At 74.3% G+C, this 56733-nt stretch carries 54 protein-coding genes; 20 read left to right on the top strand and 34 right to left on the bottom strand.

Annotated elements, in window-relative coordinates; all coding sequences use genetic code 11:
- Window positions 1-134 precede the first annotated feature (134 nt).
- Complete coding sequence (locus ACYVKY_RS09095) at window positions 135-1115, top strand: hypothetical protein (protein ID WP_460434651.1); 981 nt, start codon at window positions 135-137, stop codon at window positions 1113-1115.
- Window positions 1116-1162: 47 nt separating this feature from the next.
- Here the strand turns inward: ACYVKY_RS09095 and ACYVKY_RS09090 are convergent, their stop codons facing one another.
- The 3 genes from ACYVKY_RS09090 to ACYVKY_RS09080 are packed head-to-tail and all read right to left on the bottom strand — an operon-like array spanning window position 1163 to window position 2878.
- Window positions 1163-1765: an LOG family protein gene (locus ACYVKY_RS09090; RefSeq protein WP_460434650.1), complete on the bottom strand. Its 603-nt coding sequence runs from the start codon at window positions 1763-1765 to the stop codon at window positions 1163-1165.
- Between the two features lie 21 nt (window positions 1766-1786).
- Window positions 1787-2086, bottom strand: coding sequence for a hypothetical protein (locus tag ACYVKY_RS09085; RefSeq protein ID WP_460434649.1), 300 nt, complete (start codon window positions 2084-2086; stop codon window positions 1787-1789).
- Between the two features lie 33 nt (window positions 2087-2119).
- Window positions 2120-2878 (bottom strand): LOG family protein, encoded by a 759-nt coding sequence (locus ACYVKY_RS09080; protein ID WP_460434648.1) that lies wholly within the window; start codon window positions 2876-2878, stop codon window positions 2120-2122.
- An 87-nt stretch (window positions 2879-2965) separates the two neighbouring features.
- On the opposite strand from ACYVKY_RS09080, the gene ACYVKY_RS09075 reads away from it, so the two are divergent.
- The gene (locus tag ACYVKY_RS09075) at window positions 2966-4615 is read left to right on the top strand and encodes a diguanylate cyclase domain-containing protein (RefSeq protein WP_460434647.1); all 1650 of its coding nucleotides are present in this window, start codon (window positions 2966-2968) and stop codon (window positions 4613-4615) included.
- Here ACYVKY_RS09075 and dapE read toward each other — a convergent pair.
- On the bottom strand, window positions 4563-5681 hold the full coding sequence (gene dapE / locus ACYVKY_RS09070) for a succinyl-diaminopimelate desuccinylase (protein ID WP_460434646.1): 1119 nt from the start codon (window positions 5679-5681) through the stop codon (window positions 4563-4565). The two genes, ACYVKY_RS09075 and dapE, sit on opposite strands and share 53 nt — an antisense overlap.
- Window positions 5682-5718: 37 nt before the next feature.
- Here dapE and dapD point away from each other — a divergent pair, with 37 nt between their 5' ends.
- Window positions 5719-6687, top strand: coding sequence for a 2,3,4,5-tetrahydropyridine-2,6-dicarboxylate N-succinyltransferase (dapD, locus tag ACYVKY_RS09065; RefSeq protein ID WP_460434645.1), 969 nt, complete (start codon window positions 5719-5721; stop codon window positions 6685-6687).
- Between the two features lie 10 nt (window positions 6688-6697).
- Complete coding sequence (locus ACYVKY_RS09060; RefSeq protein WP_460434644.1) at window positions 6698-7627, top strand: hypothetical protein; 930 nt, start codon at window positions 6698-6700, stop codon at window positions 7625-7627.
- Window positions 7628-7631: 4 nt separating this feature from the next.
- On the opposite strand, the gene ACYVKY_RS09055 is transcribed toward ACYVKY_RS09060, so the two are convergent.
- The 4 genes from ACYVKY_RS09055 to fdxA all read right to left on the bottom strand — a co-directional run bounded on the left by ACYVKY_RS09055 (window position 7632) and on the right by fdxA (window position 13918).
- Complete coding sequence (locus ACYVKY_RS09055) at window positions 7632-8906, bottom strand: citrate synthase (protein ID WP_460434667.1); 1275 nt, start codon at window positions 8904-8906, stop codon at window positions 7632-7634.
- A gap of 191 nt (window positions 8907-9097) precedes the next feature.
- Window positions 9098-12352: a choice-of-anchor L domain-containing protein gene (locus ACYVKY_RS09050; protein WP_460434643.1), complete on the bottom strand. Its 3255-nt coding sequence runs from the start codon at window positions 12350-12352 to the stop codon at window positions 9098-9100.
- A 131-nt stretch (window positions 12353-12483) separates the two neighbouring features.
- Window positions 12484-13584, bottom strand: coding sequence for a pyridoxal phosphate-dependent aminotransferase (gene dapC / locus ACYVKY_RS09045; RefSeq protein ID WP_460434642.1), 1101 nt, complete (start codon window positions 13582-13584; stop codon window positions 12484-12486).
- A gap of 7 nt (window positions 13585-13591) precedes the next feature.
- The gene (gene fdxA, locus ACYVKY_RS09040) at window positions 13592-13918 is read right to left on the bottom strand and encodes a 4Fe-4S dicluster domain-containing protein (RefSeq protein ID WP_460434641.1); all 327 of its coding nucleotides are present in this window, start codon (window positions 13916-13918) and stop codon (window positions 13592-13594) included.
- A 126-nt stretch (window positions 13919-14044) separates the two neighbouring features.
- Here fdxA and ACYVKY_RS09035 point away from each other — a divergent pair, with 126 nt between their 5' ends.
- A complete protein-coding gene (locus tag ACYVKY_RS09035) occupies window positions 14045-15049 on the top strand; it encodes a GNAT family N-acetyltransferase (RefSeq protein WP_460434640.1) in 1005 nt (334 codons plus the stop codon).
- Here the strand turns inward: ACYVKY_RS09035 and ACYVKY_RS09030 are convergent.
- The 11 genes from ACYVKY_RS09030 to ACYVKY_RS08980 form a co-directional block, all read right to left on the bottom strand.
- Complete coding sequence (locus tag ACYVKY_RS09030; protein WP_460434639.1) at window positions 15013-16665, bottom strand: VanW family protein; 1653 nt, start codon at window positions 16663-16665, stop codon at window positions 15013-15015. The two genes, ACYVKY_RS09035 and ACYVKY_RS09030, sit on opposite strands and share 37 nt — an antisense overlap.
- A gap of 118 nt (window positions 16666-16783) precedes the next feature.
- A complete protein-coding gene (locus tag ACYVKY_RS09025; protein ID WP_460434638.1) occupies window positions 16784-17299 on the bottom strand; it encodes a flavin reductase family protein in 516 nt (171 codons plus the stop codon).
- Window positions 17296-18174, bottom strand: a complete 879-nt coding sequence (gene mshB, locus ACYVKY_RS09020) for a PIG-L family deacetylase (RefSeq protein ID WP_460434637.1) — start codon at window positions 18172-18174, stop codon at window positions 17296-17298. The genes ACYVKY_RS09025 and mshB overlap by 4 nt, the downstream gene beginning before the upstream one ends.
- 1 nt (window position 18175) lies before the next feature.
- The gene (gene typA / locus ACYVKY_RS09015; protein WP_460434636.1) at window positions 18176-20056 is read right to left on the bottom strand and encodes a GTP-binding protein TypA/BipA; all 1881 of its coding nucleotides are present in this window, start codon (window positions 20054-20056) and stop codon (window positions 18176-18178) included.
- A gap of 63 nt (window positions 20057-20119) precedes the next feature.
- On the bottom strand, window positions 20120-22159 hold the full coding sequence (locus tag ACYVKY_RS09010) for an FtsH/Yme1/Tma family ATP-dependent metallopeptidase (protein ID WP_460434635.1): 2040 nt from the start codon (window positions 22157-22159) through the stop codon (window positions 20120-20122).
- 141 nt (window positions 22160-22300) lie between these two features.
- Window positions 22301-22948 (bottom strand): NUDIX hydrolase, encoded by a 648-nt coding sequence (locus ACYVKY_RS09005; protein WP_460434634.1) that lies wholly within the window; start codon window positions 22946-22948, stop codon window positions 22301-22303.
- 7 nt (window positions 22949-22955) lie between these two features.
- Window positions 22956-24029 carry an ABC transporter ATP-binding protein gene (locus tag ACYVKY_RS09000; protein WP_460434633.1) on the bottom strand — a complete coding sequence of 358 codons (1074 nt, stop codon included), beginning with the start codon at window positions 24027-24029 and terminating at the stop codon, window positions 22956-22958.
- Entirely contained in the window at window positions 24026-25171 is a 1146-nt protein-coding gene (locus tag ACYVKY_RS08995; RefSeq protein WP_460434632.1) for an ABC transporter ATP-binding protein, read from the bottom strand. The genes ACYVKY_RS09000 and ACYVKY_RS08995 overlap by 4 nt, the downstream gene beginning before the upstream one ends.
- Entirely contained in the window at window positions 25171-26217 is a 1047-nt protein-coding gene (locus ACYVKY_RS08990; protein WP_460434631.1) for an ABC transporter permease, read from the bottom strand. Before ACYVKY_RS08990 ends, ACYVKY_RS08995 begins: the two co-directional genes overlap by 1 nt.
- 73 nt (window positions 26218-26290) lie before the next feature.
- The gene (locus ACYVKY_RS08985) at window positions 26291-27820 is read right to left on the bottom strand and encodes an ABC transporter permease (RefSeq protein WP_460434630.1); all 1530 of its coding nucleotides are present in this window, start codon (window positions 27818-27820) and stop codon (window positions 26291-26293) included.
- Window positions 27821-28154: 334 nt separating this feature from the next.
- Window positions 28155-29867 carry an ABC transporter family substrate-binding protein gene (locus ACYVKY_RS08980; protein ID WP_460434666.1) on the bottom strand — a complete coding sequence of 571 codons (1713 nt, stop codon included), beginning with the start codon at window positions 29865-29867 and terminating at the stop codon, window positions 28155-28157.
- 282 nt (window positions 29868-30149) lie between these two features.
- On the opposite strand from ACYVKY_RS08980, the gene ACYVKY_RS08975 reads away from it, so the two are divergent.
- The gene (locus ACYVKY_RS08975; RefSeq protein WP_460434629.1) at window positions 30150-30551 is read left to right on the top strand and encodes a hypothetical protein; all 402 of its coding nucleotides are present in this window, start codon (window positions 30150-30152) and stop codon (window positions 30549-30551) included.
- On the opposite strand, the gene ACYVKY_RS08970 is transcribed toward ACYVKY_RS08975, so the two are convergent.
- On the bottom strand, window positions 30527-31186 hold the full coding sequence (locus ACYVKY_RS08970) for an alpha/beta fold hydrolase (RefSeq protein WP_460434628.1): 660 nt from the start codon (window positions 31184-31186) through the stop codon (window positions 30527-30529). The genes ACYVKY_RS08975 and ACYVKY_RS08970 overlap by 25 nt on opposite strands.
- Before the next feature lie 115 nt (window positions 31187-31301).
- Here ACYVKY_RS08970 and ACYVKY_RS08965 point away from each other — a divergent pair, with 115 nt between their 5' ends.
- Window positions 31302-31697, top strand: coding sequence for a VOC family protein (locus tag ACYVKY_RS08965; RefSeq protein ID WP_460434627.1), 396 nt, complete (start codon window positions 31302-31304; stop codon window positions 31695-31697).
- Between the two features lie 225 nt (window positions 31698-31922).
- On the opposite strand, the gene ychF is transcribed toward ACYVKY_RS08965, so the two are convergent.
- The 4 genes from ychF to ACYVKY_RS08945 all read right to left on the bottom strand — a co-directional run bounded on the left by ychF (window position 31923) and on the right by ACYVKY_RS08945 (window position 35316).
- Entirely contained in the window at window positions 31923-33008 is a 1086-nt protein-coding gene (gene ychF / locus ACYVKY_RS08960) for a redox-regulated ATPase YchF (protein WP_460434626.1), read from the bottom strand.
- Between the two features lie 12 nt (window positions 33009-33020).
- Complete coding sequence (locus tag ACYVKY_RS08955) at window positions 33021-34214, bottom strand: RNA polymerase sigma factor (protein ID WP_460434625.1); 1194 nt, start codon at window positions 34212-34214, stop codon at window positions 33021-33023.
- Complete coding sequence (locus tag ACYVKY_RS08950; protein WP_460434624.1) at window positions 34211-34630, bottom strand: YciI family protein; 420 nt, start codon at window positions 34628-34630, stop codon at window positions 34211-34213. Before ACYVKY_RS08950 ends, ACYVKY_RS08955 begins: the two co-directional genes overlap by 4 nt.
- 80 nt (window positions 34631-34710) lie before the next feature.
- Window positions 34711-35316, bottom strand: a complete 606-nt coding sequence (locus ACYVKY_RS08945; RefSeq protein ID WP_460434623.1) for a class I SAM-dependent methyltransferase — start codon at window positions 35314-35316, stop codon at window positions 34711-34713.
- Window positions 35317-35372: 56 nt separating this feature from the next.
- Between ACYVKY_RS08945 and ACYVKY_RS08940 the strand changes: the two genes are divergently transcribed.
- The 4 genes from ACYVKY_RS08940 (at window position 35373) to ACYVKY_RS08925 (ending at window position 39523) form a co-directional block, all read left to right on the top strand.
- Window positions 35373-35903: a GrpB family protein gene (locus ACYVKY_RS08940; RefSeq protein WP_460434622.1), complete on the top strand. Its 531-nt coding sequence runs from the start codon at window positions 35373-35375 to the stop codon at window positions 35901-35903.
- A gap of 62 nt (window positions 35904-35965) precedes the next feature.
- Window positions 35966-37501 (top strand): HNH endonuclease signature motif containing protein, encoded by a 1536-nt coding sequence (locus ACYVKY_RS08935; protein WP_460434621.1) that lies wholly within the window; start codon window positions 35966-35968, stop codon window positions 37499-37501.
- A gap of 69 nt (window positions 37502-37570) precedes the next feature.
- Entirely contained in the window at window positions 37571-38284 is a 714-nt protein-coding gene (locus ACYVKY_RS08930; protein WP_460434665.1) for a phosphotransferase, read from the top strand.
- A gap of 90 nt (window positions 38285-38374) precedes the next feature.
- Window positions 38375-39523, top strand: coding sequence for a DNA recombination protein RmuC (locus ACYVKY_RS08925; protein ID WP_460434620.1), 1149 nt, complete (start codon window positions 38375-38377; stop codon window positions 39521-39523).
- On the opposite strand, the gene ACYVKY_RS08920 is transcribed toward ACYVKY_RS08925, so the two are convergent.
- On the bottom strand, window positions 39524-40489 hold the full coding sequence (locus ACYVKY_RS08920; protein ID WP_460434619.1) for a 4-hydroxy-3-methylbut-2-enyl diphosphate reductase: 966 nt from the start codon (window positions 40487-40489) through the stop codon (window positions 39524-39526).
- Between the two features lie 41 nt (window positions 40490-40530).
- Here ACYVKY_RS08920 and xseA point away from each other — a divergent pair, with 41 nt between their 5' ends.
- From xseA to ACYVKY_RS08900, 4 genes are read left to right on the top strand one after another with little or no spacing between them, the layout of a single operon-like run.
- Window positions 40531-41775, top strand: a complete 1245-nt coding sequence (xseA, locus tag ACYVKY_RS08915) for an exodeoxyribonuclease VII large subunit (protein ID WP_460434618.1) — start codon at window positions 40531-40533, stop codon at window positions 41773-41775.
- Between the two features lie 38 nt (window positions 41776-41813).
- Entirely contained in the window at window positions 41814-42518 is a 705-nt protein-coding gene (locus tag ACYVKY_RS08910) for a class I SAM-dependent methyltransferase (protein WP_460434617.1), read from the top strand.
- A gap of 4 nt (window positions 42519-42522) precedes the next feature.
- The gene (locus tag ACYVKY_RS08905) at window positions 42523-42807 is read left to right on the top strand and encodes an exodeoxyribonuclease VII small subunit (RefSeq protein ID WP_460434616.1); all 285 of its coding nucleotides are present in this window, start codon (window positions 42523-42525) and stop codon (window positions 42805-42807) included.
- A 53-nt stretch (window positions 42808-42860) separates the two neighbouring features.
- A complete protein-coding gene (locus tag ACYVKY_RS08900; protein WP_460434615.1) occupies window positions 42861-43886 on the top strand; it encodes a LacI family DNA-binding transcriptional regulator in 1026 nt (341 codons plus the stop codon).
- Here the strand turns inward: ACYVKY_RS08900 and ACYVKY_RS08895 are convergent.
- From ACYVKY_RS08895 to ACYVKY_RS08870, 6 genes are all read right to left on the bottom strand, one after another.
- The gene (locus tag ACYVKY_RS08895) at window positions 43858-45126 is read right to left on the bottom strand and encodes a glycoside hydrolase family 32 protein (RefSeq protein ID WP_460434614.1); all 1269 of its coding nucleotides are present in this window, start codon (window positions 45124-45126) and stop codon (window positions 43858-43860) included. The genes ACYVKY_RS08900 and ACYVKY_RS08895 overlap by 29 nt on opposite strands.
- Complete coding sequence (locus ACYVKY_RS08890) at window positions 45123-45998, bottom strand: carbohydrate ABC transporter permease (RefSeq protein ID WP_460434613.1); 876 nt, start codon at window positions 45996-45998, stop codon at window positions 45123-45125. The genes ACYVKY_RS08895 and ACYVKY_RS08890 overlap by 4 nt, the downstream gene beginning before the upstream one ends.
- Window positions 45999-46008: 10 nt before the next feature.
- Complete coding sequence (locus ACYVKY_RS08885) at window positions 46009-46926, bottom strand: carbohydrate ABC transporter permease (protein WP_460434612.1); 918 nt, start codon at window positions 46924-46926, stop codon at window positions 46009-46011.
- The gene (locus ACYVKY_RS08880; RefSeq protein ID WP_460434611.1) at window positions 46923-48338 is read right to left on the bottom strand and encodes an extracellular solute-binding protein; all 1416 of its coding nucleotides are present in this window, start codon (window positions 48336-48338) and stop codon (window positions 46923-46925) included. Before ACYVKY_RS08880 ends, ACYVKY_RS08885 begins: the two co-directional genes overlap by 4 nt.
- Window positions 48339-48425: 87 nt before the next feature.
- Window positions 48426-49391 carry a threonine ammonia-lyase gene (locus tag ACYVKY_RS08875; RefSeq protein WP_460434610.1) on the bottom strand — a complete coding sequence of 322 codons (966 nt, stop codon included), beginning with the start codon at window positions 49389-49391 and terminating at the stop codon, window positions 48426-48428.
- The gene (locus ACYVKY_RS08870; RefSeq protein ID WP_460434609.1) at window positions 49388-49981 is read right to left on the bottom strand and encodes a DUF4245 domain-containing protein; all 594 of its coding nucleotides are present in this window, start codon (window positions 49979-49981) and stop codon (window positions 49388-49390) included. The genes ACYVKY_RS08875 and ACYVKY_RS08870 overlap by 4 nt, the downstream gene beginning before the upstream one ends.
- Before the next feature lie 98 nt (window positions 49982-50079).
- On the opposite strand from ACYVKY_RS08870, the gene glpX reads away from it, so the two are divergent.
- Both glpX and ACYVKY_RS08860 read left to right on the top strand, forming a co-directional pair.
- Entirely contained in the window at window positions 50080-51105 is a 1026-nt protein-coding gene (gene glpX / locus ACYVKY_RS08865) for a fructose-bisphosphatase class II family protein (protein WP_460434608.1), read from the top strand.
- A gap of 10 nt (window positions 51106-51115) precedes the next feature.
- Window positions 51116-52030 carry a carbohydrate kinase family protein gene (locus ACYVKY_RS08860; protein WP_460434607.1) on the top strand — a complete coding sequence of 305 codons (915 nt, stop codon included), beginning with the start codon at window positions 51116-51118 and terminating at the stop codon, window positions 52028-52030.
- A 227-nt stretch (window positions 52031-52257) separates the two neighbouring features.
- Here ACYVKY_RS08860 and ACYVKY_RS08855 read toward each other — a convergent pair whose 3' ends face one another.
- Window positions 52258-52746: a winged helix-turn-helix transcriptional regulator gene (locus ACYVKY_RS08855; protein ID WP_460434606.1), complete on the bottom strand. Its 489-nt coding sequence runs from the start codon at window positions 52744-52746 to the stop codon at window positions 52258-52260.
- Between the two features lie 55 nt (window positions 52747-52801).
- Here ACYVKY_RS08855 and ACYVKY_RS08850 point away from each other — a divergent pair, with 55 nt between their 5' ends.
- Window positions 52802-53329, top strand: a complete 528-nt coding sequence (locus tag ACYVKY_RS08850; protein WP_460434605.1) for a PaaI family thioesterase — start codon at window positions 52802-52804, stop codon at window positions 53327-53329.
- A gap of 35 nt (window positions 53330-53364) precedes the next feature.
- On the top strand, window positions 53365-55059 hold the full coding sequence (locus ACYVKY_RS08845; protein WP_460434604.1) for a fumarate hydratase: 1695 nt from the start codon (window positions 53365-53367) through the stop codon (window positions 55057-55059).
- Between the two features lie 12 nt (window positions 55060-55071).
- Here ACYVKY_RS08845 and ACYVKY_RS08840 read toward each other — a convergent pair whose 3' ends face one another.
- Entirely contained in the window at window positions 55072-55713 is a 642-nt protein-coding gene (locus ACYVKY_RS08840; protein WP_460434603.1) for an EcsC family protein, read from the bottom strand.
- Window positions 55714-55813: 100 nt separating this feature from the next.
- Between ACYVKY_RS08840 and ACYVKY_RS08835 the strand changes: the two genes are divergently transcribed.
- A complete protein-coding gene (locus ACYVKY_RS08835) occupies window positions 55814-56404 on the top strand; it encodes a carbonic anhydrase (protein WP_460434664.1) in 591 nt (196 codons plus the stop codon).
- On the opposite strand, the gene ACYVKY_RS08830 is transcribed toward ACYVKY_RS08835, so the two are convergent.
- Window positions 56373-56733 (bottom strand): methyltransferase family protein (locus tag ACYVKY_RS08830; protein WP_460434602.1); only part of this gene is annotated, 361 nt, incomplete at its 5' end. The genes ACYVKY_RS08835 and ACYVKY_RS08830 overlap by 32 nt on opposite strands.

Raw genomic sequence — 56733 nt, 5'->3', positions numbered from 1 at the left:
CACCCCGCGCACGCCGTAGCGCGTGCGGGGTGACGAGCAGGTGCGCGTCGTCCACAGGCCGCCGGGAGCGGGCGCCGTCCACAGCCGGGCGACCGGAGCCGACGTGGCGGCTCCGGTCGGACGACGCTCCCGGGATGACCGGCTCCCCGCCTCCTCCCCCACCGCACCACCTGCGTCGCGCCGACCTGCTGGCCGAGGGGTGGGGCGACGGCGAGCTGCGCGCGCTCCTGCGCCGGGGGCGCCTGGTCCGCATCGGTCCGGGCGCCTACCTCCGCGGCGACCTGGCCGACGGGCTCGACGCCGCCGGTCGGCACCTCGCCGCCGCCCGCGCCGCGCTCGGACGCCTGTCCGACGACGCCGTCCTCAGCCACGCCACCGCGGCGCTCGTCCACGGCCTGCCCACCTGGGGGCTGCGGCTCGGGCCGGTCCAGGTGACGCGGCCGCTCGACGGCGGTGGGCGCGCCCGCGGACCGGTGCGGGTGCGGACCGCCCGCCTCGCACCGTCCGAGGTCGGCGAGGTGCACGGGCTGCGCGTCACCTCGCCCGCCCGCACGGTCGTCGACGTCCTGCGGGAGGCGGCCTACGAGGCGGGCGTCGTCGTGGCGGACGCCGCGCTCCACCGGGGGCTCGTGACGCCGGCGGTGCTCGCGGAGGCGGTCGCTGCCGCCACGAGGCGCCCCGGCGCCGGCCGGGCGCGGCGGGTGGTGGCCTTCGCGGACGGTCGTAGCGAGAGCGTCGGCGAGTCACGCAGCCGGGTGGTCCTCGCCCACGTCGGGCTGCCGGCCCCCGACCTGCAGACCGTCGTGCTCGACCGCGGACGGTTCGTGGCGCGCACCGACTTCCTGTGGCCCGAGCGGGGGACGGTCGGCGAGTTCGACGGGCTGGTGAAGTACGCGGGCGGCGACAGCGCCCGACCTCCGTCCGAGGTGGTGACGGCGGAGAAGCTGCGGGAGGACGCCCTGCGCGACCTCGGCCTCGAGGTGGCCCGGTGGACCTGGGCCGACCTGCGCGACCCGGCGGGCGTGCGGCGACGCGTCGAGCGGGCCTTCGGACGCGCTGCGGCCCGGCGTACGCCCCACTCCGCACAACTGGTCGTCACCCCGCGCACGACGTGACCGGTGCGACGTGGCGAACAGGTGCGCGGAGTGGCTCGCAGGGCCGCTCAGTCGTCGGCGTCGACGGCCTCGAGCACCTCGGTGCCGGGGACGAGGCGCGGCTCGCGGCCCAGGTGCTGCTCGACCAGGTCGACCGCCTCCTCGGCCGAGGTCGCCCACAGCAGCGCCTCGCGGGCGTCGTGCCGGACGAAGCCGGCCTCCTCGAGGTGGTCGACCAGGACGTGCAGCGGGGCGAGCAGGCCGGTGGGGTCGCAGACCACGATCGGCTTGGTGTGCATGCCGAGCGAGCGGGCCACCCAGACCTCGAACAGCTCCTCGAGCGTGCCGAGCCCGCCGGGCAGCACCACGAAGGCGTCGGCGCGGGCGTCCATGAGCGCCTTGCGCTCGCGCATGCCGTCGGTGACGACCAGCTCGTCGGCGTCGTCGTCGGCGACCTCGAGCGGCACCAGCGCCTGCGGGATCACGCCGAGGGTGTGGGCGCCCGCCGCCCGCGCGGCGCGCGCCACGGCGCCCATCATCGAGACCCGGCCGCCGCCGGAGACGAGGGTGTGGCCGCGCTCGCCGAGCACCGTGCCCACCCGGCTCGCCAGGTCGGGGAAGACGGGGTCGATCGCCTCGGACGAGGAGCAGAAGACGCAGACGGCAGCCACGCGCGCCAGTGTGGCGCAGCCTCAGGCGGGCGGTGCGAACTGGCCCGTGGGCACCGAGGTGAGGTGCGTGCCGGGGCCGGCCTCGCCCTCGTCGTGCTCGAGCCCGTCGCCCGCGGCGGCGACCGCGGCGCCGGTCAGCGCGCGCACCATGTCGGGCACGTCGCCGGGCGTGACCCGCAGGGTGCCGATGCAGCGGGCGCCGTCCCACAGGCTCAGCACCACGCGTCCGAGCTCGGGGTGGGCCGACACGCGCAGCGCGCGGCCCGGCCGGTCGCGGCCGACGACGACCCCGCCGTTCTCGGGAGCCGGACGCACGGACATCTGCCGATTGTGCGCCGCAGCCGTGCGTCCCGTCTACGGCTCCGAGTGCTCGACCATGACGCGGACGGCCTCGTCCGGGTCGTCGGTGAGCCGCAGCATGTCGACGTCGGCCGCGCCGATGGCCCCGCGCGCGAGCACCGTGCCGCGCAGCCAGTCGAGCAGGCCCGCCCAGTAGGCGGTGCCCATCAGGACGATCGGGAACGAGGTGACCTTGCGGGTCTGCACCAGCGTCAGCGCCTCGAAGAGCTCGTCGAAGGTGCCGAACCCGCCGGGCAGGACGATGAACCCCTGTGCGTACTTCACGAACATCGTCTTGCGGGCGAAGAAGTAGCGGAAGTCGACGCCGATGTCGACGAACTCGTTCAGCCCCTGCTCGAACGGCAGCTCGATGCCGAGCCCGACCGAGCACCCGCCGGCCTCGCGGGCGCCGCGGTTGGCGGCCTCCATCGCACCCGGCCCGCCGCCGGTGATCGTGGCGAGCCCCGCCTGCGCCAGCCGGCGCCCGACCTCGACGCCGACCGCGTAGTCGGGGTGGTCGCGCGGCGTGCGCGCCGACCCGAACACGCTGACCGCCGGGCCGAGCTCGGCGAGCGCGCCGAACCCCTCGACGAACTCGCTCTGGATGCGCAGCACCCGCCACGGGTCGGTGTGCACCCAGTCGGCGGGGCCGTGGCTGTCGAGCAGGTGCTGGTCGGTGGTCTCCCCGGGCACCTCGGGACCCCGCAGGGTCACCGGCCCGCGGCGGCGCTCGGGACCCGGGTAGGCCGTCCCGGGGTGCGAGGAGGAGGTCATACCGGTCACACTACGCAGGAGCGCCTCGGGGCGCGGCCGGCCGCGGCGTGCCCGCGGCGAGGACGGGGACGGAACGGGAACGGCCGGATGCAGCTGCCGCGCGGGCTCGAGGACGACGCTGCCTGGCGTGCCCTCGCGCTGCTCGCGCGGGTGCAGGACGGCGACACCGACGTCCCGGCCGCGCTGGCCGACCTCGGCGACGACCACGCCTCCCCCGCGGCGACCTGCGCCCGCGCGCTGGCCGAGGCCGTCGCCCACCTGGTCGCCGGTGGCCCTCTCGACGCCGCCGCGACGGCGCTGGAGCGGGCCGAGGTCGCCGTCCGGGGCACCGACCTGCCGCCCGCCGGCCACGCCGCGCTGGTGGCGATGCGGGCCATCGTGCTGAGCGGCGACGACCTCGCCCCCGCGGTGGCCGCCCACGTGCGGGCGCGGGCGCTGCTGCCCGACGACGACGGCGACGACCCGCTCACCCGCCGGTTCACCCACGTCGCGCTCAACGCCCTCACGGTGTTCTGCAGCCGGGTCGGGCTGGTGCAGGACGCCCTCGACCTGGCCGCCCGCAGCCGCCGGCTGGAGTCGGCGGCCGACGACCCGGCCGCCCCGGACGGCGGGTCGGCCACGCTGAACGAGGTGCTCGTGCGGCTCGAGGCCGCGCTGGCCGAGCGGCTGACGGGCGGGGCGGTCGACGACCGGGCCCTGGTGCAGGTGCAGGAGCGGCTCGCGCAGCTGCGCGACGACCCGCGGATGGTGCGGGCCCGCGGCCTCACCCTGCGGACGGCCTCGGCCGTGACACGAGCCTGGGTCGACGACCCCGCCGCCGCGTGGGACGCGCTCGCAGCGTTGCGGCCGGACTGGGACGTCGTCCCGTTCGGCCCGGTGCCCTACGGCCCGGCCGCCGAGCTGTGGGTCGCCGGGGCCGCGCACGCGCTGCAGCGGCTCGTCACCTCGCCCGGCTGGGAGCTCGGCAGCGGTGCCGTGCGGGTGGCCGTCGTCCGCGAGGCGCACGAGCGCCTGGTGCGCGGCACCGCCCCGGTCGGGCCGCTGTCGGTGGTGGCCACGACCGCGGTGCTCGACCTCGAGCTCGCCCTGCTCGCGCGCGGGCTGCCCGACCGCGTGGTCGAGCTCACCGGCGAGCGCGACCGGCGGCTCGGCGCCCTGCTCGCCGCCTCGCGCAGCGCGCTGCAGGCCGCGGTGCGCACCCACGCCCGCACCGAGGCGCTCGCCCGGCAGAACGCCGTGCTGCAGCGCCGCGTGCAGGTCGACACGCTCACGGGCGCCGGGACGCGGTACCACCTCGAGCGGGTGCTCGACGGCTGGGACGACGCCCCGCCCCCGCGGGTCGGCGTGGTCATCGCCGACCTCGACGGCTTCAAGCAGGTGAACGACGAGCACGGCCACCTGGTCGGCGACGAGGTGCTGCGCCAGGTCGGCCGGCTCCTGTCCGGCGCCGTCCGCGAGGGAGACCAGCTGTTCCGCTACGGCGGCGACGAGTTCGTCGTGCTGCTGCCGGGCGCCGACGGCGCCGCGGCCACCGAGTGCGCGCGCCGCTGCCAGCGGGTCGTCGCCGAGCACGACTGGGACGCCGTGCACCCCGGCCTGGTGGTCACGCTGACCGCGGGCGCGCACGCCTCGGACGCCACCGCCCGCCAGCAGCTCGGCACGGCCGACGCGCGGCTGCGCGGCTTCAAGCGGAGCGGCCCTCCAACCACGCGGCCAGCGCCTCCCGGCACCGGGTGATCGCCTCGGCCGGGCAGTGCTCGTCGTCGGTGTGCGACAGGCTCGGGTCGGCCGGCCCGAAGTTCACCGCGGGCACGCCCATCTCGCTGAACCGCGCGACGTCGGTCCAGCCGTACTTCGGCTTGGGCTCGCCGCCGACCGCGGCGACGAACGCGGCCGCCGCCGGGTGGTCGAGGCCCGGCCGGGCGCCGGGTGCCGCGTCGGTCACCTCGACCTCGAAGCCGTCGAACAGCTGCCGCAGGTGGGCCTCGGCCTCGTCGGTCGTCCGCGACGGGGCGAACCGGTAGTTCACGGTGACGACGCACTCGTCCGGGATCACGTTGCCCGCGACCCCGCCGCGGACGCCGACGGCGTTGAGGCACTCGCGGTAGACCAGGCCCTCGACCTCGACCTCCGCCGGCTCGTAGGCGTTGAGCCGCGAGATCACCTCTCCCGCAGCGTGGATCGCGTTGACACCCGTCCACGCCCGGGCCGAGTGCGCCGCGACGCCGCGGGCGGTCACCTCGACGCGCATCGTGCCGTTGCACCCACCCTCGACCACCGCGGACGACGGCTCGCAGAGGATGCCGAACGACCCCTCCAGCCACTCCGGGTGGTTGCGCGCGATGCGGCCCAGCCCGTTCAGCGACGACTCGACCTCCTCGTGGTCGTAGAACACCCAGGTGACGTCGTGCACGGGCTCGGTGACCGCCGCGGCCACCGAGAGCTGCACGGCTGCACCGGACTTCATGTCGGCGGTGCCGCGTCCGTAGACCACCCGCTCGTCGGCGCCGCCCCGCGCGCGCAGGTCCTCGCCCTCGACCCAGGTCGGCAGGTTGGGCTGCGGACGGCGCAGCGGCACGGTGTCGATGTGCCCGGCGACGACGACCCGCTCCGGCCGGCCGAGGTCGGTGCGCGCCACGACGGCGTCGCCGTCCCGCAGCACCTCCAGGTGCAGGTACCCGCGCAGGGCGTGCTCGACGGCGTCGGCGAGGGCGGTCTCGTCGCCGCTCACCGACTCGATGTCGCACAGCGCGCGGGTGAGGTCGACGACGTCGGACGCGAGGTCGAGGGGGGCGTGGCTCACGCGTCCAGCCTAGGAGGGTCCACGTAGGCTTGCCCGCATGGTCCCTCCCGCCGACGCCACCCCCACAGCCCGCACCGCCTGGGGCCACGGCCTGGCGACGGTCGACGCGGCCGGCACCGTGCTCGACACCTGGTTCCCCGAGCCGCGCCTCGGCACCCGTCCCGACGGCGACGAGGTGCCGGCCGACCTCGCGGCGCTGGCCGGTGACGACGCGGCCCGTGGCGTCCGCACCGAGGTGCGCACCGTCGAGGCCGACCTCGACACGGCGCCGGCCGACGCGAGCGACGCCTACCTGCGCCTCCACCTGCTCTCGCACCGGCTCGTGCGCCCGAACGAGGTCTCGCTCGACGGGCTCTTCGGCGTGCTGGCCAACGTGGTCTGGACCGACCGCGGCCCCTGCGCGGTCGACGGCTTCGAGGCGACCCGGCTGCGGCTGCGCGCCACCGGCCCGGTGCAGGTGCTGGGCGTCGACAAGTTCCCGCGGATGACCGACTACGTGCTGCCCGCGGGCGTGCGCATCGCGGACGCCGACCGCGTGCGCCTCGGAGCGCACCTCGCCGAGGGCACCACGGTCATGCACGAGGGCTTCGTGAACTTCAACGCCGGCACGCTCGGCACCGCGATGGTCGAGGGCCGCGTCTCGGCCGGCGTGGTCGTCGGCGACGGCACCGACGTCGGCGGTGGCGCCTCGATCATGGGCACGCTGTCCGGGGGCGGCAAGGAGCGCATCACCCTCGGCGAGCGCTGCCTGCTCGGGGCCAACGCCGGGGTTGGCATCAGCCTCGGCGACGACTGCGTCGTCGAGGCCGGCCTGTACGTCACGGCGGGCACCAAGGTCACCGTGGTCGGCGGCGACGACGACGGCACCGTCGTCAAGGCGCTCGACCTGTCCGGTCGCAGCGGCCTGCTGCTGCGCCGCAACTCGCGCACCGGCGCCGTCGAGGTGCTCAGCCGCGCGGGCACTGCCGGTGCGGTCGAGCTGAACGCCGCCCTGCACGCGAACTGACGGGCCGCCCGTGCCCCGTCCCGCCCGTCCCGCCGCGCGTCCCCCGCGCTCGTCCGGCCAGGCCTGGCGCCGGCGCGGCACCGCCGCGGGCGTGGTGCTGGTGCTCGCGGCCGGCGGCCTCGGGCTCGGCCAGTGGCTGTGGGACAACCGCACCCGACCGCTGCTGCGCGAGACCTGCGTCGCGGTCGTCGACGGCGTCGAGCACGAGCTGGCGCCCGACCAGGCCGCCAACGCCGCGCTGATCTCCGCGGTCGCGGTGCGGCGCGGCATGCCGGCGCGGGCGGCGACGATCGGCATCGCCACCGCGATCCAGGAGTCGAAGTTGCGCAACATCGACTACGGCGACCGCGACTCGCTCGGCCTGTTCCAGCAGCGGCCCTCGCAGGGCTGGGGGACGCCCGAGCAGGTCACCGACCCGCTCTACGCCACCAACGCCTTCTACGACGGCCTGGCGCAGGTGGAGGGCTACGAGACGATGGAGATCACCGTCGCCGCCCAGGAGGTGCAGCGGTCGGGGTTCCCGGAGGCCTACGCCGACCACGAGCCGGAGGGACGCGCGTTCGCCAGCGCCCTCACCGGCTACTCCGCGGGCACCCTCGACTGCCGGCTGCGGGCGGTCGAGCCGTCGGCGGCCGACGCCGCGCTGCGCAGCACCGCGGTGCAGCAGGCGCTCGACACCCAGCTCGGCGCGACGCCGTGGCAGCCGCAGGACGACCCCCAGGTGCTGGTCGCCCCCGTCGCCGCGGACGAGGGCGGGGTGCGCCGCGGCTGGGCCGCCGCCCAGTGGGCGGTGGCGAGCGCCGACGTCTACGACGTGGTGCGGGTCGAGGTGGGCGGCCGCGTGTGGGACCGCAGCAGCCCGGGCGACGGCTGGGTGGCCGACGACGGCGCGGCGCCCGACCTGCTGCGCATCACCGTCGCCGGCACCTCACCGGGCTGAGGACTCAGCGCCCGTCGATCGCGGCGTAGTCGCGCTCGGTGGCGCCGGTGTAGACCTGCCGCGGGCGGCCGATCTTGGTCTGCGGGTCGTTGATCATCTCGCGCCACTGGGCGATCCAGCCGGGCAGGCGGCCCAGCGCGAAGAGCACGGTGAACATCCGCGTCGGGAAGCCCATCGCCTTGTAGATCAGGCCGGTGTAGAAGTCGACGTTCGGGTACAGCTTGCGCTCGACGAAGTAGTCGTCGGCCAGCGCGATCTCCTCGAGCCGCATGGCGATCTCGAGCCGCTCGTCCATCTTGCCGAGCTTGCCCAGCAGCTCGTCGGCGGTCTTCTTGATGATCGCGGCGCGCGGGTCGTAGTTCTTGTAGACCCGGTGGCCGAAGCCCATCAGCCGGACGCCGTCCTCCTTGTTCTTCACCTTGTTCATGAAGGTGTCGACGTCGTCGCCGCTGGCCTGGATCTGGTCGAGCATCTCGAGCACGGCCTGGTTGGCGCCGCCGTGCAGCGGGCCGAACAGCGCGTTGATGCCGGCCGAGACCGACGCGAACAGGTTGGCCTGGCTCGAGCCGACGAGGCGCACGGTCGAGGTGGAGCAGTTCTGCTCGTGGTCGGCGTGCAGGATCAGCAGCTGGTCGAGCGCCTTCACCATGACCGGGTCCATCTCGTACGGCTCGGCCGGGAACCCGAACGTCATCCGCAGGAAGTTCTCGGCGAGCCCGAGCGAGTTGTCGGGGTACAGGAACGGCTGGCCGACCGACTTCTTGTACGCGTACGCCGCGATCGTGGGCAGCTTCGCCAGCAGCCGGACGGTCGAGATCTCGACCTGCTCGTCGTCGAAGGGGTTCAGGCTGTCCTGGTAGAAGGTCGACAGCGCCGAGACGGCCGACGACAGCACCGGCATCGGGTGCGCGTCGCGGGGGAAGCCGTTGAAGAACAGCTTGAGGTCCTCGTGCAGCAGCGTGTGCCGGCGGATGCGCTGGTCGAACTCCTCGAGCTGGCTCGCGGTGGGCAGCTCGCCGTAGATGAGCAGGTACGAGACCTCGATGAAGTTCGACTTCTCGGCGAGCTGCTCGATCGGGTACCCGCGGTAGCGCAGGATGCCGGCGTCGCCGTCGATGTAGGTGATCGCCGAGGTGCAGCTCGCCGTGTTGACGAAGCCCACGTCGAGCGTGACGTGGTCGGTGGTCTTGAGCAGCTTCGAGACGTCGACGCCGCTCTGGCCGTCGGTGGCCGGGACGATCGGGAGCTCGAGCTCGCCGCCCTCGTAGGACAGGTTCATCGGCTGGTCGGACACGGTGGGACCCCTTCGCGCGAGGAGGGCGGCACCTGTCGGGCGCACGCGCCTTCGTCCCACGAACCTACCGGTCGGTCACCCGACCCGGCGAACCGGGACCGGTCCGGGCCGCCGCACGGGGCGGCGACCCGGACCGGCGGGTCGTGCGTGGTGTCCCGGTCGGCCCGGGACGGGGCTCAGCGGGTGCGCTCCCGCAGCGCCCGCGAGGCCAGCAGCGCACCCGCGCCTGCGCCGAGCAGGGTGGTCGCGGCCGCGAGCAGCACCAGGACCGGCGCGCCGGTGCGGGGCAGCGAGCCCGAGCCGGTGCGCACCAGCGCCGCGGCGTCCGCCCGCGCCGGGGCGGGCGGCACGGCAGGGGTGCTGACCACGCCGAGCGACAGGACCAGCGTGTCCGGGCCGACGAGCTCGTAGCCGTCCTCGGCCACCATCCGCACGACGACGTCGCCCGAGCCGGTGTAGGTGCCCGGCTCGACCTCGACGCCGTCGACGAAGAACCGCACGCCGGGCACGTCGGGGATCGTGTACGTCCCCGGGCTCGTCCCCGCCGCGGGGACGACCGGCACCTGGCCGGCGGTCGGCACCGCGACCGGGGTGCTGGCTGCGTCGAAGGTCTCGGTCCAGGTGCTCGGGCCCACGAGCACGTAGCCGGGGAGGGCCTCGGCCGTCACGACCACGGTGCCGGTGACCGGGTGGCTGCCCGCGGGGGTCGGGACCCCGTCGACGAGGTAGCGCACGCCCGGGACCGACGGGACGACGAGCCGGTCGCGGCTGGTGCCGCCGAGGTCGACGTGGCCCGGCGCCTTCGCGGTGACGGCCCGGACGTCGGTGAAGGCGAGCGTCCAGGACGTCTGGCCGGCGAGGGCGTACCCGGCCTGAGCGACGGCGGTGACGACCAGGTCCGTCCCGGTGGTGTGCGGGTGGGTGCCGGCCGCCACGGTGACCCCGCCGACCCGGTAGTCCACGCCCTGCGTGCTCGGGATGGTGTAGGTGTCCTGCGCGGTGCCGTACGGGTCCTGCGCCGTCGGCGCAGCCGGCGTCACCAGCGTGATGTCGGAGAACGACAGCGTCCACGAGGTGGCGCCGGCCAGGGCGTACCCCGGCTGTGCGACGGCGGTGACGACCAGGTCCGAACCGGTGGTGTGCGGGTGGGTGCCGGCCGGCACCGTCACCCCGCCCACCTGGTAGTCGACACCCTGGGACGACGGGATCGTGTACGTGTCCTGCGCGGTGCCGTACGGGTCCTGCGCCGTCGGGGCCGCCGGCGACACCAGGGTGATGTCGGAGAACGACAGCGTCCAGCTGGTCGCACCACTGAGGGCGTACCCGGCCCGGGGCACGGCGGTGACGACGAGGTCGGTGCCCGTGGTGTGCGGGTGGGTGCCGGCCGCCGCGGTGACCCCGCCGACCTGGTAGTCCACGCCCTCGCTGGTCGGGATCGCGTACGTGTCGCTCGCGGTGCCGAAGTCGTCCACGCGGGTCGGCGCGGTCGCCGTCACCAGCGCGATGTCGGTGAACGACAGCGTCCACGACGTGGTGCCGGTCAGCGCGTAGCCGGCCTGCGGCACGGCGGTGACGACGACGTCGGTGCCGCTCGTGTGCGGGTGCGTGCCCGCCGGCACGGTCACCCCGCCGACCTGGTAGTCCACGCCCTGGCCGGCGGGGATCGTGTAGGTGTCCTGCGCGGTGCCGTAGTCGTCGGTCGCCGTCGGCGCGGTCGCCGTCACGAGCGCGATGTCGGTGAACGACAGCGTCCAGCTGGTCGGCCCGCTGAGCGCGTAGCCGGCCTGCGGCACGGCGGTGACCGCGAGGTCGGTGCCGGTGGTGTGCGGGTGCGTGCCGGCCGGGACCGTGACCCCGCCGACCTGGTAGTCCACGCCCTGCGTGCTCGGGACCGTGAACGTGTCGTCGGTGGTGCCGTAGTCGTCCACCCGGGTCGGCGCGGTCGCCGTCACCAGCGTGGTGTCGGAGAAGGCGAGGGTCCAGGAGGTCGCGCCGCTGAGGGCGTACCCGGGCTGAGCGACGGCGGTGACGACCAGGTCCGTCCCGGTGGTGTGCGGGTGGGTACCGGTCGCCACGGTGACCCCGTCGACCCGGTAGTCCACGCCCTGCGTGCTCGGGATGGTGTAGGTGTCCTGCGCGGTGCCGTACGGGTCCTGCGCCGTCGGCGCAGCCGGCGTCACCAGCGTGATGTCGGAGAACGACAGCGTCCACGAGGTGGCGCCGGCCAGGGCGTACCCCGGCTGTGCGACGGCGGTGACGACCAGGTCCGAACCGGTGGTGTGCGGGTGGGTGCCGGCCGGCACCGTCACCCCGCCCACCTGGTAGTCGACACCCTGGGACGACGGGATCGTGTACGTGTCCTGCGCGGTGCCGTAGTCGTCCACGCGGGTCGGCGCGGCCGGCGTCACCGTCAGCAGGTCGGTGAAGGCGTACGACCACGACGACGTGCCGTCGAGGGTGTAGCCGGGCGCGGCGGCGGCGGTCACCGTCACGGTGCCCGAGCCCGGGTAGGTGCCGGCCGCCACCGGGCTGCCGCCCACCGAGTACACGACGCCGTCCACGGCGGGCACGGTGTAGGTGTCGGACGCGGTGCCGTCGACGTCGGAGAAGGTGACGGGGGCCGCGACCACGGTGGTCGCCGACTGGGCGCCACGACGGCACTGGGTCGCGACGTCGGCGACGGTGCCGATCTTCAGGTCGTCGACGAGCACGGTCGAGTCGTAGCTGTCGTCACCCTGGTCGAAGATGGTGAAGTAGAGCGAGTGCGGTCCCGCGGTGATCGGGGTGCGCGCCGTGAGGGTCTCGGTGGCGCCGCCGTACGGGGTGCCGGCCGCGTTCGCGGCGTTCAGGACCGCGTCGCCGCCGGCGTTGATGCTGATCACGTTGCCGTTGGGGTCGAACGCGATGTTGTCGGGAGCGAGGATGTCGGTGCCGTTCGCGGTCGTCCACGTCGTGCGGTCGAGCTCGACGATGAAGGCGTCGTTCACGTTCTGGCCGACGTAGTCCGGGAACTCCTCGGACAGGAACTTGAAGTCGAACCCGGTGAGGCAGTTGGAGCCCACGGGCGCGGTGAAGTCGATCCGCAGCACCGTCACGTCGAAGTCGCTGCCGCCGCCGCTGCGCGACGTGCCGCCCCAGCTCGTGCTCACGAAGCTGCTCGGGGCGGCGTACAGGTCGCCCGCCCGCCCGGACGACAGGACCGTGAAGGTGCTGCCGTCGGTCGGGAAGCCCGCGATCGGGGTGGTCCCGACGAACGAGGACTGGCCACCCGAGGGGTCCGACACGAGCTCGGCGCCGGTCACGAGCTCAGGCTGGGCGGCGAGCGCCGTCGAGAGGTCGGCCGCCGTGGCGGCGTGCGCCGCGGGCGAGATGGCGAGGACGCCGGCGACGGCGAGCGTCGTGGCAGCGGCGAGCGAGGGCAGTGGGCGCATGCGGGGGCTCCGGGGGCGGGAGGCGGGCACGCCTGCGCGCCCGACGACGCAAGGTGCGTCCTCCAGGGGGTCGGGCGCGGGCGGCCCGCACTTGAGCCGATCGGGCCCGGCGTCCGAGGTGGGTGGCCTCCTCAGTCACCCAGACGGGTGCACGCCGCGGCGACCCGCTCGTCGGTCGCCGTCGTGGCGACCCGCACGTGCCGCGCGCCCGCCGCGCCGTAGAAGGCGCCCGGGGCGACGAGGACGCCCCGCTCGGCCAGCCACGCCACGCTCGTCCAGCAGTCCTCGTCGCGGGTGGCCCACAGGTACAGGCCCGCCTCGGAGTCGTCGACGCGGAAGCCGGCCCCGGCCAGGCCGGCGAGCAGCCGGGCCCGGCGGGCGCGGTAGCGCTCGCGCTGCTCGGCCACGTGGTCGTCGTCGCCGAGCGCGGCCACGACGGCCGCCTGCACCGGCGCGGGGACGATCATCCCGGCGTGCTTGCGCACCTCGAGCAGCCGCCGGACGAGCGCGGGGTCGCCCGCGGCGAACGCGGCGCGGTACCCGGCGAGGTTCGACTGCTTGCTCAGCGAGTAGAGCGCCAGCAGGCCCTCGTGCGACCCGCCGCTCACCCGCGGGTCGAGCAGGCTGGGGACCTGCTGCCCCTCCCAGGACAGCTCGGCGTAGCACTCGTCGCTCGCCACCACGGCGCCGCGCTCGCGCGCCCAGGCCACCACCTTCGCGAGGTGCTCGACCCCGAGCACCTTCCCCGTCGGGTTCGACGGCGAGTTCACCCAGACCAGGTCGGCGCGGCCGGGGCCGAGGGCGGTGGTGGCGTCGGCGACGACCACCTGCGCCCCAGCGATCCGGGCGCCGACGTCGTAGGTGGGGTAGGCGACGCGCGGGATGACGACCGTGTGCTCCGGACCGAGGCCGAGCAGCGTCGGCAGCCAGGCCACCAGCTCCTTGGAGCCGATGGTCGGCAGCACGCCGTCCGGGTCGACGTCCGGGGCGCCGCGGCGGCGGGCGAACCAGCCGGCCACCGCCTCGCGCAGCGCGGGCGTCCCCCAGGTCTGGGGGTAGCCGGGGGCGTCGGACGCGGCCCGCAGGGCGTCCTGGACGACCGCGGGCGTGGGGTCGACCGGCGTGCCGACCGACAGGTCGACCAGCCCGTCGGGGTGCGCCGAGGCCGACTCCTTGAACGGGACCAGCGAGTCCCAGGGGAAGTCGGGCAGCGACGCCAGGCGGCCGGTCACGCGGGGGTCAGTGCGCGCTCTCCTGCGGCGGCAGCGCGGCGATGATCGGGTGGTCCTTGGGGATCAGGCCCATCTTCGCGGCGCCGCCCGGCGAGCCGAGGTCGTCGAAGAACTCGACGTTCGCCTTGTAGTAGTCGGCCCACTGCTCGGGGGTGTCGTCCTCGTAGTAGATGGCCTCGACGGGGCAGACCGGCTCGCACGCACCGCAGTCGACGCACTCGTCGGGGTGGATGTAGAGCGAGCGCTGGCCCTCGTAGATGCAGTCGACCGGACACTCCTCGATGCACGCCTTGTCCTTGAGGTCGACGCACGGCTGCGCGATCACGTAGGTCACTGCGGGTGCCTCCAGATGGTGCGGGCGGCCGGGGCCGGCCAGGTCTCGGCCCTAGTATCGCGGACGGCCCCCGGTGGTGTCGCCCAGGGTGCCCTTCCCCTGCGACGGACGGACGGAGGCTCGCGCGTGGCACCCCCACGGCTCTCGCCCACCCACGTCGGACGCCGCGTCGTCGTGCGCCACCGGCTGCCCGACGGCTCGGCCACCGACCTGCTCGGCGAGCTGGTCGCGCTCGACGCCGACGGCGTCGCCGTGCTGCCCGACGACGGCCCGCCCGTGCGGGTCGCGGCCGATGCCGTCCTCGCCGCCAAGCCGGTGCCGCCGCGGCAGGTGCGGCCGTCGTCGTCCATCGCCGACGTCGTGCGGGTGAGCGACCTCGGCTGGCCGGGCCTGGAGCGCGAGCGGCTCGGCGGGTGGGTGCTGCGGGCGTCCGGCGGGTTCACCGGGCGCGGCAACAGCGCGCTCCCCCTCGGCGACCCCGGCCTGCCGCTGCCCGCGGCCGTCCACGCGGTCGAGCGCTTCTACGCCGCCCGCGACCTGCCGGCGCGGTTCAGCGTCCCCACCACCCTCGACCCGGCGGTGCGGGCCGACCCGGCACCGGGCGTCGACGCCGAGCTCGACGCCCGGGGGTACGTGCGCGTCGACGAGAGCCTGGTGCTCGTCACCGACCTGCGGCACCTCGCCGACCCGGACGACGCCGCGGACGCGACCTGGTCCCCCGTCCCCGACGAGGGGTTCACCGCGCTCTACCGCTACCGCGGCGGCGCGCTGCCGCCGGTGGCCGTGCGGGTGCTGACCGCCGCGCAGCACCAGGAGTTCCTCACGCTGCGCCGCGACGGCGAGCCCGTCGCGGTCGGGCGGGTCGCGGTGGCCCGCGGCTGGGCCGGCGTCACCGCGATGGAGGTCGCGGCGTCAGCGCGTCGGCAGGGACTCGGCCGGCAGGTGCTGCTGCGGCTGCTGGCGCACGGGCGCGAGCTCGGCGCGCGCTGGGGCTACCTGCAGGTGGCGGCGGAGAACACCGCGGCTCGGAACCTCTACGCCGCAACGGGTCTCGTGCCGCACCACGGGTACCACTACCGGGTGCAGCCGGTCGGTCAACCCGTGCAGGTCACTGCGTCCTCGGGGATGTAGCGGGTCGAGAAGACCTCTCGCTTCACCTCCGCGCCGTTCTGCTTGAAGATCCGCGTGACGTCGACGTCGAAGCCCGACTGCGGCGACTGCGGCACGCATCCCGGGCCCGACCCGGTGTCGGTGCCGGGCTGGCGGATGTTGTGCCGCTCGCCCTTGACCGCCTCGATGTCGTAGACCTTGGTGCTCCAGAACCGCGTGGTGACCTTGCCCCCGCCGGTGTACATCTCGATCAGGACGCCGTACGGGCTGTCGTTCTTGAACTCGAGGTCGACGTTGTCGAAGTTGACCGTCGCCTCGCGGCCCTCGGGGTAGCGGCTGATGTAGAACGAGTGCGGCTTGTGCTCGACGTCCTCGAGCCCGGCGAAGAACATGCCGTTGAACAGCGTGGTCGCCACCTGGGACACGCCGCCGCCGTAGCCCAGCACGAGCCGGCCGTTCTGGATCGTGGGCGCCTGGTTGTAGCCCTTCTGCGGCGTCCGCTCGCCCAGGGTGTCGTTGAGGCTGAAGGTCTGGCCGGGGAGCAGCAGCGTGCCGCTCACCGTCCGCGCCGCGATCTGGATGTTCTCGGTGCGGCCGGCGTCGGCGGTGAGGTTCGTCGAGAACTCCGACACCACCTGGGTGACGCCGAGGGCCTGCACCGCCTCGGTGGTGACCTCGGGCTGCTGCACCGCGGCGTCGAGCACCACGGTGCGGTCGGGTGCGGTGACGGCGGCCGGCACGGCCGCGGCGAGCTGCGCGCCGTCGATCGTCACGCCGGCGACGGCCGGCACGACCACCGGCGCCCCGTTCTCGATCCTCACCGACGCGTTCACGGGGGCGGTGGCCAGCTGCGGCGCGGCCGCCAGCACCGCCGCCTTGAGCGCCTCGCCGTCGACGGCCGGCACCAGCTCGCCGTCCTGCACGGTCATCGCCAGCGTCGGCACCAGCTGCTCGGGAGCGACCGGCACCGCCGTCTGGCCCACCTGCACGGTGATCGGGCCGGACGTGGCCGGGGTCGCGAACGACTCCATCGCGGCGGCGACGTCGTCGGCGGTGACGTCGGGCTCGGTCACGTCCGCGGGCAGGTCGGTCTGCGGGCCGGACTGCGGCCAGTCGGCCAGGACGGCGTCGACCGAGCCGTCGACGTCGAGCTCGACGCCCTCGACCGGCTCGACCGGGGTGGCGGTGCCGCCCTCGAACGAGACCCCGCCGTCGACCGGCGCGGCGTCGACCTCGCCCGCCAGGTCGGTCAGCTCGCCGCGCAGGGCGTCCTCGTCGGCGCGCACGACGGCGGGCAGCGGCTCGCCGCCGGACACCTGCCGCCAGATCACCCGGGGGTCCCAGCTGAAGCCGAGCACCTCCTCGACGGTGGCGTCGACGTCGACCTCGAGCCCGGCGTCGGACGGGGACAGCTCGTAGCGGCCGTCGCCGACCCCGACGCGCACGGGCAGCTCGGCGCGGGCGCCCAGCTGGTCCTGCAGCGTCGAGCGGGCCTCGCCCTGCGACATGCCGCCGATCTCGACGCCGCCGACGGTGGTGCCGCGCGGCACGTGGCTCGACGACCACCACGCCGCCAGGGCGTACGCCCCGCCGAGCACCAGCACCACCACGACGGGAACCCACACCAGGCGAGCCACGCCCCCTGCTCGCGCCACCGTGCCACCGTCCGTCCCTGGGGGCCGGCCGTCCCGGTCACCCGCTCGGCCGTCATCCTACGAGAGCGACCCGGTGGCCCGGGTCAGGCAGCCGTCCGGGTCACGCGAGACGGCGGTACCGGCCCTGGTGGTGCACCAGGGGCGGGGGCGGGTCGAGCGGGGCGTGCACGGCCACCACGGCGCCGACCACGATGCTGTGGTCGCCCGCGGGGTGCACGGCGTCCGTGCGGCACTCCAGCGTGGCCAGGGCGTCGTCGAGCAGCGCGACCCCGGTCGCGGGCCCGCGGTGGTGCGGCACCCGGTCGAGCTGGTGCAGCACCGGGCGCCCCGGCGACGCCAGCCAGTCGGCGGTGCCGCCGGCGTCCTCGGGCAGGATGCTGACGCCCCAGACCCGCGACTGCTCGAGCGCGTCGAGGAACCGGGCGTCCTCCCAGATGCTGACGAGCACGAGCAGCGGGTCGAGCGAGACCGACGCGAACGCGTTCGCGGTCATCGCGTGGTCGTGGCCGTCGAGGCGGCTGGTGAGCACGGTGACGCCCGTGGCGAACCGCCCGACCGCGCGCCGGAAGTCGGCCTCGGTGGGCGCGGGCGGCTCCGGGTGCGCGGCCGCGCTCACGCCGGCCCCCCGGCGGGCGCGCCGGAGCCGGGCCGCAGCGTGGTGAACCACTCGGTGCCGGTGAGCTCGTGCCAGACCCCGTTGCTCAGCGCGTACGCCTCCTCGTCGTCGGCCACCACGACCTGGGTGGCGTGCGCCCGCAGCGCGGCCGCCTTGGCCGGGCGGTGGGCCACGGCCTCCACCCGGTGGGTGACCGCGCCGTCCGGCACGACCACCGAGGGCCAGGGTGCCTCCAGCGTGCGCAGCCCGCGACCGCGCAGCCGCGCGACCCCGGCCTCGTGCACCGTCCGGGGCGAGGCGACGGCGAGCAGGAGAGGGTCGGGACGGTCCGCGAGCGCGGCCACGGTCACCTCGTGCGCCCGGACGTGGTCGGGGTGCCCGTACCCGCCCTCGGCGTCGTAGGTGAGCACCACGTGCGGACGCACCTCGTCGACCACCCGGCGCAGGTGCGCGGCGGCCTCCTCGACCGGGACCCGGGCGAACGCGTCGTCGCCGGTGTCGGGCGCGGCCACGGCCCGGCCGTGCTCGCCCCACGCCATGCCGGAGTCGCGGAACCGGGTGCCCGCGTCGGCGCCCAGGAACCGGTGGTCGCTGACGCCGAGCGCCGCCATGGCGGCGGCCAGCTCCCCCTCGCGGTGGGCGGCGAGGGCGTCGCTGTCGCCCTCGAGGTGCCCGAGCGGTCCGATCACCTCGCCGCGCTCGCCGCGGGTGCAGGTCACCAGCACCACCTGCGCGCCCTCGGCGGCGTACCGCGCCATCGTGGCGCCGGTCGTGAGCGTCTCGTCGTCGGGGTGGGCGTGCACGAGCAGCACCCGCAGCCGCTCCCCCTCCGGCAGCGCGAGCCCGTCCGCGAGCCCGTCCGCGACCCGGGGCACGTCAGCCCCGGCGCGCTCGCGAGGCGGCCTTGGCGCGGTCGTTCTGGTCGAGCACCACCTTGCGGATGCGCACCGCGTCGGCGACGACCTCGACGCACTCGTCCTCGCGGCAGAACTCCAGCGACTGCTCCAGCGACAGCACCCGCGGCGGCACCAGCCGCTCGAGCTCGTCGGCGTTGGACCGCACGTTGGTGAGCTTCTTCTCCTTGGTGATGTTCACGTCCATGTCGTCGGCGCGGGAGTTCTCGCCGACGACCATGCCCTCGTACACCTCGGTCGTCGGGGCGACGAACAGCGTGCCCCGCTCCTGCAGGTTGGTGATGGCGTACCCGGTGGCGACGCCGGAGCGGTCGGCCACCAGCGAGCCGGACGGACGGGTGCGCAGCTCGCCGAACCACGGCTCGTAGTCCTCGAACACGTGGTGGGCGATGCCCGTGCCGCGGGTGTCGGTGAGGAACTCGGTGCGGAACCCGATCAGGCCGCGGGACGGGACGAGGAACTCCATCCGCACCCAGCCGGTGCCGTGGTTCGTCATCTGCTCCATCCGACCCTTGCGCACGGCGAGCAGCTGGGTGATGGCGCCGAGGTACTCGTCCGGGGCGTCGATGGTGAGGCGCTCGACCGGCTCGTGCACCTTGCCGTCGATCTCGCGCGCGACCACCTGCGGCTTGCCGACGGTGAGCTCGAAGCCCTCGCGGCGCATCTGCTCGACCAGGATCGCGAGCGCCAGCTCGCCGCGGCCCTGCACCTCCCAGGCGTCGGGGCGCTCGGTGGGCAGCACCCGCAGCGAGACGTTGCCGACCAGCTCGCGGTCGAGCCGGTCCTTGACGAGCCGCGCGGTCACCTTGGCGCCCTTGACCCGGCCGGCCAGCGGCGAGGTGTTGGTGCCGATCGTCATCGAGATCGCGGGCTCGTCGACGGTGATGAGCGGCAGCGGGCGGGGGTCCTCGAGGTCGGCGAGGGTCTCGCCGATGGTGATGTCGGCGATACCGGCGATGGCCACGATGTCGCCCGGGCCGGCCTGCTCGGCGGGGACGCGCTCGAGCGCCTCGGTCATCAGCAGCTCGGTGATCTTCACCCGCTGCTGGGTGCCGTCGTGCTTGCACCAGGTGACGTTCTGGCCCTTGCGCAGGGTGCCGTTGTGCACGCGGCACAGGGCCAGCCGGCCGAGGAACGGCGAGGCGTCGAGGTTGGTGACGTGCGCCTGCAGCGGCACCTCGTCGTCGAACACCGGCGCCGGGACGCTGCCGAGGATGGTGCGGAACAGCGGCTCGAGGTCGGGCGAGTCCGGCAGGCCGCCGTCCTCGGGCCGCTCGAGCGAGGCGCGGCCGGCCTTGGCGCTGGCGTAGACGATCGGGAACTCGATCTGGTCCTCGGTGGCGTCGAGGTCCATGAACAGCTCGTAGGTCTCGTCGACGACCTCGGCGATGCGGGCGTCCGGGCGGTCGACCTTGTTCACGACCAGCACGACGGGCAGCCGCGCCTGCAGCGCCTTGCGCAGCACGAACCGGGTCTGCGGGAGCGGGCCCTCGCTGGCGTCGATGAGCAGGCACACCGCGTCGACCATCGACAGCCCGCGCTCGACCTCGCCGCCGAAGTCGGCGTGGCCCGGGGTGTCGATGATGTTGATCGTCACGCCGTCCGGCTGGCCGATGCCCGCGGCCGCCGGGCCCGTGTACCGCACCCCCGTGTTCTTCGCGAGGATCGTGATGCCCTTCTCGCGCTCGAGGTCGCCGGAGTCCATCGCGCGCTCGTCGACGTGCTGGTGCGCGCCGAACGCGCCGGACTGCCAGAGCATGGCGTCGACCAGGGTGGTCTTGCCGTGGTCGACGTGGGCCACGATCGCCACGTTGCGGACGTCGTCGCGGGTGCGGGTGGGCATGCTGGGGTGCGCTCGGTTCTCTCGGGAGGCGCCGGGCGGCCTGCTCGCGACGCGGCCCCGAGTCTAGACGTCCCCGGGCGGGGTCCCCTTCACGGTGCGGCGCAGCACCGCCCGCTCGGCGGCGGCCAGGTCGACCAGGCGGGGTGCCGCGGCACCCTCCCGCAGCCGCCGGACCGACGGGTCGTCGAGCTCGTGGACGCGCTCGGCGGCCCGCAGCACGTCGGTGATCTCGTGCCCGATCAGCTCGTGGTGCTCGAGCAGGGCGTCGCGCAGCGCCTCGACCAGGTGCCGCTTGCCGTCGAGCAGCGTGCGCACGTGCGCCTTCTGCTCGTGCATGAGCGCCTCGAGCTCCTCGCGCGCCCGGCCGTCGCCGACCACGCGGCCCACCAGGTTCTCGGACGAGAACGCCGAGCCCTGGACGGCCGCGAGCGAGACCAGGCTGTCGCCCATGCCGGCGGCGCCGATCATCTGCGCACCCACCGTCGTCGCGTACTGCAGGTCGCTGCTCGGGCCCGTGGACACGTCGCCGAAGAACAGCTCCTCGGCCACCTGGCCGCCGAACGCGATCCGGATCAGCGCCGTCAGCTCGGCCTTGGAGCGGGTGTAGACGTCGTCGGCGTCGCCGTGCGCGAGCAGACCGAGGGCGCTGGCGCGCTTGATGATCGAGAGCACCTCCAGGCGGCGGTGCGGCGCCTCCAGGTACGCCGTGACGGCGTGCCCGGCCTCGTGCGTCGCGATCAGCCGCTGCTCGTGGAGCGTGTAGCCCACCGGCTGGCCGAGGCCCACGCCGACGACGAGGCGGGCGCGCTCGAGGTCCTTCCACGACATCGCGGTGGCGTCGCGGCGCACCGCGTTCACCAGCGCCTCGTCCATGAGGTGCTCGATCATCACCGGGCTGTGGCCCTGGGTGATGCCGGCGAGCGCGTCGCGGCGCTCCGGGTCGTCGAGCTCGGCGTCGTGGGCCTTGCGCGCCAGGAAGTGGTCGACCAGCTCGCGGCGGCCGGCCTTGTCGGGCAGGTCGAAGGTGAGCCGGCGGTCGAACCGGCCCGGGCGCAGCAGCGCCGGGTCGAGGTTGTCGGCGCGGTTGGTGGCGGCGATCAGCAGCACGTCGAGCGGCTCGGTGCGCGGGCGCGGCAGCTGCCGGCCCTGCGGCAGCAGCAGGTTGACCGCGTCGACGCCCTTGCCGAGCAGCTTCTCCCAGCCGGTCGGCTGGTCGAACGACTGCATCTGCACGAGCAGCTCGTTCACCACGCCGCCGACGCCCTCGCTGGTGACGCCGCGGTGCACGACCGGACCGGCCGCGCCTGCGACGGAGCCGGAGGCGGCGGTGCTCGGCGGCAGCCCCTCGAGGCCGCCGCAGCAGGTGACCGAGTGCGAGGCCGGCAGCGGCGGGGCCGCCGAGGCGCTCATGCCGCCGCGCACGGTGGCGATCGCGTCGATCTCCTCGATGAAGCCGATCGCGCCGCCCTCCTTGCGCGCGGCCTTGCGCAGCGCCTTGAAGTACGAGCGGATCTTGCGGGCGGTGGCGCCGTAGTACATCGACTGGAACGAGGTGCCCGACACGAACAGGAACGGGACGCCCGCCTCGGCCGCCATCGCCTTGGCCATGTGGGTCTTGCCGGTGCCCGGGCTGCCCTCGAACAGCAGGCCGCGCCGCGGCGTGCCACCCATCTCGCGGCGGAAGGTGCGGGCGGCGAGGAACAGGTCGAGGGAGCGGAGGACGTCCTCCTTGACCGGGGCCAGGCCCTTCACGTCGTCCATCCGCACGTCGATCTGCTCCGGCCGCACCACCAGGTGCGGCGAGCGCCCGGCGACCACCGTCGTCCCGAGCAGCGCCACGATGAGCACCAGGAAGAACAGGCCGGACATGAAGTACAGCGGGTCGATCACCGGCAGCTGCGGCCAGGTCAGCGGGTCGCCGGTCAGGTAGCGGAACCACCAGTACGCCAGCAGCGGCCCCGCGACGGCCACGAACACCAGCAGCCGGCGCTGGCGGGCGCGCTCGCGGGCCCGTCCCACGTCGGCGGGGTCGCGCCGCAGTCGCGCGGACCCCGTGCGTGCCGCCCGCGCGGACGGTGCGGCCTGGGTGCTGGTGTCGGTCACGGCGCCTCCCGGTGTCGTCGACCCCAGAGGTACCCCGGGCGCGCCGGGCACGAAACCGCACGTCCCTCGTCCGGACGGCCGGTGCGCGCGGGTCACCCGGTCGGACGCAGCCGTGGTGCCCCGAAAGGGCTCCCGACCGGCTCAGTCCTGCTCGACCCAGCCGTCGTGGGCCTCGGCGAGCCGCTCGAGGTCGTCGTCGGGCACGGCCAGGGCGGCCGGGCCGGGGTCGAGCGCGACGACCCACTGGGCGTCCTCGAGGTCGTCGTCGCCCGCGAGCAGCTCGCGGTGCACGCCGGCCGCCACGCCGAGCGCGCCCAGGGCGGCCGCCACCACGTCGGCGGCGTCGCGCTCGGGCAGCACCAGCAGCCGGCGCCGCCGCAGGCGCGAGCGCACGGCCTGCACGACCGGGACGTCGGCCTCCAGCCACGCGACGGCCCCCGCCGGGTCGTCGTCGAGGGGCAGCCAGCGCACCTCGTCGTGGTCGGGCCCGGGCGCGGGCTCGGTGCCCCCGGTGGCGACGCCGAGCCGCACCCGCAGGGTGCCGCCGTCCCCGATCGGCCAGGCACCGCCGAGCGGTCCGGCGACCGCCGGACCGAGGCGGGCGACCAGGGCCAGCTCCTCGTGCAGCTCGCGGGCCAGCGCCTCGTCCGGGTGCTCCCCCGGCTCGACATTGCCGCCGGGCAGCTCCCAGCCACCGGCCAGCGCGCCGCGGCTGCGCCGGGCGGCGAGCAGCGCGGTGGGCGCGTCGAGGTCGTCGACCAGCGCCACCGCGACGACGGAGAGGGTCACGGTCGGGCTACGGGGCGGCGAGCTTCACCTTGGCCTCGGCGAAGTGGCACGCCGTGAGGTGCCCCTCCGAGGCCCCCTCGTGGCGCACCAGCGGCGGCTCCTCGGTGGCGCAGACGTCCTGCGCCTTCCAGCAGCGGGTGCGGAACCGGCAGCCGGACGGCGGGTTGAGCGGGCTCGGCACGTCGCCGGTGAGGATGACCCGCTCGCGCCCGCGCTCGACCTTCGGGTCGGCCGACGGCGCGGCCGACATCAGCGCCTGCGTGTACGGGTGCATCGGGCGGTCGTAGAGGTCGTCCTTGTCGGCGATCTCGACGATCTTGCCCAGGTACATCACCGCGACCCGGGTGCTGATGTGCCGCACCACGGACAGGTCGTGGGCGATGAACATGTAGGCCAGGCCGAGCCGCTCCTGCAGGTCCTCGAGCAGGTTGACCACGCCGGCCTGCACCGACACGTCGAGGGCCGAGACCGGCTCGTCGAGCACGAGCATCTTCGGCTCGAGCGCGAGCGCGCGGGCGATGCCGACGCGCTGGCGCTGGCCGCCGGAGAACTCGTGCGGGTAGCGGTTGCCGTGCTCGGGGTTCAGACCGACCAGCTGCAGCAGCTCGGCGACGCGCGCCTTGCCGGTCTTGTCGTTCTTCCACAGCCCGTGCACCTTGAGCGGCTCGCCGATGATGTCGTTGACCGGCATCTTCGGGTTGAGCGAGGCGTACGGGTCCTGGAACACGATCTGCAGCTCGCGGCGCACCGGCCGCATCTCCGCGGCCGACAGCCCGGTGAGCTCGCGCCCCTCGAACCGCACCGACCCCGAGGTCGGCGTGTGCAGCTGCAGCACGGCGCGACCGGTCGTCGACTTGCCGCAGCCGGACTCGCCCACCACGCCGAGGGTCTCGCCGGCGTCGATGTGGAAGGTGACCCCCGACACCGCCTGGACGTGGCCGACGACGCTGCGCAGCAGGCCCCCGCCCTTGACCGGGAAGTTCATGACGAGGTCCTCGACCTCGAGCAGCCGGGTGGTCCGCCCCTCGCCCGAGGTCGCGGCCTCGGGCGCGGTGCCGGACTCCTTCTGCAGTGACGTCACGTGAGGACCTCGCTCTGGGTGCGGAAGAAGGTGGTCGGGTCGTCGGACTCGGCCATGGTCTGCCAGTGGTGGCAGGCCGCGTAGTGGTCGTGGTCGTCGGTGAGGGTGAGCGTCGGCTCGACCTCGCGGCACGTGTCGCTCGCCAGCGGGCAGCGCGGGCTGAACGGGCAGCCCTTCGGCAGGTTGATGAGCGAGGGCGGTGCGCCCTTGATCGGCCGCAGCCGGCTGTCGGCGCCCGACATCGACGGCATCGAGCCGAGGAGGCCGGCGGTGTACGGCATCCGCGGCCGGTAGAAGACGTCGTCGGTGCCGCCGATCTCGACCGGGCGGCCCGCGTACATGACCAGCACGCGGTGGGCCATGCCGGCCACCACGCCGAGGTCGTGGGTGATCAGGATGATCGCCGCGTTGACGGCGTCCTTCACCTCGATCAGCTTCTCCAGGATCTGGGCCTGGACGGTGACGTCGAGGGCGGTCGTGGGCTCGTCCGCGATGATGACGTCCGGGTTGTTGATGACCGCCATCGCGATCATCGCCCGCTGCCGCATGCCGCCGGAGAACTCGTGCGGGTAGTTCCTCAGCCGCGCCTTGGGCTGCGGGATGCCGACCAGGTCGAGCATCTCCTCGGCGCGCTTCAGCGCCACCGACCGCGGCACCGCGGCGTGCGAGCGCACGGCCTCGGCCAGCTGGTCGCCGATCGAGTAGACCGGGTTCAGCGCGGTCATCGGGTCCTGGAAGATCATCGCGATCTTGCGGCCCCGCAGCGTGCGCTGCTCCTGCTGCGACATCGTCAGGACGTCCTTGCCGCGGTAGAGCGCGCGGCCGGTGATGCGGGCGCTCTTCGGCAGCAGGCCCATCAGCGCCATCGACGACACCGACTTGCCGGAGCCGGACTCGCCGACGATGCCCAGCACCTCGCGCTCGCGCAGCGAGTACGAGACGCCGCGGACGGCCTGGACCAGGCCGTCCTCGGTCGGGAACCCGACGGTGAGGTCCTCGACCCGCAGGACCTCCTCGGCCGAGGAGAGGCGAACGTCGCTGGAACCCCACCCCGAGGTGACGTGGGTGTTCTCGGCGGACTCGACCAGCGGGTCGTGCACCAGGCCGGGCCCGGTGGGCTGGTCGGGAGCGAAGTCGGTCATCAGTTGCGCACCCTCTGCTGCCGCGGGTCGTAGGCGTCGCGCAGCCCGTCCCCGATGAAGTTGACCGCCAGCGCGATGGCGATGATGAACAGTCCCGGCCACCAGAACAACCACGGTCTGACGAGGAACGCCGCCTCGTACTCGCTGATCAGCGCCCCGAGCGAGGTGTCGGGTGCCTTCACCCCGAAGCCCAGGTAGCTGATCGCGGTCTCGAGCAGGATCGCGCCGGCGATCGCGAGCGTGGCCGACACGATGATCACGCCGATCACGTTCGGCAGGATGTGCTTGAAGATGATCCGGCCGCTGCCGGCGCCCATGGCGCGCGCCGCCTCCACGAACTCCTTCTCGCGCAGCGACAGGAACTCGCCGCGCACCAGGCGCGCCAGGCCGGTCCAGGTCACCAGGCCGAGGACGATCGCGAGCAGCAGGATGCCGGACGAGCCCCACTTGCGGCCGAGCACGGCGGCGATGACCAGGGTCGGGATGGTGATCATGACGTCGGTGAAGCGCATGAGCACGGCCTCGATCCAGCCGCGGAAGTACCCGGCGACCGCGCCGATCAGGGTGCCGACGGCCGTCGAGGTCAGGCCCACGACGAACGCGATGATGAGCGAGCGCTGGGCCCCGCGCATCGTCAGCGCGAAGTAGTCCTTGCCGACGTTGTCCTGGCCGAACGGGTTCTCACCGATCGAGAAGCCGTCGCCGTCGAGCCACGGGATCAGGTCGAGGGTCGGTGCGCCGCGGTTCACGACGGTGCTGGGGTCGAGGTAGCTCTTGCTCCACCAGCCGGGGATCGGGCCGAAGCCGATCGAGGTGAACGCCAGCACCACCACGAACGCCAGCACGATCATGCCGCCGAGCGCGCCGCGGTGGCGCAGGAAGCGCCGCCGCACGAGCTCGGCCTGGCTGCGGGCCTTGATCGACATGCCCTGGGCCTGGACGCTCGTGGCGTCCAGGTCCGAGGCGCTCTTCGTGCCGGTGTCCTTCGTGGCCGCGGCCACCTTGCCCTCGTCCTCGGGGGCCGTACCGGGAACCTGCTGCGTCATGGTGCGTCCTTGGGTGTCGACGTCGCTGGAGTCGTGCGCGGTGCGCGGCGCGGGTGCGTCGCGACCCGTCCGGTCAGGACAGGCGGATCCGCGGATCGAGGTAGGCGTAGAGGATGTCGGCGATCATGTTGAACAGCACGATCGCCGAGCCGGTCACGATGAAGAACGCCATCACGGTGTTCGGGTCGACCAGCGTCAGGCCCTCGTTGAACATCGTGCCCATGCCGTCCCAGCCGAAGACCTTCTCGGTGATGATCGCGCCGCCGACGATGCCGGCGAAGTCGAAGGCCATCAGCGTGGTGACGGGGATCAGGGCGTTGCGGAACGCGTGCCGCATGACGACGGTGCGCTCGGTGAGGCCCTTCGAGCGGGCGGTGCGCACGTAGTCCTGGTTCATCACCTCGAGCATGCTCGCCCGGGTGTACCGGGTGTAGGTGGCGAACGAGACCAGGATCAGGGCCACGGTCGGCAGGATCAGGTGCGTCTGGGTGTCGACGTACTCGCCCCAGAAGTCGCCCGAGTAGTTCGGGGTGTTGGAGCCGATCGTCGAGATCACGCGGCCCCCGACCCGGCCGCTGTAGGCGGGGACGGCGAGCAGCACGTGGTCCCAGAAGATGAGGCCGCCGGTCAGCAGGCCGGTGAGCACCGCCGAGCGGGCGGCCTGGCTCTTGTCGAGACCGCCGACCAGGTACCCGATGCCGACGCAGACGGCGACGGTGATCGCCGCGAGCATCACGATGTGCCACCACGACGGGTTGATCAGCACCGGCTGGGTGGCGAAGAAGCTGACGATGCCGCCGGCGGCCGCGATGAGCGAGGCGTACAGCACGCGGCGCTTTGCCAGACCGGAGACGAGCGCGGTCATCAGGAAAGCCAGGCCGATGGCGGACACGGCGATCAGCGCGATGCCCAGCGACGGGGTCTTGAACCAGCGCACGAGCGACAGGTAGACCAGCACGGCCGCGGTGGCGACGCCGGCGGAGGCGAACGTGATGATGCGGCGCTTGGCGTCGCCGCCGACCACGGCCATCCAGAACAGGGCGCTGAACAGCGCCACCCCGATGACCACGGGGATCGGGATCTGCGGGTCGCGCAGCCAGTCGTTGAAGGTGATCGCGCCGTACTGCTTCAGCAGCACCGCGACCCAGAACGACGGCAGGGAGAAGAAGACGAAGGCGGCGAAGGTGATCGAGTAGTCGAAGCCGCTGTACTGGCGCAGCGCCGAGACGATGCCGATCGTGATGCCGACGACGATGGCGACCAGGGCCGCGGTGAGCACCAGGCGCAGGGTCTGGCCCATGGCCAGCGACAGGATCGCCGAGACGTCCTGGCCGAACCGGTTCTTGCCGAGGTCGCAGTCGACGAACGGGAGCACGCAGCCGCTGATGCCGCGCAGCCAGCCGAGGTAGCGCAGGGGCGGGGGCACCTCGAGCTGCATGATCTCGGTGCGCGCGTCGATCTTCGCCTGGCGGTTCGGCGAGCGGTCCTCGCGCAGGTCGGCCAGGGGGTCACCCGAGATCGCGGTCAGCACGTACACGAGGAACGTGGCGACGAGCAGGACGAAGAACGAGACGATCAACCTGCGGATGATGAAGACGAGCACGTCTGTCACCTCTCGGGTCCGGGTGACCGGGTGTGGCCGGTACGGGGTCGTCGAGCGACGGTGGCGAGGTCGTCACCACGTCGTCGTGGGGGCGGCTGCGGAACCCGATGACAATAGGCCCTGCCGGCGGCGCTGCGACACCCGGTGGGGCGGTACCCAGCATCCGGGGCTCTGATGGGCCGTCACCGGCGCCGCTCGTGGAAGGAGGCCGGGAGCATGGCTCCCGGCCCCCGCGTCCGGTGGGTCCGGGTGGACCCCCGCGTGCGCGGGGGTCCACCCGGACCGGGGTGGTGAAGGTGCTCAGGTCCGGTCGGACCAGGTCACCTCACCGGTGTCACTGGGCCAGGTCCCACTTCTGCATGTTCCAGGTGACCTGGGACTGCGAGGGCTGGAAGGTGACGTTCTCCACGGTGTTGTCGTAGGCCACGACACCGGGGAAGTAGAAGATCGGGATGGTGGCCAGGTCGTCCCACAGGATCTTCTCGATCTGCTTGATCAGCTCGACCTGCTCGTCCGGGTCGGGCGTCACGTCGAGCTGCGGCAGCAGGGTGTCGATCTCGGTGTTGGTGTACTTGCCGTTGTTCTGGCCGCCACCGGTGGTGAAGATCGAGCTGTTGCCGGAGATGAGCGGCGAGCCCGACCAGGCGAACAGCGCCACGTCGAAGTTGCCGCCCGCGAGACCGGCGTCGAAGAAGTCGGCCTGACCGGCGTCCTGGACGTCGAAACCGGCCTGGTTGCACGAGGCGCGGATGAGGTCGACCTCGTTGGTACGACGCTGGTTCGGCGTGTTGTAGCCGATCCGGACGACGGTGCCGGCGGCACCGGCGGCGTCGACGAGGGCCTTGGCCTCCTCGATGTTCGCGGTGTCGTACGAGCCGTCGTAGATCGCGCCGACGACGTCCTCGTAGGCCGGCTGGAAGCCGTAGACGAAGCGCGAGTTCGCGACCTCGGCGTTGGCGTTGACCGGCTTGATCAGGCTCTCGACGATCTGGTCGCGCGGCACGCACAGGGCGAACGCACGACGCAGGTTCGCGTCGGCCATGGCACCCGCGAAGTTGAAGTCGAGGTGCTCGTAGGTGAACTCGTCACCCTGGGCGACGGTGATCTGGTCACCGACGGCCTCGAGCTGGGAGATCACGTCCGGGTTCGGCTGCGGCTCGGCGATCTGGATGTCGCCGTTCTGCAGGGCCTGCGCCTGCGACTCCTGCTCGATGAAGCGGATGATGACCGTCTTGGCGACGGCGGGGGTGCCCCAGTACTCCTCGTTCGCCTCGAGGGTGATCGACTGACCGGGCTCCCAGGCGCCGATCTTGTACGGGCCGGACGACGGCACGAGGGCCTCGTCGATCTCACCCGGGTTGAAGCGCCAGCCGGTGTTCCAGAAGTCGGCGACCTTCTGCAGGGACGCGGTGTCGTCCTCCTGGACGGCAGCGATGATGTCCTCGACGCCCGACTGCTCCTCGGCCACGTGCGCCGGCAGGATGCCGCTGACGCCCGCGATCCAGTCGGAGTACTGGTCGGTGTAGACGATCGTGAAGTCCTTGTCGCCGTCCTCGCAGGTCGGCTTCTCCATCAGCTCGACGCCGGCGGTGGACGCCGTGTCGAACATGATCGTCTCACCCTGGTCGTAGGTGCCCGAGTTGGCGGCCCAGAACAGCATGATGTCGTCGCAGTCGATGGCCTCGCCGTCGGACCAGACCGCGTCCGGGTTGATCGAGTACTCGACGGTCAGCGGGTCGTCGCTGGTCTTCTCGTAGGTGCCGAACTCCTCGATCGGCTGGACGGTGCCGTCCTCGCCGAACTCCCAGAAGCCGGTCTGCACCTGGTTGAGCACCACGGTGTTCTTGACGGCGTTGTCCTGGCTCGTGCCGTTGTTGTAGGCGCTGAACTCCTGCTCGTGCGCGACCGTGATGGTGATGTCCTTGGTCGCGGCGCCGCCGTCGGCGGACGTCTCGCTCGCGGTCGGCGTGTCGCCTCCGGTGCTGCAGGCGGCGAGGGCGATCGAGCCTCCGGCCAGCAGCGCCAGGATCTTGGCGCCCTTGTGCATGGTGCTCAAGGTGTGGTTCCTCCTCGGGTGGGGGTTGCCCGTCCCGGTGCGTGCACCGGTGCGGACGTCGGGACGTCCCGGTCGGGACGGCACGACGGACCTGCCTGGGTCGGGTGTCACCGAACACCAGCCCGCGTCGACCTCGCAAGGACGACCAGCCGGGTGTTATCGAGATGAGACCGACAGGTGTCCGGGCGGTGTCCGGGCCTTCTTCCGGCGTGACCGGGCCGTGACCGCAAGACCTGCGCCGGGCGCCGCGCCCCGCCCTGTAGCGTCGGCCCGGTGACGCGGTTCGTGCTCACCCCCGACGTGGCGCTGCGCCTCGCCCGCGAGGGCACGGCGCCGGCCGAGGGGCACCGCCTGGTCGCCCCCGCGACGATCCGCTCCCAGCTGGTGTCGCGGCTGTACCGCGACTCGCTCGCCGGCGGCGTCACCCGCGCCGAGGCCCGCAGGCTCCTCGACCACGTGCGCTCGCTCGACCTGCGCCTGCTCGGCGACCGGGTGTCGCAGGCGCGGGCGTGGGACGTCGCCGCCGAGCTCGGGTGGGACGACACCGTCGACGCCGAGTACGTGGCGCTGGTGCAGCTGCAGGCCGACGCCCTGGTCACGCTCGACGCCGCGCTGGCCCGCGCGGCGTCGGCGCTCGTCGAGGTGGCGTCCTACGACGACCTCGGCGCGTCCTGACCGCGGGCGGCGACGCGCCGCACGGCGTCGGCGACGGCCTGCGGGTGGGTCAGGGGGACCATGTGCCCCGCCCCCGCGACCGTGGTGACGGGCGCCGAGAGGGTGCGGCACCAGTCCGGCGGCGCGATCCGGTCGTGCTCGCCCCGCACGACCTCGACCGGGACGTCCAGGCCCGCGAGCGCGTGGTCGGTGCGGTACCGGCGGACGACCGTCATGCCGCGGCGCATGCTCGCCGCCCCCGTGCGCGCGTACTGCGGCACCAGGGCCGGCGCCTCCCAGGGCCGCTCGTGACGCGCCGTGCGCAGCCACTGCCCGACCATCCGAGGCCAGGTGGCGGCGCGCGGGTCGGTGACGGGCCCGACCAGGACCAGGCCCGCGACCCGGACGCGGCGGGCGACCTCGACGACCACCGGGCAGCTCGCGGAGTGTCCGACCACGACGGCGGGCGCGGCCGGCAGCAGCGCGGCGACCCGGTCGGCCTGCGCCTCGACCCCGAGGTCGGTGCCCCGCAGCGCGCCCAGCCCCATCGACGGCAGCGGCACCACCGCGGCCGGCGCGTCGAGCAGCGCCCGCACGCCGCGCCACTCCCGCGCCGTCAGCCCCAGCCCGGGTACGAGGACGACGGGCGGCGGCATCTCGGGAGCCTAGGGCGGCGGCATGCTGGGTGCCTGGCGTGTCGAGGACGGCCGGGTGGTTCCGACGTCCCGCTCGACCGGCCTCTCCCCAGCCACCTGCGAGACGGAGCCCCCGATGACCGCACCGACGCCCTACCTGTCCCTGCCCGGCACCGCCCGCGAGGCGCTCACCTTCTACCAGGGGGTGTTCGGCGGCGAGCTCTCGCTGCACACGCTGGCCGAGTTCGGCCGCGAGGACGGGCCGTCCGACGCGATCGCGCACGGCGAGCTGCAGGGCCCCGTGCGGCTGTTCGCCTCCGACGCCGGGCCGGACGCCGCCCCGCTGCGACTCGAGGGCGTGCTGCTGGCGCTGCTCGGCACGGCCGAACCGGCCGTCATGGGGCGGTGGTTCGAGGCGCTGTGCGAGGGCGGCATCGACGTCGACCCCCTGCAGCGCCGCCCCTGGGGCGACCACGACGGCCAGGTCACCGACCGCTACGGCGTCCGCTGGCTCCTCGGCCACCAGGGCTGAGGGGCGGGACGCGGGAAGGCTGCACCGTCCGACCCCCGGGAGGGGGTCGGGTCGTGCACCCATCGACGTCTCCACGCGGCGCCCGCGGTCCGGCGGTGTCGGTCGCCAGCGAGGCGTCCGCCCGCCGGACCGCAAGCCCTATCGTCCTGCCCGAGGTCTCCGAGGAGGAGAAGAGGTCGTGGCCCCGGACGTTCTCCGAGTCGGAGGAGTGGCTCTCGATGGTGGTCAGACGTTGAAGCGGAACTCCACGACGTCGCCGTCGGCCATGACGTAGTCCTTGCCCTCGATGCGGACCTTGCCGCGGGCCTTGGCCTCGGCCATCGAGCCGGCCTCGACGAGGTCGTCGAAGGAGACGATCTCGGCCTTGATGAAGCCGCGCTGGAAGTCGGTGTGGATGACACCCGCGGCCTGCGGGGCCGTCCACCCCCTGCCGATGGTCCAGGCGCGCGACTCCTTCGGTCCGGCCGTCAGGTAGGTCTGCAGACCGAGCGTCTCGAAGCCGACCCGGGCCAGCTGGTCGAGGCCGGACTCGGTGGCGCCGAACGAGGCCAGCAGCTCGGCGGCGTCGTCGGGCTCGAGCTCGGTCAGGTCGGCCTCGATCTTCGCGTCGAGGAAGATCGCCTCGGCGGGGGCGACCAGGGCGCGCATGCGCTCCTTGAGGTCGTCGTCGGTGAGCCCGTCCTCGTCGACGTTGAAGACGTAGAGGAACGGCTTGCCGGTCATCAGGCCGAGCTCCTTGAGCGCGGCGGTGTCGATGCCGGCCTTCGCAGCGCCGGCGAACAGGGTGGTGCCCTGCTCGAGCAGCGCCTGCGCGGCGACGGCGGCGTCGAGCACCGCCTTGTCGGCCTTCTTGCCCTTGACCTCCTTCTCCAGCCGCGGGATCGCGCGCTCGAGGGTCTGCAGGTCGGCCAGGACCAGCTCGGTGTTGATCGTCTCGATGTCGGACGCCGGGTCGACGCGGCCGTCGACGTGCACGACGTCGGGGTCGGCGAAGGCGCGGATGACCTGGCAGATGGCGTCGGCCTCGCGGATGTTCGCGAGGAACTTGTTGCCGAGCCCCTCCCCCTCGCTGGCCCCCTTCACGATGCCGGCGATGTCGACGAACGACACCGGCGCGGGCAGGATCTTCGCGCTCCCGTGGATCTTCGCGAGGGCGTCGAGCCGCGGGTCGGGCAGCGGGACCACGCCGACGTTGGGCTCGATCGTGGCGAACGGGTAGTTCGCGGCGAGCACGTCGTTGCGGGTCAGCGCGTTGAAGAGAGTGGACTTGCCGACGTTGGGCAGTCCGACGATGCCGATGGTGAGGGCCACGGGGACAAGAGCCTACCGGCGGCCCCCGCTTCGTCCCGAACGGCCGCTGCGGGCGAGCGCCGCGCGGCGCACCAGGTGGTCCTTCTCGGCCGTGCTCGTGCAGAGTGCCGCGGCCTCGGCGTACAGCGCGGCCGCCGCCGGCAGGTCGTCGCCGAGCTCGTGCAGGTAGGCCCGGACGGCGGGGACGCGGTGCCGCTCCCCCAGGTCGCCGGCGAGCAGGTCGACCTCGGCGAGACCGGCGGCGGACCCGCGGACGTGGCCCACCGCGACCGCCCGGCTCAGCGCCGCGGCCGGGTCGGGCCGCAGCGCGAGCAGCTCGTCGTACCACTCGAGGACCTGCGGCCAGTCGGTCTCGGCCGAGGTCGCGGCGTCGTCGTGCAGCGCGGCGATGGCGGCCTGCAGCTGGTACGGCCCGCGCCGGTCCTCGGCGAGCGCACCCTGCAGCAGGACGACGCCCTCGGCGATCTCGGCGCGGTCCCACAGCGACCGGTCCTGCTCGTCGAGCGGGACGATCGCGCCGGACGCGTCGACCCGCGCCGGCAGCCGCGCGTGGTGCAGCAGGAGCAGCGCCAGCAGGCCGCGCGCCTCCGGCTCGCGGGTCGCGACGACGAGCTGGCGGGCCAGCCGGATCGCCTCGGACGCGAGGTCGACCCGTCCCCCGTGCCCGGTCGTGTACACCAGGTACAGGACGCGCAGGACGAGCGCGAGGTCGCCCGGTGCGTCGAGCCGGCGTCCCTGCAAGGTCTTCTTCGCCCGCGAGATCCGTTGCGCCATGGTCGCTTCCGGCACCGCGAACGCGTCAGCGATCTCGCGGGTGGTGAGACCGCCGACTGCCCGCAGGGTCAGCGCGACGGCTGACGCGGGCGTGAGGTCGGGGTGCGTGCAGAGGAACAGCAGCAGCAGCGTGTCGTCGGCCTGCTCGGTCGGTCCCTGCGCCGGTTCGTCGTGCACCGCCTCCTCGCGACGGCGCCGGGCGGCCTCGCTGCGGCGGGCGTCGACGAGTCGGCGGCGCGCCACCGACAGCAGCCAGCCGCGCGGGTTCGTCGGCGGGTGCTCGGGCCACACCCGCAGCGCCTCGAGCAGCGCGTCCTGCAGCGCGTCCTCGGCGGCGGCGAACTCCTCGCCGCGCCGCACCAGCGCCGCCAGCACCTGGGGGACGAGGGCCCGCAGCAGGCCCTCGTCCACCCCGGTCGCGCCGTCGGTCACCAGCCCTCGGGGAGCGTGCCGTCGTCCTCCATCACCTGGCGGACGTCGATCCACTCGTAGAGCGGCTCGCCGCCCGGGCCCGGCTCGGACGAGACGTACGCGGCGATCTCGATCGCCCGGTCCCGCGACTCGACGTCGACCATGTACCAGCCGGCGACGAGGTCGCTGGTCTCCGGGTGCGGCCCCTCGGTGAGGACGGGGTCGGCGTCCGGGCCGCCGTAGCGGACGAACACGCGCTGCGGCGTGAGCGCCTGGGCGTCGACGAGCTCGCCCGACTCGCGCAGCATCTCGTTCACGTGGCCGAGGAACGCCATGTGCGCCTCGATGTCCTGCGGATCCCACTGCGGCATCGGCGGCACGGGGTTCGGCAGCTCCGGGCCGCCGCGGTAGTGCTTGAGGAGCAGGAACTTCGGCATCGCGGTTCTCCTTCGTCAGGGGCGCCGTCGGCGCCGCTCACCCGTGGAGCGGAGCCGGTCGGCGGTTCTCGACATCCTCGTCAGGAACTCTTCCGGTGGACGCTGACGAGGTAGTCCGGGTCGGCGCCGTCGCCGAGCGGCGACCCGTCCCAGCCGGCGTAGCTGGCGACCTGCTCCAGCCCCGCGGCGGCGCACCACCCGTCCCAGTCGGCGACGGAGACGTGCCGGTCCGCGGCGAAGCCGGCGACGAGCAGCCCGCCCGGTGCGAGCCACCCGGCCAGGTGCGGCGGGAGGTCGGGCTCGGTGCCGGGCGTCAGGTAGACGACGACGTTGCCGGCCAGCACGACCAGGTCGACGGGCGCGCCGACGTCGTCCGGGCCGAGGTCGAGCAGGTCGGCCTCGAGCCAGGTGAGCGCGGGTGCGGCGCGGCGCGCCTCGGCGAGCATCGAGGCGTCGACGTCGACGCCGACGACGTGGTGGCCGCGCCGCGCCAGCTCGGCGCCGACGCGTCCGGTGCCGCAGCCACCGTCGACCACCCGCGAGCGCGGCGCGAGCAGGCGGTCGCAGAAGTCGGCCTCGCCGTGCACGTCGCGTCCCGACGCCGCGAGCGCGGCGAACCGCTGCGCGTACTCGGGCCCGCGCGTCCCGCCGGTCTCCTCGAGCCACCTGTTCGCGGGTCCGTCCACGGGGACGATCCTGCCGGTCCCGGCCGTAGGGTGCACGGACCGACGGGCGGAGGCGGGTGTGCGGTACGAGGACGACGCGTCACGCCGCGACGGGCTGGTCCCCCGTCGCGCACGACCCCGCGTGGGCGCAGCGCTTCGCCGAGGTCGCGGGGCCGCTGGACGAGGCGCTGGTCGGGCTCGCCGTCGCGCCGGTCGAGCACATCGGCAGCACCGCCGTCCCCGGTCTGGTGGCCAAGCCGGTCGTCGACATGGTGGTCGTCCTGTCGGAGCCGGTGGTCCCGCTGGCGGACGAGGGACGGCTCCGCGCGCTCGGCTGGGTGCCGTCGCACCCGGACGACGCCGTCGTGCCGCGCCGGCTCGGGTACTGCCGACCGGACGCGGCACGTCGCACCCACCACCTGCACGTGGTGGCCGAGACCGACCCCTCCTGGCGCGAGTGGGTGGCGTTCCGGGACCGGCTCCGCACCGACCCGGAGCTGCGCGCGGCGTACGCCCGGCTGAAGGAGCGCCTGGCGGCGGACCCGACCTCGACCCGCGAGTCGTACCGCGCGGCGAAGGCGCCCTTCATCCGGTCTGCCCGTCGCTGACCCACGAAGCCCTGCCCGTCAAGAGCATTGCTCATCTCGTCGAACACCTGTACGATCAACACGTGGTGACAGCGGTGCTCGAGACGGACGCGGTGACATCCGCGCCCCTCGAGGTGGCAGGCGTCCCGGTCGCGGTGTCGCGCTCGCTGCGGCTGCTGCGCCAGGTCGAGCGCGAGCGCTCCTCGGCCGCCCACAGGTTCGCCGACACGCGGGCGTGCGACGGCCTGTCGGGCGAGCAGGCGCTGGCGGTGGTCGAGGCGTCCCAGGCGGTGGCGGCGTGGGCCGAGTCGCTGTCGGTGGAGGCGACGCGGCGGATGCTCGAGGTGTTCGACGCCGACCACGACCGGTTCGTCAGCCCGGCCGTCGACGCCCAGGAGGACGCCCGCCGCCTCGACCCGCTGACCCGGCCGGAGCGCCGCGCCGCCGAGGTGCGGGGCCTGGTGACCACCGAGATCGCCTGCGCCACGGGGATCGGCGAGCGGGCTGCCGGCGACCTGGTGTCCGCGGCGGCGACGGACCCCGTCAGGCTCGACCCGCTGCTCGAGCGGACGCGGCGCGGCGAGATCTCCTGGTTCCGCGCCCGCAAGGTCCTCGACCGCACGGCCGGCATCGACGTGGCGGAGCTCCCCGAGGTGTACGCGGCGGTGCTCGCCCCGCGTCGCGACGGCACACCACCCTCGCCGACGCAGCTCACCGACCGCCTGGCGTCCGTGGTGAAGCGGCTCGATCCCGGGTGCGACGAGCGGAGCCGCACGAGCGCGTTGCGTGACCGGTCGGCCTGGGTGCAGCCCCACGACGACGGCACAGCCGTGCTGGCGGCCTCCGGCGACGTCGGTCGGTGTGCCGCCGCCTACGAGCGCGTCGACGCCATCGCCCGAGCGATCAAGGCGTCCGGTCACGGCGCCCCGCTGCGCGGCGACGGGACGCCGGCGGGCGACGAGGACCAGTCGTCCCGGACGCTGGCGCAGCTGCGGTCCGACGTGCTGGTCGACCTGGTGCTCCATGGGCAGGTCGTGGTCGCGGGTGCAGGCGAGCAGCCGGCCGCACCCGTCGGCGCGTGCGACCTGCCGCGACTCGGCGAGCTGCCGCCGTCCACCACGCACGTGACGGTCGCGCTCACCACCCTGCTCGGCCTGGACGACGAGCCCGGTCGCGTCCGCGGCGCGGGGGCCGTCACCGCCGCCCAGGCGCGCGAGCTCGCGACGGCCGCCGGTTCGGTGTGGCGGCGGCTCGTGACCGACCCCCTGACGCGCCGCGCGATCGGCCTCGACGGCCGCCGCTACCGACCCGCTCCTTCGGTCGCCGACGACGTCCGGGTCCGCGACGGCGTCTGCCGCGGCGTCGGCTGCACCCTCGACGCGTTCGGCTGCGACGCCGACCACGTGATCGCCTGGGAGGCGGGCGCTCGCACCACCGCCGACGACCTGGTGTCGCTGCACCGCCGCCACCACCAGCGCAAGACCCGAGGCTGGTGGACGTCGGCGCTCGAGCCCGACGGCACCCTGACCTGGACCAGTCCCCTCGGCCGCTCCTACACGACCGAACCGGCGACCTACGGCCGTCCGGAACCGCCACCGGACGACCCACCGCCCTACTGATCGGCGGGGCGCACCGCACCGATCTCGGTGGACCGCCGCCCGCGCAGCCAGCGGGGTCGTGGCGTGGACATGCACGAGGGGCAGCTGCGCGTGCCCGCCGGCACCGTCGCGCGGCTCGTGGCCGACCAGGTGCCGCAGCTGGCCGGCCTGCCGGTCCGGGCGGTCGCCTCGACGGGCACGGTCAACGCGATCTTCCGCCTGGGTGAGGGTTTCTGCGCCCGCCTGCCGCTCGTGGCCGGCGACGCCGACGAGGTGCGCGAGCAGCTGGTGCGGGAGGCCGACGCGGCCCGGCGACTCTTCGGACCCGTCCGGGTCGCGACGCCGGAGCCCGTCGCGCTGGGCGAGCCGGGGCACGGCTACCCGCTGCCGTGGTCGGTGCAGACCTGGGTGCCGGGACGCGACGCCACCCACGACGACGTCCGGCGGGCGGCCGAGACGTCGGACGCGTTCGCCGACGACCTCGTGGAGCTCGTCGCCACCGTCCGCGAGATCCCCACCGGCGGAGCCGGGTTCGCGGGGACGGGGCGCGGCGGCGACCTGCGCGGCCACGACGACTGGGTGCGCGAGTGCCTGGGTCGCAGCGCCGACCTCGTCGACGTCGCCCGCCTCGGCGCGCTCTGGGAGCGGTGGCGCGACCTGCCGTCTGCCGGTCCCGACGTGACCACGCACGGCGACCTGATCCCCGGCAACGTCCTGGTCGCGGAGGCGCGCCTGGTCGGCGAGCGCCTGCTCGAGCGCCCAGGCGGCACCGCGGGCCCACTCCACGTCGCCGCCCCGCGATGAGCGCGATGGGGCTGCGCACCCTCGGCCGGCTCCTCGACGACGCACCCTGAGCTCCCACGTCCTGTCGGTGCCGGCTGCCACCCTGCGGGCATGGAGTCCTTCCCCGTCCCGCTCCACGTGCTGCTGCTCGGCGCACTCGGCTGCCTGCTGCTGGGCGCCGCGGTCGGCGCGCTGGTCACCCGCGCCCTCGCCGCCTCCCGCACCGCGACCCTGCGGGCCCAGCACGACCTGCTGGCCGACCGGCTCGCGCGCACCGAACGGGACGACGACGACGAGACCGACCTGGCGATGAGCCTGGCGCCCCTGACGTCGAGCCTGGCCCGGGTCGAGCGGCAGGTCGAGCGGCTCGAGCGCGAGCGCGCCGAGCACTGGGGCCGGCTCGACGCCCAGCTCACCGCGGCGCGAGCCGACGGCGAGGCGCTGCGCAGCCAGACCGCCGCCCTGGCCGGGGCGCTGCGCTCCCCCGGCGTCCGCGGCGCGTGGGGCGAGGTGCAGCTCAGGCGCGTCGTCGAGCACGCGGGCATGCTCGCCCGCGTCGACTTCGACACCCAGGTGCACGCCGTGCACCCCGACGGCGGCACGGTGCGGCCCGACGCGGTGGTGCGGCTGCCCGGCGGCAAGCAGGTGGTGGTCGACGCCAAGGCGCCGCTCGCGGCGTTCCTCGAGGCCGCGCAGGACGTCCGTCCCGACGAGGCGCCCTCGGCCGCCCAGGCCCGCCGCGCCCGGGCCGCCCAGCAGCACGCCCGCGCCCTGCGCGGGCACGTCGACGCCCTCGCCGACAAGCGCTACTGGGCCGCGTTCGAGCCCACGCCCGAGCTGGTCGTCTGCTTCGTGCCGGGCGAGGCGTTCCTGCAGGCGGCCTGCGAGGCCGACCCCGCCCTGCTCGAGCACGCCCTCGGCCGGCACGTCGTGCTCGCCACCCCCACGACGCTGCTCGCGCTGCTGCGCACCGTGGCGCTCACCTGGCAGCAGGACGCCCTCACCGGGAGCGCCCGCGAGGTGTTCGAGCTGGGTCGCGAGCTGCACCAGCGCCTCGCCGGGCTCGGCACCTCCGTGGGCCGCCTGGGACGCACGCTGAACCGCGCGGTCGAGGACTACAACGGGCTCGTCGGCACGCTCGAGCGGCGCGTGCTCGTCACGGCCCGCCGCCTGCACGAGCTCGACCTCACCGACGAGCCGCTGCCACCGGTGGTGCCGCTGCAGGCGGTGGCCCGCAGCGCGGGCGGGTCGGCCGGCTGATCAGCCCTTGGCTGCGGCCTTGAGGTCGCGGCGCAGCTCCTTCGGCAGCGAGAACAGCAGGTCCTCCTCCGCGGTGCGCACCTCCTCGACCTCGCCGTACCCGCGCTCGGCCAGGTGCGCCAGCACGTCCTGCACGAGGATCTCGGGCACCGACGCGCCGCTGGTGACACCGACCGTGCTGACGCCCTCGAACCAGGCCTCGTCGATCTCGTCGGCGGTGTCGACGCGGTAGGACGTGCGCGCGCCGTGCTCGAGCGCGACCTCGACGAGGCGCACCGAGTTCGAGGAGTTCGCCGACCCCACGACGATGACCAGGTCGGCCTGCGGCGCGATCTTCTTCACCGCCACCTGGCGGTTCTGGGTGGCGTAGCAGATGTCGTCGGACGGCGGGTCCTGCAGCGACGGGAACCGCTCGCGCAGGCGCCGCACCGTCTCCATCGTCTCGTCGACGCTCAGCGTGGTCTGGGAGAGCCAGACCACCTTGTCGGGGTCGCGGACGGTGACGGCGTCGACCGAGTCGGGGCCGTCGACCAGCTGGACGTGGTCGGGCGCCTCGCCCGCGGTGCCCTCGACCTCCTCGTGGCCCTCGTGGCCGATCAGCAGGATGTCGTAGTCGGAGCCGGCGAACCGCACGGCCTCCTTGTGCACCTTGGTGACCAGCGGGCAGGTGGCGTCGATCGTCTTCAGCTGCCGCACCGCCGCCTGGGCGTGGACCGCCGGGGAGACCCCGTGCGCGGAGAAGATGACCATCGCGCCCTCGGGCACCTCGTCGGTCTCGTGCACGAACACCGCGCCGCGCTTCTCCAGCGTCTGCACGACGTACTTGTTGTGCACGATCTCCTTGCGGACGTAGACCGGCGCCCCGTAGTGCTCGAGCGCCTTCTCCACGGCCACGACGGCGCGGTCGACGCCCGCGCAGTACCCCCGCGGGGCCGCGAGCAGGACCTTCTTCGCCGGTGCAGTCACCCGTCCATGGTAGGTCGGAGGTGCACCGTAGGGTCGCGCGGGTGAGCACCCGCCCCCCGGCCACCGCCGGCGAGACCACGGCCGAGCAGCCGTGGCCCGTGCGCCTGCTGAGCGCCAAGGTCGGCGGGTACGTCGCGAGGATGCCGTCGGTGTGGGTCGAGGGCCAGGTCGTCGAGCTGAGCCGCCGCGGCGGCTCGACCACGTGCTTCCTCACCCTGCGCGACACCGCGGTCGACATGTCGCTGCAGATGACGGTGTCGACCCGGGTGCTCGACTCCGTGGCGGCCCCCGTCGTCGCCGGCGCCCGGGTGGTCGTCCGCGCCACCCCCGACTACTGGGAGAAGCGCGGCCGGCTGTCGTTCCAGGTGCACGACGTGCGCCCGGTCGGCGTCGGCGAGCTGCTCGCCCAGGTCGAGCACCTGCGCCGGCTGCTCGCGGCCGAGGGCCTGTTCGCGCTCGACCGCAAGCGGCTGCTGCCGTTCGCCCCGCGGGTCGTCGGTCTGGTCTGCGGCCGCGACAGCGCCGCCGAGCACGACGTCGTCGTCAACGCCACCGCCCGCTGGCCCGCCGTCCGGTTCGAGGTGCGCCGCGTGGCCGTCCAGGGCGGGTCCGCGGTCACGAACGTCGTCGACGCGATCGCCGAGCTCGACGCCCGGCCCGAGGTCGAGGTGCTGGTCGTCGCGCGCGGCGGCGGCTCGCTCGAGGACCTGCTGCCCTTCAGCAACGAGGCGCTCGTCCGCGCCGCCGCCGCCTGCCGCACCCCGCTCGTCAGCGCGATCGGCCACGAGGAGGACGCCCCGCTGCTCGACCTGGTGGCCGACCTGCGCGCGTCCACCCCCACCGACGCCGCGAAGCGGATCGTGCCGGACGTCGCCCACGAGCTCGGCGGCGTGCGCGCCGCACGGGACCGGTTGCGGCGCAGCCTCACCCACCGGCTCGACGCCGAGCAGCACCGGCTCGATGCGCTGCGTGACCGCCCGGTGCTGGCCGACCCCGAGGGCCTGCTCGACGCCCTCGGCCGCCAGCTCGAGGACGCCCGGCACCGCGCCCACCGCGCCGTCGCCGGACGTCTCGACCGGGCTGCCGACCAGGTCTCGCACCTGCGCACCCAGGTCCGCGCGCTGTCGCCGCTGGCGACCCTGGAGCGCGGCTACGCCGTCGTCCAGGACGCCGACGGGCACGTCCTGCTCGACCCCGCGGCCGTCGCGCCGGGCGACGCGCTGCGGGTCCGGCTGGCGCGGGGCGGCCTGCGCGCCACCGCTGCGGACGACGACGCCCTACAGTGACGCCGGCCGGAGCGGCGCGAGCGGACGGGGGCGAGGACGTGGACGAGGTCCAGGAGGTCCGGCAGCGGGCCGGGGTGGCGCCGAGCGGCAGCCTGCTGCGGCGGCTGCGACGTCGGCTCCGGCCGTACTTCGACAGCCGCCGCGACGACACCTTCCGCCAGGTGTTCCCCGACGAGGCCTACCGCACCGTGCTCGACGTCGGCGGCCGGCCCGAGACGTGGGACCGGATCGCGCCGCACGCCGACGTCCTGGTCGTGAACATCAACTTCCCGCCCGAGGGCGTGCCGGAGGGCACGCGGGCCCGCCTCGTCCTCGGCGACGGGCGCGACCTGTCCTACGCCGACGACCAGTTCGACCTCGCCTACTCCAACGCCGTGATCGAGCACGTCGGCGACCTGGCCGACCAGCTGCGGATGGCCGACGAGATGCGTCGCGTCGGGCGCGCGATCTGGTGCCAGACGCCGAACCGCTGGTTCCCGGTCGAGCCGCACCTCATCGGTCCGCTCGTGCACTGGCTGCCCGAGCGGCTGCGCGGGTCGCTGCTCGGCTGGTTCCTGGTGCGGTTCGTCACCGCGTGGGGCTGGACCCACCGGCCCGACCGGGCCCAGGTCGCCGAGTTCGTCGCGTCGATCCGGCTGATGTCGCGCCGCGAGGTGCAGCGGGCCTTCCCGGACTGCGAGATCCGCACCGAGCGGGTGCTCGGCGTGCTGCCCAAGTCGTTCATCGCCGTCCGCCTAGGGTGAGGTCGTGACGACCGAGGCCGACCCCGCCACCCTGGGCTACGAGCAGGCCCGCGACGAGCTGCTGCTCGTGGTGCAGCGGCTCGAGTCCGGCGGCGTGCCGCTGGAGGACTCCCTCGCGCTGTGGGAGCGCGGCGAGGCGCTCGCCGACCGCTGCCAGGAGTGGCTCGACGGCGCCCGGGAGCGGCTCGACGCCGCCCGCGGCGGCACCGACGAGGCGGACGACGACGGGGACGACGAGGACGAGGACGACCTCGCGGACGACGACCCCGGGGACGACGAGGACGCCTGACCCGCACCTCGGCTACCCTGACACGTGTCAGGCCAGGTGGGAGGGGGTGACCCGTGCGACGCAAGGCGACCTCGAGCGACGTCGCCGCGCGCGCCGGCGTGTCCCGCGCGGCGGTGTCGATGGTGCTGAACGGCCGCGCCGAGGGCAACGTCTCGACCGCCAACCAGGAGGCGATCCGCGCGGCCGCGGCCGAGCTCGGGTACGTGCCGAACTCGGTGGCCCGCAGCCTGCGCAGCAGCCGCACGCACACCGTCGGCGTCGTCACCGACGCCATCGTCACCACGGCCTTCGGCGGGCGCCTGCTCTCCGGCGCGATGGACGCCGCCGACGCTGCGGGCTACCTGACCCTCGTGCTCGACACCCGCCGCGACGAGGCCCGCACCGCGCGCTCGTTCGACCTGCTGCGCGAGCGCCAGGTCGACGGCCTGATGTTCGCCGCGATGGAGCTGCGTCCGTTCAGCCCGCCGCCGGTGATGCTCGAGCTGCCGTCGGTGGTGGCGCAGGCGTGGGACCCGCAGGAGTCGGTGACGTCGGTCTGGTGCGACGAGGTGGGTGGTGGCCGCGCGGCCGCGCGGGCGCTGCTCGACGCCGGGCACCGCGACGTGGCGATGCTCGCCGGCACCGACGACGTGGTGGCGACGCAGCGACGCGTGCAGGGCTTCCACGAGGCGCTCGCGGACGCCGGGCTCCCCCGCGTCGAGCCGGTGACGGCCGGCTGGGAGATCAAGGCGGGTTACGACGCGGGCCTGGCGCTGCTCGACCGCGCCGACCGGCCCACGGGCGTCGTCTGCGCCAACGACCGCGTCGCCGCCGGTGTCGTGCTCGCGGCCTCGACGCTCGGACTCGCTGTGCCGCAGGACCTCTCGGTCGTCGGTTACGACGACGACGAGAACGTCGCCCCGGTGATGGCGCCGCCGCTCACGACCATCGGGCTGCCGCACCGGCAGATGGGCGAGGAGGCGATGCGGCGCCTGCTCGCCGACCTCACCGGCGAGCCGGCGCCCCCGCAGCACGTCGTGCTCGACTGCCCGCTGGTCGAGCGCGGGTCCGTCACGGCACCGCGAGCCGCCACGCGCTGAGCTCCCCGCCGTCGGTGCGCACCACCCAGTGCGAGGTCGCCGTCGGGTAGGGCCGCAGCGTGGCCGGGACGCCCCCGCCGTCGGGCGCGTACGCCTCGACCACCGAACCGTCGACGAGCACCCGGACGCCCTCGTGCCACCGGTGCACCTCGGTCTCGACGGCCCCGTCGACCAGTACGAGGACGCCGGACCCACCCCGGTGCTCGACCTCGAACGCGTTGTGCTGCAACGGCTCCGACGGGTCGACCACGCCGGCGCGCAGCGCGAGCAGCTCCGGCACCGGACGCGACATCACCCGGTCGCCCTCGAGCACCAGCTCGCGGGCGAAGGTGAGGGCACCGGACCAGCCCGCCTCCCGGACGTGGTCCTCGTCGCGCCCCTCCTCCTTGGCCCACCCCCACAGCAGCACCCGCTCCGGCGCGACCAGCAGCTGGGGCGCGTAGAACGCCTCGGCGGTGTCGAGGACCCCGCCGGCGCGCGCGCGGAACCGCGGTCCGTCGTCGGTCAGGTCGAGGTCGCCCACCAGGTACCGCACGCCGTCGAGCGTCGACAGACCCTCGCCGCGCCGGCGCCACAGCGAGACCACGAGCACCCACGCGTCGCCGAGCGGCACCAGGTTCGGGCACTCCCACACCTCGGCGGGCGCGACCTCGGCCGCCACCGGGTCGGTGCCGTCGACGAGGGTGCCGAGGGGCTCCCACCGCTCCAGGTCGTCGCACCCGTACACCAGCACGCGAGGTGCACCGCCCTCGCGGCCGGCACCCTGCACGGCCCACCGCCGGCCGAAGGCGCTGAAGCAGAACGGGTCCCGCACCTCGGTGACCTCGGGGTCGTCCGGGAGGGCCACCACGGGCTTGCTGCCCTGGTCCCACGTCCGCAGGTCGGCCGAGCCCCGCGCGAGCAGCACCTCGGCGCGCCCGCCCGGACCGTGCTCGACCGCGCTGTACACGGCGGTCGGCACGCCCTCGTCGACCACCACGCACCCCGTCCAGCACCCGAAGGCGTCGGGCTCGCCGTCGCGGGCGACGAGTGCGAGCGGTTCCTCGCGCCAGGTCACCAGGTCGTCCGACGACACGTGCCCCCAGGCGATCCGGTGGTGCACCGGGTCGTGCGGATTGTGCTGGAAGAACACGTGGTAGCGGCCGTCGACGAACGCGAGCCCGTTGGGGTCGTTCAGCCAGCCGCGCGCGGGGCGTCCGTGCAGGGCCGGGAAGGCCGGATCGGCGTGCCGGTCGGTCACTTGCTGCTCCCTGCGGTCAGGCCCTCGCGCAGCGGGCGCTGGCCGAGGACGAACACCACCAGCGCGGGGATCATCGAGAGCACCACGCCCGCGAGGACGGTGGCGACGCTGCCGGTGCCGAGGTTGCCCTGCAGGGTCACCAGACCCAGTGGCAGCGTGAAGTTCTCCTCGCTGATGGTGAGGATGAGCGGTCGGAAGAACTCGTTCCAGTGGTAGTTGAACGCCAGGATCCCGACGATCGCCATGCCCGGGACGGCCAGCGGCGCGTAGACCGACGCGAACGTGCGCCACGGCCCGGCGCCGTCGATCGCGGCGGCCTCGCCGAGCTCGGTGGGCAGTCCCAGGAAGTACTGACGCATGAGGAACGTGCCGAACGCGGTCGGCAGCGCCGGCAGGATGAGCGCGAGCAGGGTGTCCGACAGGCCCATGCCGCGGACGATCATGAACACCGGGACGATGGTCACCTGCATCGGCACCATCATGGTCGCGAGCACCACGCCGAACAGCAGACCTCGCCCGCGGAAGTCGATGCGTGCGAACACGTACCCCGCCAGCGCGGCGGTCACCATCTGCCCGAGGGCGACCAGGCCGGTGACGAGCGCGCTGTTCCACACCAGGAGCAGCAGGTCGACCTGGGCGAACACGTCGGCGAACGCGCCGAGGCCGGCGACGGGGCGGCCGGTGGCGGCGTCCAGCGGGTGCAGCGCCGTCCACACCGTCCAGACCACCGGCCCGAGCGTGAGGAAGGCGGCGACGAGCAGGACGGCCAGGCGCCCTGCACCGCTCCACCCGGGCCGGCGACGACGGCGGACCGGTGCGGCCGGGGGCGTGGCCGGCGCCGTGACGGGCGCGGGCACGACAGCTGTGGTCATCGCGGGATCCTCACTGGTAGAAGACGAATCGACGGCTGAGACGGAACTGCAACGCGGTGATCGCGATGATCACGAGCGTCAGGACGATGCCGATCGCCGAGGCGCGTCCGAACTCGAGCTGCTGGAAGGCCGACTCGAAGATGACCATCACCGCGGTGCGGGTCGAGTCGCCCGGGCCGCCGCGGGTCAGCACGTACGGCTGGTCGAAGATCTGCAGCGCGCTGATGATCGCCGTCACCGAGGCGACGAGCATGGTGGGGCTCACCAGCGGCAGCGTGACGTGGCGGAACCGGCGCCAGCCCTTCGCGCCGTCGATCGACGCGGCCTCGTAGACCTCCTTGGGGATGTTCGCGAGCCCGCCGACGAACAGCAGGAACGAGAACCCGAAGTTCTGCCAGACGTACACCATGACCACGACCGCCGCCGCGCCCCAGGTGGTCGTCAGCCACGGCACGGGTGCCGTGCCGACGAGGCCGAGCACCCGGTTCACCAGGCCGAAGTCCTGGTTGAACAGGTACGCCATCACCAGCGACACCGAGGCCGCCGAGAGGATGAGCGGGAAGAACAGGGCCGAGCGGAAGAACGCCCGCAGCCAGCCGGGCATCCGCGACTGCACCAGCACGGCGAGGCCGAGCGCCACCGCGAGCTGCAGCGTCACCGCGACGGCGACGAAGGCGAAGGTGTTGAGGAACGACACCCGCACCGTCGGGTCGCCCACCAGGTCGGCGAAGTTGGCGAGGCCGACGAACTCGGGGTCGCTGATGACGTCCCAGCGGAAGAACGCGAGCAGCACCGACGCGACGATCGGCACGAGCGTGAACACGAGCAGGCCGAGCAGCGTGGGCGCCAGGAAGACCGCGGCGACGACGCGCCGTGCCCGGCGCTGGTCGCGGTCCGCGGGGGCGAGGTGGACTGCTGCTGCGCTCACGAGGTCCTCCCCAGGGCGAGCTCGAGGTCGCGCTGCATGGTGCCCAGCGCGGGTCGGACGCTGCCCGGGCCGCCGGTGACGGCGGACAGCACGTTCTTGATGAGCGCTTGCTCGACCGCGGCCTGCTGCGGTGGCGCCGGGATGGGTCCGGTGGTCGGGAAGCGGTCGAGGGTGTCGTAGAAGACCTGCCAGTGCCTCGGCCCGAGCCCGCTGTACAGCGCCTCGTTCACCATCGAGCGCCGGGTGGGCGTGGTGTTCGGTCGTGGGATCGCCAGCTCCATCGCCTCGCGGGTGGAGCAGAACTTGATCCACTCCCACGCCTCGTCCTTGCGCTGGGAGGTGCTCATCATCGCGTAGCCCGCGGCACCGAACTGGTGCCGCTGGGTCTTCCAGCGGGGGAAGAACGAGACGTCGAAGTCGTCCTCGGCCATCCCGCCCTCGTTCAGGCCCTGCACCCAGAAGCCGCCGGCGGGCGTCATGCCGATCACCCCCTGCGCGAACCGGGCGACGAGCTCGTTGCCGCCACCCTGCGCCGGACTGGAACCCAGTCCCTCCGAGACCATCTCGCGCAGGAACTCGAACGACTCCTCGACCTTCGGGTCCTCGGCGTTCGGCTCGAGCCACTGGTACCCGCCCGTCCGCGTCGAGCGGGTCGGGTCGTCGGCGTAGAAGCCGTCCCAGAGCCAGTCGCCCCCGCCGGAACGGGTCTCGACCAGGAAGCTGGTGTCGTTGACGTACAGCCACGGGACGACGCCGCCCCAGAGCCGGTTGGTCCAGAAGTACGGCCGGAAGGCGCCCTCGGCGCCCTGCCGCATCGCGCGCAGCGTGGCGAGGAAGTCGTCGGTGGTCCAGTCGTCGGCCGGACGCCCGACGCCGGCCCGCTCCAGCGCCGAGGTGTTGTAGTAGACGTTCGCGGCGTTGAAGTCGATCGGCAGCTGGAACAGGCTGCCCTGGTACATGAACGCCTCGACCAGCGAGGGGTGCACGTCCTCGAAGTAGTCGCGCACCTCGTCGGCGTCGCGGCGCACGTACTCGTCCAGCGGCTCGGCCAACCGGTCGGCGAACAGCTGCGCGCCCTCGGTGGCGACGACCACCACGTCCGGCGGCGTGCCGGCGGCGACCAGCGTCAGCACCTTGGCGAAGAAGTTCGACCAGTCCGCGCCCTGGATCGCCTGCACCCGCACCGGGATGTCGGGATGCACCGCGTTGAACGCCCGCACCAGGTCGGCCCGCGCCGCGGCGTCCTGCGCGGTGCCGAGGATGGCGACGTTGAGGGCGTCCGAGCCGCGCCCCGGCACGTCCGCCGCGGTCAGGCGCGGCCACGACAGCGCCGTGCCGGCCGCACCCACCCCCAGCGCCGCGAGGAACGCCCGCCGTCCGAGATCCGCCACCGCCACCACCTCCTCGTGCACCGGGCGCCGTCGCCCGACCTGACACGTGTCAGGTAGCGTGCAACACGGACCTGACACGTGTCAACCACGAGTTCGTAGCGGAAGGGATCAGGCGAACCGGGCGCGCCAGGCCGCGACGTCGTCGAGGGTGACGTTGCCGCCGCACAGCACGACCGCCACCCGCGCGGACGGCCCGACCCGCTCCACGACGCGCCGGGCCGCGACCACCGTGACGGCCGCGGCCGGTTCGGTGACCAGGTGCAGGGCGTCGGCGACCTCGACCAGCGCCCCGACCGCCTCGGCGTCGGTCACCAGGAGCACCTCCTGCGCGTGCCGGCGCGCGGCGTCGAGCGTCAGCGCGCTGACCCGCGGGGCGCCCAGGGTGGAGGCGATCGAGGTGACCGCGACGTCGACCGGCTCGCCCGCCGCGAGCGCGCGGCTCATCGCCTCGGCCCCCACCGTCTCGACGCCCCAGAGCCGGACGCCCGGACGCAGCGCCTCGAGCACCGCGCCCGTGCCGGCCAGCAGGCCGCCGCCGCCGATCGAGACCACGACGTCGGTCACCTCGTCGTCGGCGAGCTGGTCGTGCAGCTCGAGGGCGACGGCGCCCTGCCCGGCGACCACCTCGGCGTCGTCGAAGGGGTGGACGAAGGTGGCGCCGAGCCCGGCGAGCCGCTCGGCCTCGGTGAAGCCCTCGCCGATCGTGGCGACCTCGACCACCTCGGCGCCGTCGGCACGGCAGCGCGCGAGGGTGGCGCGCGGCGCGGACGCCGGCAGCACGATCGTGGCGCGCAGCCCGAGGACGCGGGCGGCGTGGGCCACGGCCAGGCCGTGGTTGCCGCCCGACACGGCGACCACGCCCGCGGCACGAGCGGCGTCGTCGAGACCCAGCACCCGCGCGAACGCACCGCGCACCTTGAACGACCCGCTGTGCTGCAGCAGCTCGAGCTTGGCCACCGCGGGGGCACCGACCAGCCGGTCGAGCGCCGCCGACCGCAGCACCGGCGTGCGCACCACGTGCGCGGCCACCCGCTCGTGCGCCGCGCGCACCTGCGCGAGGTCGACGGCGCTCACGGGGTCGACCCCGCCGGTCGGTCCACCTCGGCGCCCGGCGCGACGGCCGCCCGCGCCAGCTCGACCAGCTCGTCCAGCGGGGCGGAGCCGGTGACCACGACCGTGCGGTCGCCGTCCTCGAGCACCAGGCTGGCGCGCGCCGGGTCGAGGCTCTCGACGACCTGCCACGGCGTCCCGTCGACGTCCTGGGTGCTCGCGTCCGTGCCGTCGGAGGTGACCCGGGTGCGCCAGGCCGCCGTCGCGCCGTCCGCGACCTCGAGGCCGGCGTACTCCTCGGCCGGGGTGAGGTACCCGACGTGCCAGGACGCGGGCTGGTCCTGTGTCGGGCGCTCGCGGCGGGCGCTGGTCACCGTCCAGCCCTCGCCGAGGTCGGGCAGCAGCACGGGCACGTCGCCCGACGCCACGGCGACCTCGACGGCCGCGTCGACGTCGACGGGCTGGGTGATCGGGGACTCCGGCTGCGGCAGCAGCAGGTAGACCCCGCCGACGACGACGGCCATCAGCAGGAGGGTCGCCACGACGTCTCGGACGGTGAACGCGCCGCGGGCGCGCGCCGGCGGGACGGGCCGCCGGTCGGACGTGGTGCTCACCCTGCCCATCCTCCCAGGCGCCGCGGCGCCGATAGCATCGCGTCACCGTCCGTCCGCAGAGCCGCCGTCGTGGCGCCACCCCACCGAGAGGGCACCCGTTGAGCCAGATCCCGGACAGCCTCGCCGTCCCGCGCGAGGCCCCCGACCGCAACCTCGGTCTCGAGCTGGTGCGGGTGACCGAGGCGGCCGCGATGGCCGCCGGCCGCTGGGTCGGTCGCGGCGACAAGAACGGCGCCGACGGCGCCGCGGTCAACGCGATGCGCTCGCTCATGGGCACGGTCGAGATGAACGGCGTGGTCGTCATCGGCGAGGGCGAGAAGGACGAGGCGCCGATGCTCTACAACGGCGAGCGCGTCGGCGACGGCACGGGCGCCGACTGCGACGTCGCCGTCGACCCCATCGACGGGACCCGGCTGACCGCCCTCGGCATGACCAACGCGATCAGCGTCATCGCGGTCGCCGAGCGCGGCACGATGTACGACCCGAGCGCGGTCTTCTACATGGACAAGCTCGCCACGGGCGCGGCGGCCGCCGAGGTGGTCGACATCCGGTTGCCGGTGAAGGAGAACGTGCGCCGGCTCGCCAAGGCCAAGGGCACCGAGCCGCAGGACGTCACGGTCGTGCTGCTCGACCGGCCGCGGCACGAGGACCTCGCCCGCCAGATCCGCGAGGCCGGGGCCCGCATCAAGTTCATCACCGACGGCGACGTCGCCGGCGCGATCATGGCGGCCCGCGACGGCACCGGCGTCGACCTCATGCTCGGCATCGGCGGCACGCCCGAGGGCATCATCGCCGCCTGCGCGATCAAGTGCCTCGGTGGCGTGATCCAGGGCCGGCTGTGGCCCACCGACGACGCCGAGCGGACCAAGGCCCTCGACGCAGGCCTCGACCTCGACGCGGTGCTCACCACCGACGACCTGGTGCGCAGCGACAACGCCTACTTCGTCGCCACCGGCATCACCGACGGCGAGCTGCTGAAGGGCGTCCGGTACGGCGGCGAGGTCGTGCGCACGCAGTCGCTGGTGATGCGCTCGAAGTCCGGGACGATCCGGCTCGTGGAGTCCGAGCACCACCTGTCCAAGCTGCGCGCGTACGCGTCGGTCGACTTCGACCACGCCACCTGAGAGGCCGTCGATGAGCACCGTCACCGTGGTCGGCGAGGCGCTGGTCGACGTCGTGGTCGCCGCCGACGGGTCGAGCGCCGAGCACGTCGGCGGCAGCCCCGCCAACGTCGCGCTCACCCTCGGCCGGCTCGGGCACGACGCCCACCTGCTCACCCGCCTCGGCGAGGACGAGCGCGGCGTGCGCGTGGCCGAGCACCTGGCCGCCTCGCACGTGCGGCTCGTGCCGGGCTCGCACGGCGGGGGACCCACCACCACCGCGATCGCCACGATCGGCCCGGACGGCGCCGCGACCTACGCCTTCGACCTGCACGTCGACCTGCCCGACCCGCTGCCCGCGCCGGTCGAGGGCAGCGCGTGCGTGCACACCGGCTCGTTCGCCGCGCTGCTCGACCAGAACGCCGACCAGGTGCTCGCGCTGCTGCGGGCGGCGCGCGAGCGGGCGACGGTCTCGTACGACCCGAACATCCGGGCCGGGGTGCTGGGCCACCCCGTCCAGGTGCGTCCACGGGTCGAGGCGCTGGTCGAGGTCGCCGACGTGGTGAAGCTCAGCGACGAGGACGCCCACTGGCTCGCCCCCGGCACGCCGCCGCTCGAGCTGGCGCGGCAGTGGCAGCGGCGCGGCCCGGCCGTCGTCGTGGTCACCCGGGGCGCCGAGGGCGCGCTGGCCGCCACCGCGGCCGGCACGGTCGAGGTCGCCTCGGCCACCACGACCGTCGCCGACACGGTGGGTGCGGGCGACTCGTTCAGCGGCGCGCTCGTGCACGCGCTGTCGCTGCGCGACCTGCTCGGCGCCGAGCGGCGCGCCGACCTGCGGCGCATCGACCTGCCCACGACGCACGAGGTGCTGGAGCTGGCCGCCCGGGTCGCCGCGGTCACGGTGTCCAGGCCCGGGGCCGACCCGCCCTGGCTCACTGAGCTGGGTTAGCGAGCCAGGGCCGGTCGGGCTCGGTCGGCTCCGGCGCGCCGAGCGAGGGAGCGCCAGCGAGCGAGTCGAGGTGGGAGGAGTCGACCCTCTCGGAGCCCGACCGCGCGAGCGTCAGCGAGGCAGAGGTAGGTCGGGCTCGGTCGGCTCCGGCGCGCCGAGCGAGGGAGCGCCAGCGAGCGAGTCGAGGTGGGAGGAGTCGACCCCCTCGGAGCCCGACCGCGCGAGCGTCAGCGAGCCAGAGGTAGAGCGCCGGGCCCGGGCCTGCCACCGACAGCACGCGGTTCGACCACGTGGCCTGCGGCGCAACGCATCTCGAGGTGCACGGGCTCGTCGCAGCCCCGGTGCACGAACTCGGCGGCGGGACCGGTGTCGTCCGCGAGGTAGCGGTCGCCCCAGGCCATCAGCGCGACCAGCACCGGGTAGACGTCGAGCCCCTTGTCGGTGAGGCGGTACTCGTACCGGGTGCGCGAGCCGGGGTCGCGGTAGGGCTCGCGCCGCAGCACGCCGTCCCGCACGAGCGCGTCGAGCCGGTCGCTCAGCACCTGCCGCGGCACCGCGGTGCGCACCCGCAGGTCGTCGAAGCGGCGCACGCCCTGGAACACCTCGCGCATCACCAGGAACGTCCACTTCTCCCCCAGCTGGGCGAGCGCGCGCTGGATCGAGCAGTTCTCGGTCGACCAGCGCAGCGCCTCGGGCCGCTCGGGTGCCGTCGTCATCACGCCAGGCTAGGTCTGGTTGACAGACCCAGGCAAGACCGAGCACGCTGCGTCCATGACGCAGACGCAGCCCGGGACGACCACCCGCGAGCGCACCTACACCTGGCAGGACCCCGCGGCGAGCGCGCCGGCGATCGGCCGGCTCAGCGGGCTCGAGGTCTTCGAGGCGATCGGGGCGGGCACGCTCCCGCGTCCGCCGGTCATGGACACGCTCGGCCTGGAGCCGGTCGAGTTCTCGCACGGACGCGTGGTGTTCTCGCTGCGCCCGCAGGAGTTCCACCTCAACCCGCTCGGGACGGTGCACGGCGGCGTGCTCGCCACGATGCTCGACACCGGGGCGGCGTGCGCCGTCCACACCACGCTCCCGGTCGGCGTCGGCTACACCACGGTCGACCTCACCTGCACCTACCTGCGCCCCGTGCGCGCGGGCGGCGACGAGCTGCGGGTCGTCGGCACCGTGCTGTCCCGGGGCCGCCGCACGGCGCTCGGCCAGGCGCAGGTGCTCGACGCCCGCGACCGGCTCGTCGCGCACGCCACCTCGACCTGCCTGCTGATGAGCGTCGACGGTGCGGACCTAGGCTGAGGGGCGTCCCGCCCGCCTGACCGCAGGAGACCGCCGTGCCCGAGTTCGACTACACCGACATGCTGCCCACCGGTGACGACGGCACGGCGTACCGGCTGCTCACCACCGAGGGCGTGCGCACGGTCGAGGGCCCGGACGGCCGGTCCTTCCTCGAGGTCTCCGGCGAGGCGCTGCGCCTGCTCGCCGACGAGGCGATGCACGACATCGCCCACTTCCTGCGACCGGCTCACCTGGCGCAGCTGCGGCGGATCGTCGACGACCCCGAGGCGTCGGCCAACGACAAGTTCGTGGCGCTCGACCTGCTGAAGAACGCCAACATCGCCGCGGCCGGGGTCCTGCCGATGTGCCAGGACACCGGCACCGCCATCGTGATGGGCAAGCGCGGCGGGCAGGTGCTGCGTCCGCTCGACGACGCGTACGGCACGGACGAGGAGGCCCTGTCGCGAGGGGTGTTCGACGCCTACACGCGGCTCAACCTGCGGTACTCCCAGCTCGCCCCGCTGACGATGTGGGACGAGAAGAACACCGGCTCGAACCTGCCGGCGCAGCTCGAGCTCTACGCCGACACCAAGCCCGGCCACGAGCAGCAGTACGAGCTGCTGTTCATGGCCAAGGGTGGCGGCTCGGCGAACAAGTCGTTCCTGTACCAGGAGACCAAGGCCGTCCTGAACCCCCAGCGGATGCTGGCGTTCCTCGACGAGAAGCTGCGCTCGCTCGGCACCTCGGCCTGCCCCCCGTACCACCTGGCGATCGTGGTGGGCGGCACCAGCGCCGAGTTCGCCCTGAAGACGGCCAAGTACGCCTCGGCGAAGTACCTCGACACGCTGCCCACCGAGGGCTCGCCGTCCGGCCACGCGTTCCGCGACCTCGACCTCGAGCTCCAGGTGCTCGAGCTGACGCGGGGCTTCGGCATCGGCGCGCAGTTCGGCGGCAAGTACTTCTGCCACGACGTCCGCGTCGTCCGGCTGCCGCGGCACGGCGCGTCGTGCCCCGTCGCGATCGCGGTGTCGTGCTCGGCCGACCGGCAGGCGAAGGCGAGGATCACCGCCGAGGGCGTGTTCCTCGAGCAGCTCGAGCGCGACCCCGCGCAGTTCCTGCCCGACACCACCGACGAGCACCTGGCCGCCGACGGCGACGTCGTGCAGATCGACCTCGACCGGCCGATGAGCGAGGTGCTCGCCGAGCTCACCAAGCACCCGGTGAAGACGCGGCTCTCGCTCACCGGCTCGCTCGTGGTCGCGCGCGACATCGCCCACGCGAAGATCAAGGAGCTGCTCGACGCCGGGCAGCCGATGCCGCAGTACCTCAAGGACCACGCCGTCTACTACGCCGGTCCGGCCAAGACGCCCGAGGGCTACGCGTCCGGGTCGTTCGGCCCGACGACCGCGGGCCGGATGGACTCCTACGTCGAGCAGTTCCAGGCCGCGGGCGGCTCGATGGTGATGCTGGCCAAGGGCAACCGCTCGCAGCAGGTGACCGACGCCTGCCGGGCGCACGGCGGGTTCTACCTCGGGTCGATCGGCGGGCCCGCGGCGCGGCTGGCGCAGGACTGCATCACCAAGGTCGAGGTGCTCGAGTACCCCGAGCTCGGCATGGAGGCGGTCTGGAAGATCGAGGTGAAGGACTTCCCCGCGTTCGTCGTGGTCGACGACAAGGGCAACGACTTCTTCGCCTCGACCTCGAAGCCGGTCGCCATGACCATCCAGCGCCGGGCCGACGTCGACGCCTGAGCCCCGCCCGCGTCAGCGGGGAGGACCGAACTCGCGGCGGGCCTTCTCGGCGACCCGCCGGGTGATGGCGAGGTCGATGGCGCCACCGACCGCCGCACCCACGACGGGGATCGCCCGGCCCGCCGACGCCCCGGCCACCCGGGTGGCGATCACGCCGCCGCCCCTGCCCGTCGCGGCCCGGGTGGCGACCCGCGCGGCGGCCCGGGCCTGCACCTTCGGGATGACGCTCCTGGCGGCCCGCTCGCCCACGTCGCGGGCCACCTTCTGCGCCCCCGCCGACGCGCCGCTCGCACCCACGAGGTGCGCGATCCGGTCGCGGACGAGGGGGTCGTCGAGGTCGTGGCCGTGCGCGTGGGCGATCGCGGCCACCAGCCGGGCCTGGACGAAGAACGCGGCCGCCGTCGCCGGTGCGAGGCCGGCGAGCGCGGTCACCAGGCCGCCGACGCCCGACACCGCGCCCTGGACGGTGGCCTGGGTCACCTGCCCGCGGACGACGCGGTCGACGACCGCCTGAGTGTGCAGGCCCTTGCGGTACAACGGGTCGACGAGCTCGCGGGCGCCCTTGAACGGGCCGATGCCCTCGATGGCGTGCTGCACCACCCGGTGCAGGATCCCGTCGAAGGAGAAGTCGTCCCGCTTCTGCAGCGCGTCCATGCCGCCACCCTGCCACGGCGGTCCGGCGGACGCTGGCAGGATCGGGGCCGTGCAGACACCCGAGACGCGCCCGTCCACCCCCGCCGAGGCGTGGCAGGAGATGCTCGCCGGCAACGACCGGTTCGTCCGCGACGACCTGCTGCACCCCGGGCAGAGCGCGGAGCGGCGCAGCGAGCTGACCGACGCCCAGAAGCCGTTCGCGCTGGTGTTCGGCTGCGGCGACTCGCGGGTGGCGGCCGAGATCGTCTTCGACCGCGGCCTCGGCGACCTGTTCGTCGTGCGCACCGCCGGCCACGTCGTCGACACCAGCGTGCTCGGCTCGGTCGAGTTCGCCGTGTCGGCGCTCGAGGTGCCGCTTGTGGTCGTGCTCGGGCACGGCAGCTGCGGCGCCGTGCGGGCGTCCCTCGACGCCGTCGACTCCGGGCGGATGCCGGGCGGGTACCTGCGCGACCTGGTCGAGCGGGTGACGCCGTCGATCATGGCCGCGCGGGCGCAGGGCGCGGCCGGCCCCGACGAGGTGCTCGTCGAGCACGTCCGCCAGACCGGCCGGCTGCTGCACGACCGCTCGACCCTGGTCGCCGACGCCGTGCGCAGCGGCCGGCTCGCGATCGTCGGGACGGTCTACGACCTGGCGGAGGGGCGGGTGCGTCCCGTCGACGTCATCGGCGAGATCGAGACGCCGTCGATCTGAGCGCGGCTCCGACCGCCGGCAGGCCCGGCAGCAGCCGCGGCGTGCGGGCCGCGTAGGTGTCGAAGGCGGCGCCGAACCGCCAGCGCAGCTCGCGCTCCTCGGCCCCGGCCTTGACGTGCAGGACGCCGGACAGCAGCGCCAGCGCGATCAGCGGCTCCCGGCGCCGGCGGAGCACCGCAGCCCCCGTCGCGGCCACGAGCAGGCCGGCGTAGAGCGGGTGCCGCGACACCGCGTAGGGCCCGTCGGTGCGCAGCACCGCGTCCGGCGGCGGGGCGACCCGCGGGGTCAGGCCCGCGCCGAGCCGGGCGCCCGAGGCGGCGACCACCGCG

This window comes from Angustibacter speluncae (assembly GCF_054777815.1).
The sequence above is the reverse complement of the archived record's forward strand: the minus strand, read 5'-3'. Positions and strand labels throughout refer to the sequence as shown.

What these genes read in the sequence shown, in the direction of transcription:
- ACYVKY_RS09095 (WP_460434651.1), top strand. Translation starts at nt 135, where the DNA reads ATGACCGGCTCCCCGCCTCCTCCCCCACCGCACCACCTGCGTCGCGCC.
- ACYVKY_RS09085 (WP_460434649.1), bottom strand. Translation starts at nt 2,086, where the DNA reads ATGTCCGTGCGTCCGGCTCCCGAGAACGGCGGGGTCGTCGTCGGCCGC.
- ACYVKY_RS09080 (WP_460434648.1), bottom strand. Translation starts at nt 2,878, where the DNA reads ATGACCTCCTCCTCGCACCCCGGGACGGCCTACCCGGGTCCCGAGCGC.
- ACYVKY_RS09075 (WP_460434647.1), top strand. Translation starts at nt 2,966, where the DNA reads ATGCAGCTGCCGCGCGGGCTCGAGGACGACGCTGCCTGGCGTGCCCTC.
- dapD (WP_460434645.1), top strand. Translation starts at nt 5,719, where the DNA reads ATGGTCCCTCCCGCCGACGCCACCCCCACAGCCCGCACCGCCTGGGGC.
- ACYVKY_RS09055 (WP_460434667.1), bottom strand. Translation starts at nt 8,906, where the DNA reads ATGAACCTGTCCTACGAGGGCGGCGAGCTCGAGCTCCCGATCGTCCCG.
- ACYVKY_RS09050 (WP_460434643.1), bottom strand. Translation starts at nt 12,352, where the DNA reads ATGCGCCCACTGCCCTCGCTCGCCGCTGCCACGACGCTCGCCGTCGCC.
- typA (WP_460434636.1), bottom strand. Translation starts at nt 20,056, where the DNA reads ATGCCCACCCGCACCCGCGACGACGTCCGCAACGTGGCGATCGTGGCC.
- ACYVKY_RS08995 (WP_460434632.1), bottom strand. Translation starts at nt 25,171, where the DNA reads ATGACCGACTTCGCTCCCGACCAGCCCACCGGGCCCGGCCTGGTGCAC.
- ACYVKY_RS08990 (WP_460434631.1), bottom strand. Translation starts at nt 26,217, where the DNA reads ATGACGCAGCAGGTTCCCGGTACGGCCCCCGAGGACGAGGGCAAGGTG.
- ACYVKY_RS08980 (WP_460434666.1), bottom strand. Translation starts at nt 29,867, where the DNA reads ATGCACAAGGGCGCCAAGATCCTGGCGCTGCTGGCCGGAGGCTCGATC.
- ACYVKY_RS08970 (WP_460434628.1), bottom strand. Translation starts at nt 31,186, where the DNA reads ATGCCGCCGCCCGTCGTCCTCGTACCCGGGCTGGGGCTGACGGCGCGG.
- ACYVKY_RS08965 (WP_460434627.1), top strand. Translation starts at nt 31,302, where the DNA reads ATGACCGCACCGACGCCCTACCTGTCCCTGCCCGGCACCGCCCGCGAG.
- ACYVKY_RS08950 (WP_460434624.1), bottom strand. Translation starts at nt 34,630, where the DNA reads ATGCCGAAGTTCCTGCTCCTCAAGCACTACCGCGGCGGCCCGGAGCTG.
- ACYVKY_RS08930 (WP_460434665.1), top strand. Translation starts at nt 37,571, where the DNA reads ATGCACGAGGGGCAGCTGCGCGTGCCCGCCGGCACCGTCGCGCGGCTC.
- ACYVKY_RS08925 (WP_460434620.1), top strand. Translation starts at nt 38,375, where the DNA reads ATGGAGTCCTTCCCCGTCCCGCTCCACGTGCTGCTGCTCGGCGCACTC.
- ACYVKY_RS08890 (WP_460434613.1), bottom strand. Translation starts at nt 45,998, where the DNA reads ATGACCACAGCTGTCGTGCCCGCGCCCGTCACGGCGCCGGCCACGCCC.
- ACYVKY_RS08860 (WP_460434607.1), top strand. Translation starts at nt 51,116, where the DNA reads ATGAGCACCGTCACCGTGGTCGGCGAGGCGCTGGTCGACGTCGTGGTC.
- ACYVKY_RS08855 (WP_460434606.1), bottom strand. Translation starts at nt 52,746, where the DNA reads ATGACGACGGCACCCGAGCGGCCCGAGGCGCTGCGCTGGTCGACCGAG.
- ACYVKY_RS08850 (WP_460434605.1), top strand. Translation starts at nt 52,802, where the DNA reads ATGACGCAGACGCAGCCCGGGACGACCACCCGCGAGCGCACCTACACC.
- ACYVKY_RS08840 (WP_460434603.1), bottom strand. Translation starts at nt 55,713, where the DNA reads ATGGACGCGCTGCAGAAGCGGGACGACTTCTCCTTCGACGGGATCCTG.
- ACYVKY_RS08835 (WP_460434664.1), top strand. Translation starts at nt 55,814, where the DNA reads ATGCTCGCCGGCAACGACCGGTTCGTCCGCGACGACCTGCTGCACCCC.